Source organism: Butyrivibrio sp. WCD2001, from assembly GCF_000424485.1.
Lineage (GTDB): Bacteria > Bacillota > Clostridia > Lachnospirales > Lachnospiraceae > Butyrivibrio.
In genome coordinates this window covers 173,015-230,685 of the sequence record NZ_AUJZ01000001.1, presented here as the reverse complement: position 1 = coordinate 230,685, position 57,671 = coordinate 173,015, and the positions used below count along the sequence as shown (strand labels likewise).

46 protein-coding genes and 1 other RNA gene (2 of these 47 running past the window's edge) are annotated in these 57,671 nt (G+C 40.7%); 2 read left to right on the top strand and 45 right to left on the bottom strand.

Features of this window, described 5'->3' with window-relative positions; genetic code table 11:
* From G630_RS0101015 to G630_RS0100985, 7 genes are all read right to left on the bottom strand, one after another.
* Positions 1–28, bottom strand: the 5' end (the start) of a protein-coding gene (locus G630_RS0101015) for a hypothetical protein (RefSeq protein WP_026497460.1). 461 nt of this gene lie to the left of the window's left edge; the window shows 28 of its 489 coding nt (coding positions 1–28); it begins with the start codon at positions 26–28; the stop codon falls past the left edge of the window.
* Between the two features lie 57 nt (positions 29–85).
* Complete coding sequence (gene gltA, locus G630_RS0101010; RefSeq protein WP_022760051.1) at positions 86–1,474, bottom strand: NADPH-dependent glutamate synthase; 1,389 nt, start codon at positions 1,472–1,474, stop codon at positions 86–88.
* 27 nt (positions 1,475–1,501) lie between these two features.
* Positions 1,502–2,377, bottom strand: a complete 876-nt coding sequence (locus tag G630_RS0101005; protein ID WP_026497459.1) for a sulfide/dihydroorotate dehydrogenase-like FAD/NAD-binding protein — start codon at positions 2,375–2,377, stop codon at positions 1,502–1,504.
* Between the two features lie 132 nt (positions 2,378–2,509).
* Positions 2,510–3,973 (bottom strand): chitobiase/beta-hexosaminidase C-terminal domain-containing protein, encoded by a 1,464-nt coding sequence (locus G630_RS0101000; RefSeq protein WP_026497458.1) that lies wholly within the window; start codon positions 3,971–3,973, stop codon positions 2,510–2,512.
* 4 nt (positions 3,974–3,977) lie between these two features.
* On the bottom strand, positions 3,978–4,835 hold the full coding sequence (gene folD, locus G630_RS0100995) for a bifunctional methylenetetrahydrofolate dehydrogenase/methenyltetrahydrofolate cyclohydrolase FolD (RefSeq protein WP_026497457.1): 858 nt from the start codon (positions 4,833–4,835) through the stop codon (positions 3,978–3,980).
* A gap of 30 nt (positions 4,836–4,865) precedes the next feature.
* Positions 4,866–6,542, bottom strand: coding sequence for a formate--tetrahydrofolate ligase (locus G630_RS0100990; protein ID WP_026497456.1), 1,677 nt, complete (start codon positions 6,540–6,542; stop codon positions 4,866–4,868).
* A gap of 43 nt (positions 6,543–6,585) precedes the next feature.
* The gene (locus G630_RS0100985) at positions 6,586–9,402 is read right to left on the bottom strand and encodes an FtsK/SpoIIIE family DNA translocase (RefSeq protein ID WP_026497455.1); all 2,817 of its coding nucleotides are present in this window, start codon (positions 9,400–9,402) and stop codon (positions 6,586–6,588) included.
* 150 nt (positions 9,403–9,552) lie between these two features.
* On the opposite strand from G630_RS0100985, the gene G630_RS0100980 reads away from it, so the two are divergent.
* Positions 9,553–10,131, top strand: a complete 579-nt coding sequence (locus G630_RS0100980; RefSeq protein WP_022760057.1) for a hypothetical protein — start codon at positions 9,553–9,555, stop codon at positions 10,129–10,131.
* A gap of 133 nt (positions 10,132–10,264) precedes the next feature.
* Here G630_RS0100980 and G630_RS0100975 read toward each other — a convergent pair whose 3' ends face one another.
* From G630_RS0100975 to G630_RS23165, 19 genes are all read right to left on the bottom strand, one after another.
* Positions 10,265–10,822 (bottom strand): GNAT family N-acetyltransferase, encoded by a 558-nt coding sequence (locus G630_RS0100975; RefSeq protein WP_022760058.1) that lies wholly within the window; start codon positions 10,820–10,822, stop codon positions 10,265–10,267.
* A 2-nt stretch (positions 10,823–10,824) separates the two neighbouring features.
* Complete coding sequence (gene proB, locus G630_RS0100970; protein WP_026497454.1) at positions 10,825–11,637, bottom strand: glutamate 5-kinase; 813 nt, start codon at positions 11,635–11,637, stop codon at positions 10,825–10,827.
* A gap of 15 nt (positions 11,638–11,652) precedes the next feature.
* Positions 11,653–12,468: a hypothetical protein gene (locus tag G630_RS0100965; RefSeq protein WP_022760060.1), complete on the bottom strand. Its 816-nt coding sequence runs from the start codon at positions 12,466–12,468 to the stop codon at positions 11,653–11,655.
* A gap of 164 nt (positions 12,469–12,632) precedes the next feature.
* Positions 12,633–12,981: a transfer-messenger RNA gene (ssrA, locus tag G630_RS24080) on the bottom strand.
* Between the two features lie 56 nt (positions 12,982–13,037).
* Complete coding sequence (gene smpB, locus G630_RS0100960; RefSeq protein ID WP_022760061.1) at positions 13,038–13,502, bottom strand: SsrA-binding protein SmpB; 465 nt, start codon at positions 13,500–13,502, stop codon at positions 13,038–13,040.
* An 82-nt stretch (positions 13,503–13,584) separates the two neighbouring features.
* Complete coding sequence (gene rnr, locus G630_RS20175; RefSeq protein WP_044958378.1) at positions 13,585–16,032, bottom strand: ribonuclease R; 2,448 nt, start codon at positions 16,030–16,032, stop codon at positions 13,585–13,587.
* Between the two features lie 125 nt (positions 16,033–16,157).
* Positions 16,158–16,400, bottom strand: coding sequence for a preprotein translocase subunit SecG (gene secG / locus G630_RS0100950; protein ID WP_022760063.1), 243 nt, complete (start codon positions 16,398–16,400; stop codon positions 16,158–16,160).
* Positions 16,401–16,484: 84 nt separating this feature from the next.
* Positions 16,485–18,032: a 2,3-bisphosphoglycerate-independent phosphoglycerate mutase gene (gpmI, locus tag G630_RS0100945; protein WP_022760064.1), complete on the bottom strand. Its 1,548-nt coding sequence runs from the start codon at positions 18,030–18,032 to the stop codon at positions 16,485–16,487.
* A 130-nt stretch (positions 18,033–18,162) separates the two neighbouring features.
* Positions 18,163–19,140: a hypothetical protein gene (locus G630_RS0100940; protein ID WP_022760065.1), complete on the bottom strand. Its 978-nt coding sequence runs from the start codon at positions 19,138–19,140 to the stop codon at positions 18,163–18,165.
* A gap of 8 nt (positions 19,141–19,148) precedes the next feature.
* On the bottom strand, positions 19,149–22,331 hold the full coding sequence (locus G630_RS0100935) for an insulinase family protein (protein ID WP_026497453.1): 3,183 nt from the start codon (positions 22,329–22,331) through the stop codon (positions 19,149–19,151).
* Between the two features lie 185 nt (positions 22,332–22,516).
* Complete coding sequence (locus G630_RS20170) at positions 22,517–24,256, bottom strand: DEAD/DEAH box helicase (protein WP_081667746.1); 1,740 nt, start codon at positions 24,254–24,256, stop codon at positions 22,517–22,519.
* A gap of 134 nt (positions 24,257–24,390) precedes the next feature.
* Positions 24,391–24,927, bottom strand: coding sequence for a CDP-diacylglycerol--glycerol-3-phosphate 3-phosphatidyltransferase (pgsA, locus tag G630_RS0100925; RefSeq protein ID WP_026497452.1), 537 nt, complete (start codon positions 24,925–24,927; stop codon positions 24,391–24,393).
* Positions 24,911–26,296: a 30S ribosomal protein S12 methylthiotransferase RimO gene (gene rimO / locus G630_RS0100920; protein WP_026497451.1), complete on the bottom strand. Its 1,386-nt coding sequence runs from the start codon at positions 26,294–26,296 to the stop codon at positions 24,911–24,913. Before rimO ends, pgsA begins: the two co-directional genes overlap by 17 nt.
* 18 nt (positions 26,297–26,314) lie before the next feature.
* Positions 26,315–26,596 (bottom strand): DNA-directed RNA polymerase subunit omega, encoded by a 282-nt coding sequence (gene rpoZ, locus G630_RS0100915; protein ID WP_022760070.1) that lies wholly within the window; start codon positions 26,594–26,596, stop codon positions 26,315–26,317.
* A gap of 23 nt (positions 26,597–26,619) precedes the next feature.
* Positions 26,620–27,243 (bottom strand): guanylate kinase, encoded by a 624-nt coding sequence (gene gmk, locus G630_RS0100910; RefSeq protein WP_026497450.1) that lies wholly within the window; start codon positions 27,241–27,243, stop codon positions 26,620–26,622.
* Positions 27,244–27,261: 18 nt separating this feature from the next.
* Positions 27,262–28,149, bottom strand: coding sequence for a YicC/YloC family endoribonuclease (locus G630_RS0100905; RefSeq protein ID WP_022760072.1), 888 nt, complete (start codon positions 28,147–28,149; stop codon positions 27,262–27,264).
* A gap of 211 nt (positions 28,150–28,360) precedes the next feature.
* A complete protein-coding gene (locus G630_RS0100900; protein ID WP_026497449.1) occupies positions 28,361–28,651 on the bottom strand; it encodes a leucine-rich repeat protein in 291 nt (96 codons plus the stop codon).
* 162 nt (positions 28,652–28,813) lie between these two features.
* On the bottom strand, positions 28,814–30,607 hold the full coding sequence (locus tag G630_RS0100895; RefSeq protein ID WP_026497448.1) for an Rqc2 family fibronectin-binding protein: 1,794 nt from the start codon (positions 30,605–30,607) through the stop codon (positions 28,814–28,816).
* 2 nt (positions 30,608–30,609) lie between these two features.
* Positions 30,610–32,673, bottom strand: a complete 2,064-nt coding sequence (locus tag G630_RS23165; protein WP_242829881.1) for an LTA synthase family protein — start codon at positions 32,671–32,673, stop codon at positions 30,610–30,612.
* Between the two features lie 259 nt (positions 32,674–32,932).
* On the opposite strand from G630_RS23165, the gene G630_RS0100885 reads away from it, so the two are divergent.
* On the top strand, positions 32,933–33,775 hold the full coding sequence (locus G630_RS0100885; protein ID WP_026497447.1) for a glycerophosphodiester phosphodiesterase family protein: 843 nt from the start codon (positions 32,933–32,935) through the stop codon (positions 33,773–33,775).
* A 22-nt stretch (positions 33,776–33,797) separates the two neighbouring features.
* Here G630_RS0100885 and G630_RS0100880 read toward each other — a convergent pair whose 3' ends face one another.
* From G630_RS0100880 to polA, 19 genes are all read right to left on the bottom strand, one after another.
* On the bottom strand, positions 33,798–35,450 hold the full coding sequence (locus G630_RS0100880; RefSeq protein WP_026497446.1) for a putative polysaccharide biosynthesis protein: 1,653 nt from the start codon (positions 35,448–35,450) through the stop codon (positions 33,798–33,800).
* A gap of 4 nt (positions 35,451–35,454) precedes the next feature.
* Positions 35,455–36,900 (bottom strand): glycogen synthase GlgA, encoded by a 1,446-nt coding sequence (gene glgA / locus G630_RS0100875; RefSeq protein ID WP_022760078.1) that lies wholly within the window; start codon positions 36,898–36,900, stop codon positions 35,455–35,457.
* Between the two features lie 42 nt (positions 36,901–36,942).
* Positions 36,943–38,037 carry a tryptophan--tRNA ligase gene (trpS, locus tag G630_RS0100870; RefSeq protein WP_022760079.1) on the bottom strand — a complete coding sequence of 365 codons (1,095 nt, stop codon included), beginning with the start codon at positions 38,035–38,037 and terminating at the stop codon, positions 36,943–36,945.
* 51 nt (positions 38,038–38,088) lie between these two features.
* Complete coding sequence (locus tag G630_RS0100865) at positions 38,089–39,258, bottom strand: cobalt-precorrin-5B (C(1))-methyltransferase (protein WP_026497445.1); 1,170 nt, start codon at positions 39,256–39,258, stop codon at positions 38,089–38,091.
* 534 nt (positions 39,259–39,792) lie between these two features.
* Positions 39,793–41,364 carry a transcription termination factor Rho gene (gene rho / locus G630_RS0100855; protein ID WP_026497444.1) on the bottom strand — a complete coding sequence of 524 codons (1,572 nt, stop codon included), beginning with the start codon at positions 41,362–41,364 and terminating at the stop codon, positions 39,793–39,795.
* 193 nt (positions 41,365–41,557) lie between these two features.
* Entirely contained in the window at positions 41,558–41,857 is a 300-nt protein-coding gene (locus G630_RS0100850; RefSeq protein WP_022760083.1) for a hypothetical protein, read from the bottom strand.
* 91 nt (positions 41,858–41,948) lie between these two features.
* Positions 41,949–42,860, bottom strand: coding sequence for an SPFH domain-containing protein (locus G630_RS0100845; RefSeq protein WP_022760084.1), 912 nt, complete (start codon positions 42,858–42,860; stop codon positions 41,949–41,951).
* A 24-nt stretch (positions 42,861–42,884) separates the two neighbouring features.
* Complete coding sequence (locus G630_RS0100840) at positions 42,885–43,307, bottom strand: NfeD family protein (protein ID WP_044958375.1); 423 nt, start codon at positions 43,305–43,307, stop codon at positions 42,885–42,887.
* Between the two features lie 68 nt (positions 43,308–43,375).
* Positions 43,376–45,952 (bottom strand): ABC transporter substrate-binding protein, encoded by a 2,577-nt coding sequence (locus tag G630_RS0100835; protein ID WP_026497442.1) that lies wholly within the window; start codon positions 45,950–45,952, stop codon positions 43,376–43,378.
* Positions 45,953–45,995: 43 nt separating this feature from the next.
* Positions 45,996–47,213 carry an ABC transporter permease gene (locus G630_RS0100830; protein ID WP_026497441.1) on the bottom strand — a complete coding sequence of 406 codons (1,218 nt, stop codon included), beginning with the start codon at positions 47,211–47,213 and terminating at the stop codon, positions 45,996–45,998.
* Positions 47,210–48,886, bottom strand: coding sequence for an HlyD family efflux transporter periplasmic adaptor subunit (locus tag G630_RS0100825; RefSeq protein ID WP_026497440.1), 1,677 nt, complete (start codon positions 48,884–48,886; stop codon positions 47,210–47,212). Before G630_RS0100825 ends, G630_RS0100830 begins: the two co-directional genes overlap by 4 nt.
* Before the next feature lie 86 nt (positions 48,887–48,972).
* Entirely contained in the window at positions 48,973–49,926 is a 954-nt protein-coding gene (locus G630_RS0100820) for a carbohydrate ABC transporter permease (RefSeq protein WP_022760089.1), read from the bottom strand.
* Between the two features lies 1 nt (position 49,927).
* Complete coding sequence (locus G630_RS0100815; RefSeq protein WP_242829880.1) at positions 49,928–50,962, bottom strand: carbohydrate ABC transporter permease; 1,035 nt, start codon at positions 50,960–50,962, stop codon at positions 49,928–49,930.
* A 3-nt stretch (positions 50,963–50,965) separates the two neighbouring features.
* A complete protein-coding gene (locus tag G630_RS0100810; RefSeq protein ID WP_026497437.1) occupies positions 50,966–52,330 on the bottom strand; it encodes a PFL family protein in 1,365 nt (454 codons plus the stop codon).
* A 12-nt stretch (positions 52,331–52,342) separates the two neighbouring features.
* Positions 52,343–52,615, bottom strand: coding sequence for an ACT domain-containing protein (locus tag G630_RS0100805; protein ID WP_022760092.1), 273 nt, complete (start codon positions 52,613–52,615; stop codon positions 52,343–52,345).
* A 24-nt stretch (positions 52,616–52,639) separates the two neighbouring features.
* On the bottom strand, positions 52,640–53,437 hold the full coding sequence (locus G630_RS0100800; protein ID WP_022760093.1) for an MBL fold metallo-hydrolase: 798 nt from the start codon (positions 53,435–53,437) through the stop codon (positions 52,640–52,642).
* Between the two features lie 74 nt (positions 53,438–53,511).
* Positions 53,512–55,680 carry a cell division protein FtsA gene (locus G630_RS0100795; RefSeq protein ID WP_026497436.1) on the bottom strand — a complete coding sequence of 723 codons (2,169 nt, stop codon included), beginning with the start codon at positions 55,678–55,680 and terminating at the stop codon, positions 53,512–53,514.
* Positions 55,680–56,288, bottom strand: a complete 609-nt coding sequence (coaE, locus tag G630_RS0100790; protein ID WP_242829879.1) for a dephospho-CoA kinase — start codon at positions 56,286–56,288, stop codon at positions 55,680–55,682. Before coaE ends, G630_RS0100795 begins: the two co-directional genes overlap by 1 nt.
* Positions 56,275–57,671, bottom strand: partial view of a DNA polymerase I gene (polA, locus tag G630_RS0100785; protein ID WP_026497435.1) — the 3' portion only. 1,333 nt of this gene lie beyond the right edge of the window; 1,397 of the gene's 2,730 nt are visible here — the last part of the coding sequence; its start codon lies off the right edge, out of view; the stop codon is at positions 56,275–56,277. The genes coaE and polA overlap by 14 nt, the downstream gene beginning before the upstream one ends.

Genomic DNA, 57,671 nt, shown 5'->3' with positions numbered 1-57,671 from the left:
CTTTTTGAGCACTGCTCTGATATACCATATACATCCCTCATCCGGCGTAAACGCCGCCTTCCCCCAGAGGGGGGAAGGTTTTTTGTTATTTTGAAAGATACTCGTCAATTCCCTTGGCTGCAGCCTTACCTGCACCCATTGCAAGTATAACAGTTGCTGCACCGGTAACTGCGTCACCGCCTGCGAATACACCCTCTTTAGATGTCTTTCCGCTCTCTTCATCAGCAACAATGCATTTTCTTCTGTTTATTTCAAGTCCTTCTGTAGTGCTTGAAATAAGAGGATTGGGGCTTGTACCAAGTGACATGATTACAGCATCACACTCAATCTCAAATTCAGAGCCCTTAACTTCCACCGGACTTCTTCTGCCGCTCTCATCAGGCTCACCAAGCTCCATTCTAATACACTTGCAGCCCTTAACCCATCCATCCTCGTTCTCAAGGATCTCAACAGGGTTGCAGAGAAGATCAAAAATGATACCCTCCTGCTTAGCGTGCTCAACTTCTTCCTTTCTTGCAGGAAGTTCTTCCTCGCCTCTTCTGTAAACGATATGAACCTCTGCACCAAGACGAAGTGCTGTACGTGCAGCGTCCATAGCAACGTTACCACCGCCGACAACAACACACTTTTTAGGCTTCATGATAGGAGTGGTACTATCCTCTGAGAAAGCCTTCATAAGATTACTTCTTGTGAGGAATTCGTTTGCAGAGAATACACCGAGAGCCTGCTCACCGGGAATATTCATAAATCTTGGAAGACCTGCACCGGATCCAACAAATACAGCCTCGAAGCCTTCATCCTTCATTAATGAATCTATCGTTACAGATTTTCCGATAACAACGTCTTTCTCAATCTTAACGCCGAGAGACTCAACGTTCTCAATTTCTTTCTTAACGACCGCATCCTTGGGAAGACGGAATTCCGGAATACCGTAAACAAGTACTCCGCCAGCTTCGTGAAGCGCTTCAAAAATAGTTACATCGTAACCGATTCTCGCAAGATCACCTGCACAGGTAAGACCTGCAGGGCCGGAACCGATAACCGCAACTTTCTTTCCTTTCTTCTCCTTAGCGCCTTCGGGCTTGATACCCTTTTCTCTTGCAGTATCAGCAACAAATCTCTCAAGCTTACCGATGGAAACTGCATCGCCTTTAACACCGCGAACACACTTTCCTTCACACTGGCTCTCCTGAGGGCATACACGACCGCATACAGCGGGAAGTGCACTTGACTCACTGATAGTCTGATATGCTGTAGCAACATCTCCGGCCTTAAGCTCCTGGATGAACTTAGGTATATTAATAGAAACCGGGCATCCCTTTACACACTGAGGATTGGGGCAATTAAGGCATCTCTCAGCCTCAGCGATTGCTTCCTCTTCATTGTATCCCAAACAAACTTCTTCAAAATTGGTAGCGCGAACCTTAGGATCCTGCTCGCGTACCGGAACTCTTGTCCAAACGTCTTGTGCCATCTTTATCTCCATTCCTTAAACGAATCCTTATTCACAGTGTCCACAGCCGCCATGATGAGAATTACCTTCCTGCTCCTTAAGTGCAAGTCGGCCTTCCTCTGTCTGATACAGTCTCATGCGCTTCATAGCCTGGTCGAAATCAACTTCATGTCCGTCGAATTCAGGGCCATCAACACAGGCAAACTTTACCTGACCGCCAACAGTAAGACGGCAAGCACCACACATTCCTGTTCCGTCGACCATAATTGTATTCATGCTGACAATTGTAGGGATGCCAAGCTCTTTTGTAAGCTTGCATACGAACTTCATCATGATCATAGGTCCGATAGCAACGCAGTGATCATAGCGTTTTCCTTCATCGTAGAGATCCTGAAGGCACTTTGTAACCATACCTTCTCTTCCGTAGGAACCATCATCTGTTGTGACGTAGAGATTACATACAGTCTTAAATCTCTCTTCAAGAATTACAAGATCCTTGTTTTTAGCACCAATAATTACGTCGCAATCTATACCATGCTCTTTGAGCCATTTAGCCTGCGGATAAACAGGTGCTGTACCAACACCACCGGCAATAAATACAATTTTCTTTTTCTTCAGCTCTTCAATGCTTTCACTACAAAGATCGGATGCATTACCCAAAGGTCCTACTACATCTGCAAGCTGATCACCTGCCTTTTTACGGCAGATTTTTCTTGATTCGGCACCAAGTGCCTGTACTACAAGTTCAACAGTTCCTTTCTCTCTGTCATAATCACAGATAGTAAGCGGGATACGCTCACCGTCTTCTTCTGCACGAACAATAAGAAATTGTCCGGGCAAGCATGTGCCGGCCACACGGGGAGCTTCTACGATAAGCTGGTGAATATTCGTAGCTAGCTCATTAGCCTCTAAAACTTTAAACATCGCTCTCCTCCTGAATAATAAATAGTTGCAATATTGTAACAATGATAATGGATGCCCAGTCTAATTTCAAGACTTTAAACTGCTAAAGCATCAAATTATTTAACTTAATACAAAAATCCGTAAACAGCTGTCTTATCTATTGGAAATTGTGATTAGAGTGTATTTTCCACTTGAATCATACCCAAGTCTGTTTACTTTTCCGTCATGAGTATTTACAGCATAAAGAAGACCGGTTTCATTTGTATGTCCATCATTATAGACATGGGTCTCTACAAACTTGTAATACTCACCGGATCCTGTTATTTCAATTTCTCCGTCGTAGACATAATCGTAATAACCTTCTTCACCTCTTACTTTTCCGGCGGAATCAAGCAAAATATCAAGCTTTACAAGAATCGAAATTATACTCTGTTTCGCCTGATCAACAGAAACCATGGTTGTATAAGTTAAATGATAGTTTTTCTCAACAATTTCACTCATCTTACCTTCATCATCTATCGTGATAAATTTGAATGTAGATGATCCTATAGGCATGGAAATAGGTGTAAAATACTCTGTTGAATTTTCTGTAGGATCTGATCCGTCTGACGTATATAATATCCGACATCCCGGGTCGCAAACAGCAACAATCATCGTTGCCTGCGAATAATCACCGCTATCCTCCATAATCACGGGCTCAGCAGGTCCAATACTTTCAAGATGAAAAAAGCTCTTTACCACATCACTTTTTATTCCATATTTATTTATGAAAACAGCACGGATATGGTAATCGCCTTCCTCTTCAAGAATTAACTCATCGTCATAATGAATACTCTTCTCATCAGGATCATCGCCATTAACAGTATAATAGATATCGCCCTCTGCAGTATCTGTTATTCTGACATTCACGGCTTCATCAAAATCACCGCCATCGGGTGAAATGACCGGTGTTACCGGAATATATTCGGAATACTCATTTTTTATTCCGGCATTCTTTGTGTTGTTTACCACTTCAACAATGGAATCATAATCCTGCTGTTCTTCATAATATCCTATAAGCTGCTTAGTTGCTGTTTCCACAGTTTCGTCATCGAAAATACTACTGTCCGTCAGTGCTTTCAAAGTAACAATCGAATCTTCAATAAGACCTGCTTCTTTTTCATATCCATACTTTTGAAACATCAGCTCGGATTTTTTTATACTATATTCAGAATCATCTTCCGAAAGGCTTTCTATTGCCTTGTCAATTGTAATAATCGCATCTGACAATTTCCCTTCAACATAATAAGTCTCAGCCTGTTCTTCATAGCTAAGTGAAGTATTTTTGCCGCCGAACGAAAACAGGATAATAATGATAAAGCCTACTATTATACCTATTCCGGTAATTGCAGGTATCACATAAGGCTTTAGTTCAGTCTTATTTGCAATCATACCCGGAATCTTCTTTGTATAAAAAATGCTTTCATCCTTTAGATCATCAGCCACACCGGAAAGCGATTCATTTATTTTGTTTTCAATTTCCGGGTCAAACTCCGGTACGAAGTTAATCTCTTTGCCGCAAATTCCACAATAAAGATTCCCTTCCGGAATTTTATTCCCACAATTTGGACATTTCATAAATTCAGTCACCGGCCTTACGTAATGCTGATTCAAGACAATTGTTCATAAGCATGGCAATAGTCATAGGTCCGACTCCACCCGGAACCGGAGTTATTGCGCTGCATTTATCTGCAACATTTTCATAATCAACATCACCGCAAAGCTTTCCTGTCTCAGTATTTCTGTTTATTCCGACATCAATAACTACAGCACCTTCTTTTATATAGTCCTCAGTTATCATTTTCGCTTTGCCAACGGCTGCTATCAAAATATCCGCGCGTTTGCAGACTTCCTTAAGATCCTTTGTCCTTGAATGTGCAATTGTAACAGTTGCGTTTTCTCTGAGCATCAAAAGAGCCATTGGTTTACCTACAATGTTACTTCTTCCTACTATTACGCATTCCTTACCGCTTATTTCCACACCGGATCTTTTAAGCAGCTGGATAATTCCGGCTGGAGTACATGATACAAAACCGGGTTCTCCGATACATAGCGCGCCCACATTCATTGGATGAAAACCATCCACATCCTTAAGGGGAGATATTGCATCAATGACAGTTTTCTCATCAATATGCTTAGGTACCGGCATCTGAACCAAAATTCCATGTACGGAATCATCTTTATTCAGCTTATCAATAAGCTCTAATAATTCTTCCTGTGTTGTCTCATAAGGAAGTTCATAGGATAAAGATTTAAAACCCACATACTCACATGCTTTTTTCTTATTTCTAACATAAACCTGTGAAGCAGGATCTTCTCCCACCAGGATAACGGCAAGACACACTTCTGTATTTTTTTCTTCACGAAGCTTTTTTGTCTTCTCTTTTACCTCATCCTTAACCTGTGCAGAAATTACTTTTCCATCGATGATATTCATTATTCCGGTCTCTCCTTAAATTAATGTGTATTATCAAAACAGTCCTACAATATTTCCTTTTTCATCAACATCAATTCCAAAGGCTGCAGGCTTTTTGGGAAGTCCGGGCATAGTCATGATGTTTCCTGTAAGAGCAACAATAAATCCTGCACCTGCAGAAACATATACATCTCTTACATTAATTTCAAAGCCCTGCGGTCTTCCGAGCAGTGAAGGATCATCGGATAACGAATACTGCGTTTTCGCCATGCAGACAGGAAGCTTACCGTAACCCATGTCCACAATCTTTTGAAGCTGTTTCTTTGCAGCCGGTGCATAAATAACGCCATCTGCTCCGTAAATCTTTTTAGCTACAGTTTCAATCTTCTCTTCCAGCGAAAGATCATCAGTATAGATAGGAGCATAATTTGAAGGCTTATTCTCAAGTGTATTTATTACAGCCTTTGCAAGAGCTTCGCCGCCTTTACCGCCATGTTCCCAAACTTCTGAAATTGCGAAATCACAATTTTTACTCTCACAGAAATCCTTTACAATTGAAATCTCAGCATCAGTATCAGTAAGGAAACCGTTAAGGGTTACTACAACCGGAACCCCATACTGCTGAAGATTTTCTATGTGCTTTTCAAGGTTAACCATGCCCTTCTTAAGAGCATCTGTATTTTCTTCTGAAAGCTTGTCCTTGGGAATTCCTCCGTTATATTTAAGTGCTCTTATAGTCGCAACAAGAACTATGGCATCAGGTTTTAAGCCATGCATTCTGCACTTGATATCAAGAAACTTTTCAGCACCAAGATCTGCACCAAAACCGGCTTCCGTTATTGTGATATCTGACATATGAAGAGCTGCCTCCGTAGCCCTTATTGAATTGCAGCCATGTGCTATATTTGCAAAAGGACCGCCATGAACAATTGTCGGTGTGTGTTCAAGCGTCTGCACGAGATTAGGCTTCATTGCATCCTTTAAAAGCGCAGCCATGGCACCAACTGCATTGAGATCGCCGGCAGTAACCGGATCCCCGTTATAATTATATGCAACAACAATTCTTGAAAGACGATCCTTGAGATCCTGCATATCTCTGGCAAGGCAAAGGATTGCCATAACCTCTGTAGCTACTGTAATAACAAAATGGTCTTCTCTGACAACCCCGTCCATTTTGTTTCCAAGTCCTACCACTATATTTCTGAGGACTCTGTCATTCATATCCTCACATCTCTTAAATATTATCTGCCTGGTATCTATCTGTAGTTCGTTACCCTGTTGAATATGATTATCCAGTAGTGCTGCAAGAAGGTTATTGGCAGAAGTAATCGCATGAAAATCACCGGTGAAATGAAGGTTCATGTCATCCATAGGCACAACCTGCGCATATCCGCCGCCGGTAGCACCTCCCTTAATACCAAAACACGGGCCAAGTGAAGGCTCTCTAAGTGCTATAACTGTTTTCTTGCCGAGTCTGGAAAGCGCATCTCCGAGCCCAACGCTGGTTGTAGTTTTACCTTCACCGGCAGGAGTCGGATTAATTGCAGTAACAAGAACAAGTTTACCTGTCTTGTTCTTCTTTATTTTCTGAAGATATTCTTCCGAAAGTTTAGCCTTATACTTTCCGTAAAGCTCGAGATCGTCCTCAGAAATACCGATATTTTCGGCAACCTTTTTTATTGGCCACATCTCAGCTTCTCTTGCAATTTCGATATCTGATTTTACTGCCATTCTCTTTTTCCTCCTCAATAAAACCTCGTCAGATGATTACTTTTTATGATGCATTGTTTATCATCTCATCAAAAGCTTCTTTTGTCATAAGAATTTTCCTGGGTTTCGTTCCTTCTTCAGGTCCGACAACCCCGGCATCACTCAGTTGGTCCATAATTCTTGCAGCCCTGTTAAAGCCTATCTTATATAATCTCTGCAACATACCGATGGAAGCCTTTTCCTTCTCAATAATAGCCGCACCTGCCTGTGCAAATAAAGGATCCAGATCCGAAGCCGTATCAGCAGAATCCGAAGTCGTAGACTGCTGGCTTGATTTCGTGCTTACTTCCATACTTGAAATCTCTTCCGAAACATTTTGTCCATAACCCGTTTCGACACCCTGTGTTTTAACAAAATCCGTTACCGACTGCACTTCGTCATCGGATACAAAACATCCCTGAACTCTTGCAGGCTTATTGTAGCCTCTCGGGAAGAATAGCATGTCACCCTTTCCGATAAGCTTTTCAGCTCCATAGCTGTCAAGAATTGTCCTTGAATCCACGCCGCTTGAAACCGCAAAAGCAATCCTGCTTGGAATATTTGCTTTAATCAAGCCTGTAATAACGTCAACCGAAGGTCTTTGCGTAGCAATTATCAGATAAATTCCGGCTGCTCTTGCAAGCTGAGTCAGTCTGACAATCGAATCCTCAACTTCGTTTTTAAACTGCATCATAAGGTCCGCAAGCTCATCTACGATAACGACGATTTCAGGCATCTTCTGCATCTCGGGATCATGCGATTGCTCGCATAAAGCATTGTACCCCTTAAGATCTCTTACCTTTGCATTGGCAAATTTCTTGTATCTTGTTGTCATCTCGGCAACTGCCCAGTTTAATGCAGCAGCAGCCTTCTTGGGATCTGTAACTACCGGTATTAACAAATGCGGTATCCCATTATAAACTGATAATTCGACTATTTTAGGATCTATCATTATGAGTCTTACATCTTCAGGTGAAGCCTTGTAGATGATACTCATAATAATTGTATTTATACATACCGATTTACCCGAACCTGTTGCTCCGGCTATAAGCAGATGTGGCATCTTGGCAATATCCGTTATCACAAGTTTACCGGCGATGTCCTTACCTATAGCAACGGAAAGCTTGGACTTTGACTTCTGAAAATCTTCGCTCTCAATAAGATCTCGCAGTGCAACGGTAGAATTCTCTTTATTAGGAACCTCAATACCTACCGCTGATTTTCCCGGTATCGGCGCCTCAATTCTAATGTCCGTTGCCGCAAGATGCATTTTTATGTCATCCGCAAGGTCAACAATCTTTCTTACTTTAACTCCTGCCTCCGGCTGAAGTTCATATCTTGTAACCGAAGGTCCTTGGCTGATATCCGTTACAGTCGCATTAACATGGAACATTTCAAGAGTCTCCTGAAGTGTTCTGGCTGTATCCTTCAAGTGTTTTGCCGAGTCACCTCTTCCTTTAACACCTTTTTTCAGGAGATTAAACGGAGGGTATTCATATTCCATAACAGGCTTTTTTATAATAGTCTGTTCCTGTCTCTTCTCAGCAGCCTCTCTGTTTTTGGAGCTCGTAATATAGTCAGTACTGTGAACAGCATATTCACCGTTATAGTCAGGGGCAAGATTCTCTGCGTGAATTGGTATGTCAGTAAAGTCATCCTTTTCTTCCTCGGCTTTAAGACGAGCCACGGGCTTTTGATTTTTTACAGCCATAAGGGCACTTCTTGCCGCGCTGTCATCCTCTTCATCAGAATAAGCATCATCCGGAGCAGAAAAATCATCACCTATTCTGATAATCCTGTGTTCCTTTTCGGGCTCGCGCGTCTTTACAGCCTTCATGACATATTGTCCGTCCGGCTGAGGTTCGGTAGAAATTGAAGGATTAAACTTTATCTCATGTATATCATCATGAACCTCTTCGTCGGGAATAAATGTCTGATGTTCGGGCTCATCATCATTGTCAAAATCTATTCCATGTATCCTGAATTCCTGTTCCTTTGAAGGCTCTTCCTCGAAATAGTCCTCATCTCCATCCTCTGCAGAGATGGTTGTGTCCATGCTGACACCCGAAACCTTCCTGTCCATCCTGAGAATTTTGGCATCCTCTTTCTGTTCAAGCAGGAGCTGTCTTTCCTCTTCGATGCGGTTTTTCTCTTCCTCTCTATATTTTGCGCGCTCATCCAGGCGTTCTCTGTAAAACTCAGCTTCCTGTCTGGTTCTTTCGATCACATGCCTGCCGCCTTTTTTCACCTTGCCAAGCATAGATTTCTGTGTAAACAGTGAAATCCCGGTAAAGCCTGCCACCATCATTACAATAAGCGTACCCGCGAGAGACAGGTTGTGATAAACAGCATAAGTGATGCTTCCTGCTATCATTCCGCCGCCATTACGAGCGTTTTTGGCTCCGTCAAATATGTCTGCGGCATTGTATGATGTCATACTTTGAACTCTGCCTGTAATAAGTTCAAAAAGCATTGAAATTACAATAAGAACCAAAAGTCCCGATAATATTTTCCTTATCGCAGCAGGGCTTGCTCCGTTGGATAAAAGCAGCGCTCCGGAGGCAAAAAATACTAAGGGCATAATATATGCAGCGATACCGAAAATACCAAACATAATATCACTTAAAGTATTACCGATAGACCCGCATATCTTAAAATTGCATAAAAATAAAAAGACCGCCAGCGCTGCAAAAGCAATTAATAAAATCTCACTCTTTACAGCATAGTCCAGGGTATCCTCCTCATACCTTGCGGAAGGTCTCCTTTCATTGGTTGCCGATCTTTTTCTGGTGTTATTTGTTCTGCTCGCACCCGAGCGTTTTCTTGAATTACTTGTAGCCATACTCACCCATTACTTTTTTCAAAAAACTCATCCCAATATGCGTTTTCATAGAAGGCGCATACCACGAAATAGTATACCATTTTTGAAGCCTTTGTGCTATACTTAACACGCTTAGTTAACGCTTTTCTATTTTTGGAGGAAATTGATTATATGGAATTTAAACAGGAACTTGAAACCGGACTGCTTAAACAGATCGGCAACAACGAATCAGAGCTTAAAATCAGAGAAGTTGCTTCCAAATGTCGCCTTTTGAAGACAGAGAATGGCCTTAAGGTAGAGCTTTCATATACCGGTCCTAACGCCAGCAAATATCTTCAGTATGTGGAGAAACATCGCGAGGAGCTTACAAACTATCTTCTTCACCCCGATGATGCTGATCTTTTCGAATGGATGGAGGCAAGTCATCAGACAAGTCTTACTCTCAGAAAGCATGAGAAGGAGAAACTTATACTTTATGTAAATTTTGATCCCGAGACCATGGTCATCAAGACAGGTATTGCCGATGAGAACGTAACTATGAAGCTTGGAACTCCGCTTATGAAGGCCAATATCAGTAATATGACCAGAAACGAATTCAAGCTTGCCATTTATGATATGCTTCTTCTTGCTGATGAGATTTCAATAGCAATGGATAATTCGGAACTTAAGAAGATGGCTAACATCGAGATGGTTAAAGTTTATCTCTCCGAGATTTACGACAAATACCACGAAGGTACCCCGGAATTTTAATTTCTGATAATACGACCGGTGATAATTATATTGTCTTAAAACCTCGTTGCCTTACGGCATAATCGGTTTTAATACAATATAATTATCACCGGTCTTCTTTTATCAAAAACTCTACTTATTTTTCTTCATTCCACTATTTAGTACAATGAAAATATTCTTCTGCGGAAATTCTCATCATGGTTTCATTGTAATATTCACTTAGCATAGAATTATACAGGTGTTCATTTCTATGATGATATTTTAAACCGCAGCGTTCTATAACATTTCTGGATTTTTCATTTCCGTCAAAAAATCCGCACCAGATGGAATTCAGCCCTATCTCAGTAAAACTATATCTCACCAGCTCCGAAAGCGCCTCTGTGGCATATCCGTATCCCCAGTAATCCTTCCCGAGCCAATAACCGATTTCAGCTTCATCGTCTCTCATGATTCCACGATTTTCGCAGCTTCCAATCCGTACTCCTATACTTCCGATCGGAGTATTTTCATCATCCTTCAGAACAATCGCATACTCACCGTCATCTGACAATACAGCTCTGATAATTGCTTTGGAATACTCGGCATCTTTATGCGGAAGCCATCCGGCTCCTCTCCCAATCTCAGGATTTTTTGCAAGTCTGTATAAAATATCAGCGTCTTTCTCCTTCCACTTCCGAAGGATCAGACGCTCTGTTTTAATAACATCAACCAAAATCAGTTATTCTCCTTTGCAACAAACAAAGTACCTACATGCTTTTTGTTGATAATGTCATACAAATTATCCGTATTGCTTCCATTTGTAATAAGTACATCAACACCTCTGGCTGTAGCAAACTCAGCTGCCTGAAGTTTTGTAACCATACCTCCTGTGCCTCTGTTGGAGCCACTGCCATCAGCAAGATCATACATAGTTTCATCGATCGTCTCAACCCGACTGATAAGTTTTGCATCAGGATACTTTGAAGGATTTTTATCATAAAATCCATCGATATCAGATAAAATAATAAGCTTACATGCGCCGCAGAAAGCTGCCACAAGAGCTGACAGCATATCATTATCAGAAAAAAGTTTCTGATCAGATTCAATCTCTGCATGGCTGACAGAGTCATTTTCATTAACGATCGGTATAATATGGTTCTCAAGAAGTGCGTCAAATGTATTCTTGAGGTTCTCTCTTCTCACCGGATCTTCAATATCATCATTATCAAGAAGAATCTGTCCGCAAAGGCGTCCGTATTCTCCAAAAAGTTTGTCATAAAGATGCATCAGTTCACTCTGACCCACCGCAGCAGCAGCCTGTTTAAGACGCAGGTCCTTAGGCTTTTGTTTAAGACGCATCTTGCCTGCTCCGACGGCAATAGCGCCGGAGCTGACAAGAACAAGATCATATCCAAGATTTTCAATTCCTGAGAGCGCCCTGCATAAAAGATCAATCTGATGAATATTAATGCCGCCATTTTCATTGGTGATAGTCGAAGTTCCTACCTTGACTACTATGCGCTCTTTTCTGATTTTTTTCGGACTCATTACATATATCCTTTATTAATTATCTGAATCTACAATTTTGTTAAGATAGTAATCAACGCAGCCTGTTGTGTTGTTCTTCGTGTATCTGTAGTTTACACGAATAATAGTTGTAGCATACATACTACTCTCGAGAATATCTCTATCCTCTGAAACCTGTTTCTCGCCGCTGAGCTTAATTGTCTTATTGTTAGCACTGGTAGTCCAGTAAAGTGTAGGATGTACCTCTTTGCTTTCGTTTGTTACATTCTTATATCTTCCAACCTGAACAGATTCAAGCGTATAACCTTTTCCCATTTGTACAGCAAACTTACCTTTACTGAGCTCAGTTACATAATTAACTGTACCAAGGCCATATTTTGTTGAAAGATCCTGACCTGCAAAAGTAGCTCTTGCAACCGGTGTTGTAGCATTTATGAAAATTGAATATTCCTGATCATCAACCTTGAATTTAAATTTGTAACGCTTAGCTGTCTTTGTAAAGAATGAAAATCTGTAAGTTACTGAATCGGTCTTATCCTCGTACTCTCTGTAAGTAAGCTTATATCTAAGTTTGCTTGAGCACTTGATATTCTTTATCTTTGCATCCTCATCATTAATTGTTACGGAAAGAACATTCTTAGCATACACGCCAGGTGTAATTGTAACCATGCTGTTTCCTGTTGCCTTATAAACAAGAACACCTCTTTTACTGAGAACCTGTGTTGTCTCATTTACATCAACCTTTGTAGCCGCGTTTACGGTAACTGCAGTTGTCGGTACAGCGCTGATAATAAATGCTGCGGCAAGCGCAGATACGATAAACTTCTTTAAATATTTTACCCCTTTTATCATACTAACCTCCTTTTTATGCCTACATATTTTGTGCATAAAAACATTCTAAACACAAGAACATGTAAATTGCAAGGAAAATCAGACATTGGGCAAGAATTTATAATATCTTTCAATGAAAAAAATCGGCTCAATAGTTATTTACAAACTATTAAACCGATTTGTGTGAATGGATTAGGCGGGAGTCGAACCCGCGTCCAAAAATCCGTCCCCTGTCCTTCTACTGTCATAGCCGGCTATTGTGGCAAAGCCATTTCCCTCTCATAACCGGAAGTCAGCGCCCTAATATGAGAAGTAGCCCCTGATACGACCATAGCTACGGAGCACTCACCATGTCGTTTCCTGCAAAGTTGACGTCAGTTACTGAATGTGCAGGTGCACTCAGGCTGACGCGCCGCATTTAGGCAGCGATTGCTAAATTATCTTCAGCGTTTATATTTAAGTTTGAGGATTAACGCACCATCCTGCGGACAGCTTCTCCAGCTTCAGAATCCCTGTCGAAACCTTTACTAACCCTTGCTTGCCTGATAAGTATATACTGATTATCGTCCAAAATCAACTAAACTTATAGTTTATCTCAGACTCACCTTGTAATCTCTCATTGCCTCTCTCTGCTGATCTCTCTTAGCGGTTGATTCTCTCTTATCATAGAGCTTTTTACCTTTAGCGAGACCAATCTGAACCTTGACCTTACCATGCTTAAAATATACCTCAAGAGGAACAAGCGTATAGCCTTGTGCCTGTGAAGCCTGATCAAGTTTTCTTATTTCAGCCTTATGAAGGAGAAGCTTACGAACGCGAAGCGGATCCTTGTTAAAAATATTACCTTTTTCATAAGGGCTTATGTTCATACCGCAAATATATGCTTCGCCCTTATCTATACTAACCCAGGCCTCCTTTATACTGCATTTCCCCTGCCTTAAGGACTTAACCTCAGTACCTGCAAGAGAAATACCTGCTTCATATTTTTCCTCAATGAAGTAATCGTGAAATGCTTTTTTGTTATTTGCAATTAATTTTATGCTTTCGTCAGCCATGACGATCATACCTCAATTCTTTGTAGTCTTAATATATTAAGCCATATTATAGAAAAAAACAATAAACCACGAGTTCACATTATTATTTTTTCTTTCTACGCTTCCCCTGGCTACTCCTTGCCGCTTTCGAAGTTGCGGACTTTTTGTACTTATGTACTTTATATACTTTCCGTCCGCTCTCTGTTTCCGCCTTCTTAGCGCTCTTTTCGCTCTTCTTAGCCTTAAGCTTACTTAATTTCTTAAGTTTTGAAGCCTCTTTAAGGATTTCTTTTTTCTTTTTTTCGCTCAGCTTATCTCTTTTCTTTCCGGAAGCTTTCTTTTCCTTTGCTGTTATAACAGCTTCCTCGGAATCCAGAGATAATTTCGAAATCTTTGCGGCGCGAAGCTTAGCAGGAGTCTTTTTCTCAGGCTTCTTACCTAACTTCTTATCTACTTTCTTACTTGCAGATTTCTTTTTATTTTTCCCTTTAACTAATTTCAGATGACCGTTTTCATCCTCTTCATAGTAATCCTCTTCAAAGTCATTGTCATAGTCAAGGAAATTCAAATTATCGCCGTAATTATCCTCATTCTCATCGACAATCCTGAAATCAATTGTCTTTGCAAGTCTGTCTGTATCATGAACTCTTACAGTGACCGTCTGCCCAAGTGCGTATACTTTTCCCGTTCGCTCTCCGACAAGTCTATAGTTATCCTCATCGAAAACGTAAAAATCATCCTCCATAGTGACAGCCGGAACCATACCTTCACAGGTATTGGGAAGCTCAACAAACATTCCCCAGCCGGTAACACCGGAGACAACACCTTCGAACGTTTCTCCAATATGAGATTCCATAAATTGAGCCTTTTTCAGTTTTTCAGTCTCGCGTTCTGCTTCTTCAGCTCTTCTTTCAGTATCCGAAGAATGTTTGGCAACATTTTCAAGGATATCTTTGTAATGCTTAAGCTTATCATCATCCATTCTGCCTCTCAGATAATCCTTGATGATCCTATGAATCTGGAGGTCAGGATATCTTCTGATAGGTGAAGTGAAATGACAATAATATTTACAAGCAAGACCGTAATGACCAAGGCACTCTGTACTATACTTTGCCTGCATCATACTTCTTAGAGCTATTCTGCTTATAACCGCTTCTTCCTCGGTTCCTTCAATCTTTTCAAGGAGCTTTTGAATCTCGGAAGGTCGTATCTCTTCAGCTTTTACATTCAGATGCAAGCCAAGTCTTGATATAAAAGCATTGAGATTCGCAATTTTTTCAAGATCCGGCTGCTCATGAACACGATATACAAAAGGAGCCTGCATCCAGAAAAAGTGCTCCGCAACAGTCTCATTTGCCGCAAGCATAAAGCTTTCTATCATTGACGTCGCTGTATTTGCAACTCTTATATTAATCTCAAGAGGATTCCCTTCTTTATCAAGAGTAATCTTTGCCTCCGGAAAATCGAAATTGATCGCTCCCCTTTTTGCGCGCTTCTTCTTCAAAATCTCTGAAAGCTCAGCCATCTGTCGAAACATCGGCACAAGCTCTTCATATCTACTAATTTCATCAGGATCTTCATCCTCTAAAATAGCCGCAACGGAAGTATAGGTCATTCTCTCGTTAACATTTATCACCGTTTCAGCAATCTGATGAGATAAAACCGCACCATTTGAATCAATATCCATAAGACAGCTGAGAGCAAGCCTGTCTTCACCGTGATTAAGAGAGCATATACCGTTGCTTAACCTGTGGGGAAGCATAGGAATTACTCTGTCAACAAGATATACGCTCGTCCCGCGCTTAAGAGCCTCCCTGTCTAGAGCTGAGCCCTCCTGCACGTAATTTGTTACATCAGCAATATGTACTCCGAGATGATATATCCCGTTTTCTACCGTCAATGATACAGCATCATCCAGATCTTTCGCGTCTTCGCCGTCAATCGTGACCATTGTCACACTCCTAAGGTCAAGGCGTCCCTGATAGTCACCTTCAATAAGATGATCCTTGCACTTTTCAGCCTGGTTCATCACCTTTTCAGGGAAAACACTAGGAATATCATATCCCTCAACTATTGATAATATATCAACTCCGGGATCATTAATATTTCCTATTATATCTGTTATTTTACCCTCAGGCTTCCTTCCCTTCTTTGGATCACCATAATCAGTGATAGCGACCACAACCTTATCTCCGGTAACTGCACCTCTGGTGTGTTCCTTCAATACAAAAATATCCTGTGTGAACCTTAAGTTGTCAGGAATTACAAAACCATATGTATGTCCATCCTGAAAGGTACCAACAACCTTTTCGACAGCCCTTACAAGGACTCCCACAACTCTTCCCTCGTCGCGCATACCGCCGTTCTTATTTTTGTCAGAAGTTATAACAACCTCTACGGTATCACCCTGAAAAGCTCCGCCGGTATACTCGTCGGGAATAAAGATATCCTCATCCCTGCCCTCTACTTCAACAAATCCAAAGCCTCTCTGGTTTGAAATAAAAGTACCGACAATATTCTCTTTTTTATTCATAATCTTCTTTTTGCTCATAATGTCTTCCTTTATATCCTTCCAAAAGAGCCTTAAATCTAAATAGATAGAATGCCGCTTGCTTATTTCTCATAAGATAAAAAGGGCACTCATTTAAGAGTGCCCTTAAGTAAAACAACCTGAATTTAAAATACAGTCATGTTAAGAACTATACTGAGAACTATGAAAAGCACAGAAAGTACAACTGTTACCTTCTTAAGAATGCCCTCTCTGGAACGTCCTTTAATCTGACCCCAGTAAGTAGTTTCTGCAAATCCCTGTATAGAACCAAGTCCCTGAGTCTTACCCTCCTGAGCAAGAACCAGTGTTACAAGTGCGACACAATCAATAATAAAGATAATTGCCAAAACAATTTTCAAAGCTGCCACGAAAAAATCCCTCCTAATATTTCACAAATACTCGTCTAAGATAACATAAATAATCGTAAAAATCAACAAGTATTAAATTACAGCTTACTTCTTAATAAGAAGTGATTTTCCTGTCATCTCGGCAGGCTGCTCGTAACCCATGCACTCAATAAGTGTAGGAATGATATCTGCAAGGCATCCACCCTCTCTGAGTGTATATGCAGGATCATAGTTAACGAGGATGAAAGGAACAGGATTTGTTGTATGAGCAGTGAAAGGTTCACCTGTCTCATAATCGATCATCATATCAGCGTTACCGTGGTCTGCGCAGATGAACATTGTGCCATTCTTAGCCTTAACGGCCTCTACGATCTTACCAACACACTCATCTACTGTCTCAACAGCCTTAACCGCAGCATCAATAACACCTGTATGGCCTACCATGTCCGGGTTAGCGAAGTTTGTAACAACAACATCATACTTATCTGAATTAATTGCCTCAAGTACTCTGTCGCATACTTCAGGAGCGCTCATCTGAGGCTTAAGGTCATATGTAGGAACATCCTTAGGAGAATTAACAAGGATTCTGTCCTCACCTTCATTGGGCTCTTCAACTCCGCCGTTGAAGAAGAAGGTTACATGTGCATACTTCTCTGTCTCAGCGATACGAGCCTGCTTCATGCCCTTAGCTGCAAGCCACTCACCAAAGGTATTGTTAAGAAGAACCTTCTTGAAAGCAATCTCCTTGTTGGGAATGAGCGGATCATAATCTGTGAAGCATACATAAGTAGTCTTAATGCGTGCTCCTCTGTCAAACTTATCAAAATCATCATCGCAGAAGCAATGTGTAATCTCTCTGGCTCTGTCAGGACGGAAGTTGAAGAAAATGATAGAATCATTATCCTTGATAGTAGCTGTGGGAGCGCCATCCTTCATGATAACTGTAGGAATAACGAATTCATCTGTCTTTCCGTCTTTATAAGTCTGAACCATGCACTCGTGAGCGCTGTCTGCCTTGTTGCCCTCACCCTTTGTCATGGCATCATATGCAACCTTGACACGGTCATAGTTGTTATCTCTGTCCATTGCATAGTATCTGCCGGAGATAGTAGCAACTGCACCTACGCCGAGTTCCTTCATCTTGTCCTCAAGCTGCTGAACAAAATCTATTCCTGATTCCGGAGGTGTATCACGACCATCAAGGAAGCAGTGAACATAAACCTTTGAAAGTCCGTTTCTCTTAGCAAGTTCAAGAAGTCCGTAGATATGAGTAATGTGACTGTGAACACCACCGTCACTTACAAGACCGTACATGTGAAGAGAAGAATCATTTTTCTTACAGTTATCGATAGCAGCCATAAGGCCTTCGTTTGTAAAGAAATCGCCATCTTCGATAGACTTTGTGATTCTTGTTAACTCCTGGTAAACGATACGTCCTGCACCCATATTCATATGGCCTACTTCTGAATTACCCATCTGTCCGTCCGGAAGTCCAACTGCAAGTCCGCTTGCATTACCTCTAACATAAGGATAGTCCTTCATAAGGCCGTCAAGGACGGGTGTATTTGCCATAGCAATAGCATTTCCCTTCGGATTGTCGTTAATTCCGAATCCGTCCATAATTAATAAAACTGTTGGTTTAGAACCCTGCATATTTATGCCTCCATTTATAAAATTTAATATTTTTACTCAAATATCAAGCGATTTATCGGTTTCCACACAGTAGTATACCCATAAATCGCTTGTTTTTCAAATAAACTTTTTATGTAAATTGTTATTACAATTATTGAAGCTTTGCCTCTAATCTCTTAATGTGTTCTTTGACAGCTGTTTTTTCTTCCTCTGTCATCTTCTTTTTGCCTGCTCCTATGACATTGTATTCGACAACTTTTATCAGTTCAGACGCTCCTCCGTTTGCCTTTTCATCCATATCAAGCTCATTCTGAAGAGCTAAAACAGCTACCGCAGTGGTCATTTCATCATCTGATTCATCCGCCTTCTTATATAAGAACTCGTATAACTTTGTTCTGACTTCATCGGAAAATGTCTCTTCCGTATCGCTTAACACCACTAAAGATAATAATATCAAAATACTTGATTCGACGTTTCCTGATAGATCGAATGAAATTCTTTTTATCAGATCTGACACTCGCAGTTTATATCTCTTTTGTCTGGACATTTTCTGGGGCATACCGGCCATAAGCGAATGGTCGTAAGCATTTCTGATATCCTTATCGGTTTTCAATAGTTCCGCAAAAGCCCATAGCATAGCTGCTATTGTCCTTTCGGACAGTTCATCATCCCTGCTGCTCATTCGAATTACACTGCTTCTCTCACCCGAATCGCTATTCTCATCATCATCATCCTTAAACTGACGCACCATAAGAAAATGTGCGGCATCAAGTGCGGCATGCATTATATCTCTTGAAAACACAGGATCAAGATTTTCATATACTCTGGAGCCTGTACACATCACAGCTATTAAAACCGAAAGATCAAAAACTGTCTCGTCATAAGCTTTTCCGTTTGTATCTTTCAGTGTATTCAGTTCAGAGCTTTCATATCCCTGATATAGCTTTTCCAGAACAGGACTTGTTGTTTCAACCAGCTTTCTTATCTCTCCTATGTCATCGGAACGCCCTGTTTTATCGGCTAATAGTTCATATGCATACAGTCTGAAGATTGTGCAAAGCTCCTCCATATCACCATCAAGGAGCTTTGCATTTTTTATAAATACATCATCTATTTTCTCATAATTCATCATGAGCTCTATTTTAGTTTATAATTCAAAACTTCGTCAAATGCATCCTTGTCTGCAGTAATCTTTTGTTCATTACCAACCGTTGCAATAGCAGCATTTTTGAAGAGTTTTTCATAGCTCTCCGCTGCTTCCTGCTGCATGCTGATATCTGCGTTTCTTATATCATTTACTGTATCCACATAGGCATTTTCATCAACACCCAGAATATCCCTTCTGATTCTTCTGACAGCATCACTCCATATACCTGTCGTCCTTGTTTCATCGCCATAAGCATTGAGGACATAGCCTTTGTAATCCTCTTTATCAAGCTCAGCTGTTTTTATAAACTCCGGTATACCTTCCAGTGTCTTAATGGTATCCTTTACGTTTGGATCGGAATATGTGTATGCCCCAAGCTCATAACACCTCAAAACGGAATAGGCTCCTGCCGAATAAGCTCCCATCTGAAATCTCATCTTAGGTACTATATACTTATCACTTGCAGCAAATAAGAACGGTACATAGGCTCCCCTGAATTTTTCATCATTTCTGAAATCAATATCAAAGATAGTATAATTTTGAGAGTTCTCAACAATTACTCCGGTTTTCAAAGCCAAAACAGGAAGATCATAAGAAGTCCCGGTTTCTTCATTTTCCTCAAGTCCTGAAAATGTATTTGCTGCAGTCTTAATAACCTCTTCATTTTCTGTCTTTTCAGCAACGGACGAGAAAATAAGATTTGTTTTTGTAAATGCTTTTTTCCTTGTAGTCTCAATATCAGCTACAAATTTATCAAAAACATCATCCGAATCGATATTGTCGTCAAGATTCAAAATATAATCATATATATCCTTATTATAAATATCTATAGCGAACTTTTCCGAATCAGCCGTAATCGTTGTTCCGGCTGCCGTAGCATAGGATTGTGCCAGGGAATAGGCATCGCTCTTCGCCGGATTATAGTTCTCACAATATTGGGAGATAATATGTTTAATATTGGTTTTATCACTCAAATCCGTTTCACATATGACATTCAGAACAAGATCAAGCGACTTATCAAAATCTTCGTTTAATCCCCTCCATAGGACATGCAGCATTGGTCTGTGATTTTCCTTTGCCTCCTTATTAGGATAAAATAGTCCTGTTGAAAATCCATTCAGATATTCACTTTCAAGAAGTGTCAGTTCGTCTGTATCATATTTATTTGTATCTACCTCAAACAAAAAATCAGTATAAAGTATTAGTGTCTTTATCTCATCCCTGGATAAACTGCTTAAATCAAAGTAGATATCATAATAGCCGCCCCTGCCGGCTTCAATATCCGAGGTATAATATGTAATTCCATCTTCCTGCTTTTTCTCAAAAGAAGAAGTCAGATATTCCGGCAAATCCTTAATATCTATCAAGAAGTCATTATTTGAAAGCTCTTTTTCATTCCAATCATTGAATTCCTTTGTCTTTTGAACAAATTCTTCAATTTCTTCCTCTGACATCTGTGCCTTTTTATTTTTCAGATAATCCTCTAATTCATTATCATGTTCTTCAGCAAGCCCGGGTTTAGGAATAGCCGCTACAAGAACACTTCTTGCAGGTGTCATTGCATCAGCTGCAATCCTTTTAAAGGTAGCCTGCTCATTATCACCAGCAAGCTCATCGAATATTCTTTCATACTCCTCAAAATAGTCAAGTTTCCCGGTTCTTGCCCAATATGCATTGTAAACTTCACTTAAGCCTTTTCCTACATTTGAACTATCCCTAAGAAAAATTGTACCAAGCTCAGTCTCTTTAATATTTGCTTCAAAAATATCCTTTGGTATTCCGTTTTCTGCAACTTCCGCAAGTGTATATTCTGCAATTTCTTTCAAAGACTGCATCTGATCTTCATTTGCATAATCCATCGCGAACATAAGAACCGGCTTTGCAAGATCCGTTACAATTGAAGAAGAAACAGGATTTGAGATACCATCCTCGATAAGCTTTTTATTCATACAGGATGCATTATTATTAATTAATGTCGTCAGAAAGTCCCACTGTATAAGCTCATCGTCAGAAGCATCCTCCATATCAATTGCATAAAAGATTCTGCCACTATCTTCTACAGAATCACCTTCATATGCAGGTATATACTCAACCTTCTCAACATATCCGTCCTCTGTATGTGAATCCTCATATTCACTTAAGTCTGTTCCATATACTTCATACTTTGACAAATATTCTGTATCAAGAAACTCTAAAAATCTGTCTATATCAAGATCTCCATAAAGAGAAATCAAGCTGTTATCAAAATGATAACACCTTTCATACGTATCAATTGTATGTTCATAGGTTAGATCATCATAATGATACTCAGCTCTACCTATCATATTAGATGCAATCTGTCCGGGGAACATATTATCTATAAGGGCATTGAGCGAGCATTCCGAAAGGTCAGTTAAAAAGCCGTAGTCTTCCGCATATACCGTACCATTTATGCCAATATCACCTTCAGGATCATCAAGCTCAAATCTAATAGCTTCCCTTTCAAAAATTTTTTCATCCTTCAAAATAGCCGGGTCAACCATGCAACTCATATAAGCATCCATCATAGTCATGAGCTGATCCTCACTCATGGATGAAACCGGATAGTAGGTTGTCGTCAAATTTGTATGTGCATTAACATATGTATTATATGATTTATTGGCAATATCAAAGAAAAGATCCTTGGAAGGATATTTTTCGGAGGATGCCAAAATCGCATGCTCAAAAATATGATTAGTATCAGTCTCATCTATATAGGGAGTTTTGTAAGCGATGCAAAAAGACACTTCCGGATCAGAGTTCTTGGTATAAACAAGATCTGCTCCGCTCTTTTCATGCTTAAAGGTATATATATCAGAGCTAAGAAAACGGCTGCTGTACATATCATTTAATTTAAAACCATGATATGTCTCACCGACAGCCATCTCCCCTGCCATTTCGTCATTTGAATCCCCGGCTTCTTCAGACATATCCTCAGCGTTGCCTTTCGTAGTTTCCTCTGGCTGATCCTCATCTTTTTTCGCTTCGTCAGTATCACCTGACTTCTCAACAGCCTCTTCAGCGCTTGTAGGAGTTTCCGAAACTTCAGATGCGGCTGATTCTTTTTTATCAGAATTATCTTTTGCCGGAGCAGCTGTGCTACATCCTGCAACTAAACACAGTGACATCAGAACTGATATTATTTTTTTCTTCATTCCAAACCCTCCAACGTTTAGAGAATACACACAATCATTATTATTTTAGCTTTGATAAAAATAGCCCTCAATTAAATCTCTATTAACTTTTTATTACAAAAAAATAAGCCGGAATTGAAAAAAAGCTTCATGGAGTTTTTATTCCATGAAGCTTTTACACTTTATACTGCAGTTATTTTCTTGTTTTATTTATCTTTTCTTACACCAAGCTTCTCAGTTCTTGGTCTGGCATTTCTTCTGAACTTATCTGCGGATGCCTTCTTATGCATAGGAGAAGCATCTCTCATACCGCGGTCCTTGCTGTACTTACTATCACGGCTTCTTCCATAACCGGAACCCTTGCCGTCTCTTCGTCCTTTTCCATCGCCTCTGCCCTGACCGTCTCTTCTGCCGTGACCGTCTTTTTCAAATCTGCCGCCTCTGCCTTCTCTTCTGTCTCTGCTTCTCTGTCCTCTGTATATGTCACGTTTTCTGGGCTTCAAATCAAGCTCCTCAGGTGCTTTGCCCATCTTAAGTCTCATAAGGCCGGCAGCCAGCTGCTCAATTGAATACTCGTCCTCAGCTACCTTATCATTTAAGAACTCAAGGCAATCTGTAATTTCCCCTGCCTCTATGAGATCGATAACCTCTGCAAAAAGCTTTCTGGCCTTGGCTCTTGTGATTTCTTTTGCTGAAGGAACTTCACCTTCTTCAATCTTTGTATGACAGATTCTCTCAATATCCCTGAGCTTATACATTTCTCTGGGAGATACAAGTGAGAATGACTGTCCGCTCTTACCGGCACGACCCGTACGGCCTATTCTGTGTACATAATATTCGATATCTTCCGGTATATCATAGTTGAATACAGCAGTAACACCGCTTACATCAATTCCTCTTGCGGCTACATCTGTTGCAATAAGGAAATCCGCCTGTCCGAATCTGAAAAGATTCATAACGGTATCTCGCTGGAACTGGGATAAATCTCCGTGGAGTCCTTCTGCCCTGTAGCCCTTGTTCTTAAGAATGCCTGTAAGCTCATCGACTTTACGTTTTGTATTACAAAATACAAGACTTCTTACCGGCTGATGATATTCAATAAGCCTTGTAAGAACCTCTTCCTTATAATTTGACGGAACCACATAGTAGTACTGCTCAATTGATTTAACAGTGATTTCCTTGGGTGTCATCTTTATGTATTCCGCATCGTGCTGATATTTTCTTGTAATCTGTAAAATAGGTTCAGGCATTGTCGCTGAGAACAACGCAGTCTGCTTCTCTTCAGGCATGCCGTCGAGAATTGTTTCTATATCATCCCTGAACCCCATATCAAGCATTTCGTCAGCTTCATCAAGTACAAGAACGCGCACATCGTTCATTTTCATAGTATGGCGTCTCATATGATCCATAACGCGCCCGGGAGTGCCGACAACAATCTGAACTCCTGATGATAATGCACGAATCTGTCTTGAAATGTCCTGTCCTCCGTATACAGGAAGAACCTTGATTCCATGCATATATTTTCCAAAGCTTCTGATATCATCGGCAGCCTGCATTGCAAGCTCTCTTGTGGGGCACAAAACAACTGCCTGAAGATGTCTGTTGTCCGGATCTATCTTCTGAAGGAGCGGAATACCAAAGGCAGCAGTCTTTCCTGTTCCGGTCTGAGCCTGTCCGATAATATCTACTCCCTTCATCATTACGGGAATAGCAGCCCTTTGGATAGGAGACATGTATTCAAATCCCATCTCCGTGATAGCTCTGAGAACCCTCTCGTCAATGCCTTCGGCTTCATCGTAGCGAACCTTGACTTCTTCGTTTGCTTCAGCTTTCTTTTTATCTCTATCCTTATGATCTGCCCTTTTGGGATCTCGTTCTTTTGTTCCGGAAACTGCTTCGGAAATTCCTTCTATGTTCTTTTTGATCTCGTATAAAATATTGGACATATTACCTCTTTCTTATTTTCATAAATAAAAAGGGACGATCATTTAATATGTCGTCCCCAATAAACACATTCAAATTACACAATGCAAAACTATATCATCAATTTCGATTTTACACAAGTAATTTATTTTTTAAATTACATATCTCCACTCATCACATCTTTATTTTTTATGATGTAGTCACAAAGAGAAATAATTGTAAGTGCAAGTGCTATATACATAATGATCGTGGTAACAAGCTGAAGCTGCGGCAGATTGATGATCATAAGAATTACCATGAACATCTGGAAGGTTGTCTTAAATTTGCCCCAATAGCTTGCAGCAATAACTCTTCCGTTCTCAACAGCTATAAGTCTGAAACCGCTTATAATAAACTCTCTTGCTATAATAATAACAACAATCCATGAAGGAATTCTGTCAAGCTCTATCAGACAGATCATTGCACTGCACACAAGAAGCTTGTCAGCAAGAGGATCCATGAATTTTCCGAAATCCGTGACCAGATTATACTTTCTTGCAATTTTGCCGTCAGCAAGGTCAGTAAGCGATGCAATAATGAAAATCGCAAGCGCTATCCATTTATCAGCTTCACCAAAGATATTAGCAAGCAAAAACAGTACAAAAAAAGGAATCAAAATAACTCTAATTACAGTAAGCTTATTCGGTAAATTCATTTTCATCTTCTTTCCCCTCCGTTAACTCCCCAATCAGGTCATAATCATTTGAACCGGTTATAAGAACATCAACAAACTGTCCGCTCATTAGGTCATAGGGCACATTCATAATAAAAAGGTACCCATCGACATCAGGTGCATCCATGTATGTCCTAGCCACATAAGTACTACCGTCATAATCATCATCGTCATCATCGGTTATTCTCCCCTCAATAACAGCGCTGACAATCTGACCGATTCTGTTTCTTGCAGCTTCAAAAGCAATTTCCTGCTGCAATTCCATTATATCATTTCGGCGGCTTTCTTTCACCTCATCCGGAATTTGATCCTGCATATCTCCTGCCACAGTTTCTTCTTCCTGTGAATAAGCAAAACAGCCAAGCCTGTCGAACTTCATCTCTTTTACAAAAGACATGGTCTCTTTGTGGTCTTCCTCAGTCTCTCCGGGAAAACCGGCTATAAGAGTAGTCCTTATACATATATCGGGAATCTTATCCCTTATCTGCTTTATTCTTTCTGTAATCTCTTCCCTGTTTGTAGCTCTTCCCATCTGCTTTAAGATGTGATCAGAGCCGCTCTGAATCGGAATATCCAGATAATTGCATACCTTGGGAAGTTCCTTTATCGTATCAATGAGTTCATCTGTGATTTCCTCAGGATAACAGTACATTATTCTGATCCATTTAAGATCATCTATATCTGACAGTTTTCGAAGAAGCTCGGGCAATTTTTTAGCGCCGTAAATATCTGTGCCGTAAAGAGTAGTCTCCTGAGCAACAAGAATTATTTCTGTTGTTCCCTGTAAGACAAGCGCTTTTGCCGATTCGATAAGTTCTTCCATCGGAACGCTTCTGTATCTGCCCCTGACCTTGGGAATTACGCAGTAAGTACAGTTTTTATTACAGCCCTCTGCGATTTTAAGATAATTATACTGACCGCCTGTAGTCTGTATCCTTTTCAGATTACCATATGGCTTCTTCTCAAGTGAATCAAGATAAATTTTATTATTATCATTCTCTTCAAGTACAGAATCAAGCGCTTCCACAATATGTTCCACCGAAGCGGTACCGAGAATCCTGTCAACTTCCGGAATCTCTTTCAGCACTTCTTCACGATATCTCTCAGCAAGACATCCGGTTACAATCAGTGCCTTATACTTTCCGCTTTTCCTATACTCACCAAGCTCGATAATCGTGTTGATACTTTCTTCCTTCGCATCACCAATAAAGCAGCATGTGTTTACCACTGCTGCTTCGGCTATTTCTTCATCATCTGTAAATTCATGCCCCCGCTGTGACAGCATTCCGAGCATAACTTCAGAATCAACACGGTTTTTGTCACAGCCGAGAGATACAAATAATATTTTCATATTGGTTACCTGAGGAAATTATTCCTCGACAGAATCCTCTTCCTTAGTTTCAAGAAGTGCTTCCTTCTCCTCGTCAGAAAGAATTCTGAGTTTATCGGCATTAAGTTCGTCAACAGCGATTGAAAGGAACTTCTCATTATCCTTAACTCTTACCATAGGCTCATCACCTGCGATAAGCTGTCTTGCTCTCTTAGCTGTTGCCATAACGATGGAATATCTTGAGCTGATGATAGGCTCATTTCCTTCCTCTACGTCCTTATTAACTACCTTCATAAGATCCACATATGACGGATGTATCATGTTAGTCCTCCATTTAAAAATAATTACTTTAACTCTGACAGCTGCGCCCTAATCTCTTCAATAAATTCCTTATTGCGATCAGGCGTATAATGGGCTGCCTGTATTATCTCATGCATCTGCTTAACGCAGACGTCAAGATCGTCATTGATTACTATATTATCATACTCGTCAATACCCTGTCCCTCTTCTTTTGCTCTGAGCATTCTTCCGTGTATGACATCATCAGTTTCGGTGCCTCTTCCACGAAGCCTCTTCTCGAGTTCCTCAACCGAAGGAGGTGTTACGAAAAGAAGAAGCGCCTGGGGGAATTTCTTCTTAATCTGAAGTGCACCCTGTATTTCTATTTCAAGAATTACATCCTTGCCGGCATCAAGCTTTTCCTGGACAAATTTCTTGGGAGTTCCATAGTAGTTTCCCACATAGCAGGCATGCTCCACAAGTCCGTCCTCCGCTATAAGCTTCTCAAATTCTTCCTTAGAGATGAAAAAATACTCTCTTCCATCTTCTTCTCCGGGTCTGGGATTTCTGGTAGTAGCCGATATTGATAACGCATAATTATCATATCTTTTAATCAGCTCCTTCATCAGAGTACCCTTTCCGGCACCGGAAAAACCGGAAACAACAACAATAATACCTTTGTTATTCATAAAGTCTTACTTCCTACCTTACTCAATATTCTGAATCTGTTCACGTACCTTCTCTACATCTGTCTTAAGGCTTATGCCCCTGTCAGATATCTCAAGATCTGTTGATTTAGATAAGATAGTATTGGACTCTCTGTTCATCTCCTGAGCAAGGAAATCCAGTTTTCTTCCTATTCCTTCCTTGTCGTCGCCCTTGTTAAGAGCATCTCTCATAGCTTTGATATGACTTCTTAAGCGAACAAGCTCCTCATCCACTGAAACCTTATCAGCATAAAGAGTAACCTCCATGATAAGTCTGTTCTCATCAACTGCCTTATCCTCAAGGAGTTCTTTAACCTTATCTCTAAGGCGGTTTCTGTACTCATCAATAATAATGGGGGATCTCTCTGTAATAAACTCAACGCTCTCCAGCATTCCTTCAAGCTTCTCATCGAGATCCTTGTGTAGAAATTCTCCCTCTTTCTGTCTTGCAGCGGCAAACTCTTCTCCGGCGCCATCAATTGCCTTCTTGAGAGTTCCCCACATCTCTTCTTCATCAAGCTCCGCATCCTCCATGCTGAAAACATCCGGATACTTTGAAAGTGAAGATACTCTGATATCATTGTCGATACCAAAATCTTCAGACATCTGCTTCAAGTACTCGAGATACTCGGCAGCAATTTCCTTGTTGTATCTGACTCTTGTATCAGTCTCAGAAAAGTCCTCATATGTTATGAAAACATCGACCTTTCCTCTTTTAATAAACTGCTTAAGTTCGTTTCTGATCTTGGACTCTAATGCATTAAACTTTTTTGGCATCTTGATATTGATATCAAGATAACGGTTGTTTACGGACTTCATCTCAACCGTAAACTTATGCTTCTCGTCGGCTACTTCACTTCGTCCATAGCCTGTCATACTACAAACCATAATTCCTCCTAACCGAAAATATTTTCACTTCCGGTCTTTCTATCGTTATTTGGCATAATTCTGATAGAAACACCTCTTTTATAATATGATGAAACAGCAGTTTTAGTCAATGATTTCAAGCTTAAACGCATATTATTATTGTCATTAAGAAAGACAGTGAAAATTGATTCCACTGTCTTTCTTAATTTCTGTTTTTCAGATTTAAAAGAGATTATTTTGTGATTGTCTGCTTTTTACCTGAGATTCCTCTGGCTTTCAATACTTTTGTATAACTCTTTAATTTACTCTTAGGAACCTTTACTTTTGCTTTGGTATTAATACCCTTAAACGCATTCTTACCAACCGTATTCTTGGAAAGACTAGTTGTCTTAATTCTTATATTCTTAAGGTTTTTGCATCCATAAAATGCGTTTTTACCGATTGATAATATGTTTTTCTCAATAGTAACTGACCTTAACTTGGTATTGTTCTTAAACGCATTTGGAGCAATCGCATAAACCATATAGTTTACGTCATCAACTGTTATGTTTGCAGGAATTGTAACGTTCTTGTCACTGCTGTTCTTAGACTTTACATAAATAACAGCATTTGAATTTACACCTGAAAACGTAACAATTTTTCATGACGAATTGCAAAAAAAAATTGTTACGTTTTATTTTTAGTCTTAATCAATTTCCTTAAGCGCGGAAATATCAGTACCTATAACCATTGAATAATTGGTATAATATACGACAAATCCTGGCTTTGCGCCTCCCGGCTTTTTGACATCCTTGCGCTTTAAGTAGTCAATCTCGACCTTGTCCTGTTCCTTGCCCTTTGAATAATAAGCCGCAAGGGATGCAGCCTCCTCGAAAGTTCTGTCCGGCACTTCTTTTCCTTCGGTGATGAGAACAACGTGAGACCCGGGTATGCCCTTTGCGTGGAACCACCAGTCTCCACCGTTGGCCATCTTGAAGGTAAGCTCATCGTTCTGGTAGTTGTTTTTCCCTACATAGATATGGAAACCGTCGCTACTGATATAGTGGAAGGGCTTACTCTTGGAATTTCGGCCACGGTTGTTCTTACCGTTTTTTCCTTTTCCGTTTATCCTGTCAGCGGCACTACCCTTTATATATCCGCCCTCTACAAGCTCTCTTCTGATATCCGTAAGATCCTCTTCCTGCCTTGCGATATCAAGAGAAGCAGCAATGGATTCCAGATGAGAAACTGTCTCTGAAACTTCCTTCATCTGAATCTCAAGCGCCTCAGCGGTTCTCTTCATCTTTGTATACTTATCAAAATATTTCTTGGCGTTCTGAGCAATAGTAAGTGTGGGATCAAGAGTTATCTTGACATCTTTTCCGGTATTGTAATCATTAACCGTTATCGACGTGGCATCAGGCTCAGCACTGTAGCCATATACTGTAAGAAGTTCGCCGTAAATCCTGTATTTATCCTTCTTCTCGGTGTCGCGGAGCTGATTGGTCTGAAGATCGAGCGTTCTGATATTTCTCTCAAGAGCAGTTGCTACCAATTTTCTGAGGTCTGAAGATTTTTGTCTGATCCTTGTAACAGTATTTTTCTCAGAATAAAAGTCCAGTAAAAGTGTCGATATCTCCTCATATTCTTTGTAAGAAGAATCCGCACCTTTATGATACATGGTAAGCGGAATTGCTGCATATTCCTTAGGCTTGTCGTTAATATAAATCAGTTCGGGAGCAAATTCATCATTCCTGATCCCTGTCATAACCTTATCAAAAGCATCCCACAGTCTGACACATTCATCGTTCTCAAGCGCAATAGCAGATTTATCAGAATCAATATCAGCCCTGTAGCATATTTCTCTTGAAACAACAGGTGAAAGGCCTGTGAAGCTCTCATAAAGAGCCTTGAAAACAGGCTGCCCTTTTGAAGGAACAAGACTCATAAACTCATCCTTGGTTACTTTCAGAGGATTAAGTTTATCCTGGGTTACAGGCACAAAATAATCTCGTCCCGGAAGTACTTCACGAACAGAACTCACAGATGATGGAATATGCTTAATTGAATCAATGATTTTATTATCTTCATCTACAAAAATGATGTTGCTGTATTTTCCCATGAGCTCCATTAGCAGCGTCTTATGTCGAAGATCCCCCATCTCATCCAAATGCTCAATCTCAATCCTGATGATCCTCTCAAACTCAGGCTGAAATACATCTATTATCTTGCCGTTTTGAATATGTTTTCTTAGAAGCATGCAGAAATTTGGTGCTGTCATGGGACTCTGCTTGTTTTCATCTGTCATATAGACAAGCGGAAGTGAAGCATCAGAGGACATAAAAAGTCGTCTCTGACCGCCACCGTTCTCCACAGCCTTGCGCACTGTAATTAAAAGTTCATCTTTTTCTGTCTGGGCGATCTTGTAGATTCGACCGCCTGTAAGTTCTTTTTTTATGTCGCGCACTATGTTGGCGACTGTAATTCCATCGAATGCCATTTTTAATATCTCCTGCATTCCTTATCAAGTAGGTCGAAGTTTACATAATCGGCCACTCTTCCGGTTGAATTATTTACTACGGCGAAATGCAGTCCCTTTCGCTCAATCATTATATTTTCATCATTAATTTCGAGAAGGAAATCTTTATCCTTAAAACTATCCCAGCTTCCCTTTAAATGATAGGATACGTTATCAGATGCAGTACCCTTGATATTTTGGTTTTCTTTAGTGACATGGCTGTCGTTCAGCTCGTTGTTAATTGCTGCAACTATAGTGACATCCTGTCCTTTTGGAATATCATCGCTTATGCCGAGAGCTTTTAACGCTGCAATGTTGTCATCTGTAAGTCTCATAGCGCCGCTCTTCCTGGTCGTGATAAATACAGTATATTCACCACTCTCCGCATACGCTTTCAAAGCTTCGAGATACTCCTGAAGGTCAGTCTGCTTAAGGTGCATATCACCTCTTTGTGAAAAGAGACTAATATCAGAACCAAGAGCCCCCTTACAAATAATATTGAAGTCTGTATCACCGGGATTTATCTCACTTGCAGGTATATCTACAGAATATGATCCATCCGCGTTTAAAGCCATGTTATAGGTCATAAGGCTGTCGTAATTTCCATCCTTCCTTACATCGACCTGAATACCCTCGATTTTTTCAACAACTCCCGTAATGTCACTTACTGTTACTTTAACTATATCTCCCTGCTCTTCGATGCTGCAGTTTGCAGACGCTCCCTCATAGTTTTGTTCCATCGCCATTTCATCGGTTATTCCGGCAAGTTCATTCATAAAGTGAGATTTTCTATTAAGCTCACTTTCTTCAAGTTCCATTCCATATTTTTCAAGAAGAGTCTGCTCACTTGAAAACAGATTTGCTCCAAGTCCAAGCCTGTCACCCTCAATAGATGCACCTAAAGCAGCAACTGTTGTCGGGAACATATCGAAGGTTGTATATTCCCTAAGGTCAGCTCCATCCCTTGATGTACCGGGATTAATAATGCAGGTGTATACCTTCCTTGTATAATCCTCCGGTATTTCCGCACAAAAATCAGCATCCATTGTAGGATGGTCGCCCACAAGAACTATGGTTGTATTTTCATAGAAATCCTGCTCTTTTATCCAGTTTACAAACTCTGTAGCCTGTCTGCTTGCACATGCAAATACGTTGGAATACTGATCCTCAAACTCATCTTCACACAATCTGCAGACATAACCATCCTCAAAATGAGTATCAACGGTAAGAAGTGTCAGATTGAAGGGTTCATCCGATTTGGACAGCTCACTGAGACGGTTTTTAGCATATTCATAGAGTTTCTCATCCTCAAAGCCCCACCATACACCATAATCCTGGGGTATCCATCCCTGGTCCTTGGCATAAGGATAGTCAACTATGCCATAATCACCGTGCGTCTTAAAGAAGAGCTCTCTTCCGCCAAAACTGGCATTTGAACCGCAAAGGTATTCCTGATGATAGCCCTCATCCTTTAAAATATCACCTATTGCCCTTACAGTCGGGAAGAATGTCTCCTGCTCCGACATGCTGTTTGCATCAATGCTTATCTGTAGAGGAAGTCCTGTGGACTGAGCAAAAATAGCACCCATTGTCCAATCGGTTCCGGGCATGGAAAAACCGCCGTTAAGCTTATCTGAACCATCTCCGAAAAACTCATGCGAAAGTGCCAGGTCCGTAAGCTCAGGAATTCGACTCTTTTCAAAAGCTCCGCCATGCTCAGAATCGCTGTCTGTAACTTCAGTGGATTCGAGGTAGATGTAAACCAGATTTCTCTTCTTCTCAGGGAAATCGATGTTTACGGAATTGGGATCCACGTAATTGTCCTTAATAAAGGTGGATGCATGCAGCTGCTGATCAATATATGAAGTCATATCCAGCTGAATCCACGTATACGCAACAAAAGCCACAAGAGCAATAATAGATGCTCCGATCGCTATCAGGGTCTTTTTCCCTTTAAATGCATCGTTTGCAAGCAGCAGAAATAAAAAGATTATAAGTGCTGCCACACATGTTGGCAGAAATGCTCTCATAATAAAAAGTTTTATCATAGCATGTGACGCGCCCGACAAAGACATCTTTACATTGAAAACAAGCTCGTTCACTGTCATGGTATTCCAGGTATTGAAAAACCAAAGAGATGTAAACAAGAGTAAAAACGGTATTGATAATAATAATGTTAAAAACAGGTATTTTATTATATTTCTTTTCTTCACGACAGTTCCTTAAATGTTATAATTATTTTTGATTTCACCAAACTACAATATTTTAGCATAATAAGCCCTAACAAACTATAAGGATTCACTACTTATGTTCATTACATCATTCAAAAAATCTAAGCTGAATATCATACTTATCATGGCAGTTACTCTGTCACTTTTTTTATCTGCATGTTCTTCAGGCAAGGTTCCTGACAACATAGAAGCCATGCGCAGTTTTTTTTTAGAGAATAAATATATAATCCATGCATGTGGTTTTGTAAGTGATGATGAAGGCACTTTATACGATTATACGAATTCAAAGGAAGCTCTTGAAAACAGTCTCTTAGCAGGAAACAGAATTATCGAGGTTGATTTTCATTACACAAGTGACGGCACCCTTGTCTGCGGTAAGGCCTGGGGTGATCTCTATCTTGACGGCAAGCAGATGACTCCCGGAGAAGCTCCGACTCTTTCGGATTATCTTCAGTGTAAAATATTGGACAAATTCACTGTTCTCACTTTTGATGATATTGCAAATTATATGCGTGAATATACGGATATGATTGTTGTCACTGATACAAAAGAAACGAATATTGAAACATATAAAATGATAGCCTCTTCCTATCCTGATCTCACAGACAGATTTGTCGTTCAGATATATCATGCATCAGAATATGATGAGGTGAAAAAGGCCGGTTTCCCTTATATCATCTATACCTTATATGAAACTGATGATAGCGAACGGACAGAAGAAGCACTTATAAAAGCATCTAAAAAGCCTCTTGTCGGCTTTACTTTTCATACAGACCTAACTTTCGATGATGAATTTATGAGAATCATGAAAGAGACAAATACTCCGCTTTTTGTACATACGGTTAATGATGATGAACAAATAAAAAAATACCTGAGCGAAGGAATCTCAGGTATTTATACGGATCGTACAGATCTATAGCTTTCCCCTTTGGGAAAAGGGATTAACTTTTCATAATATGTACCTTCTTCAGAAGGCCTACCAATGTATGACCCTTAGGGAAGGATTTAAGCTCTTCTTCAGTAACCGCATTCGTTCTTACCATTCCTACTGCATATATAATTACTGCTACAAAAACAGCAATCATAACAGCAAATAGGTTTACAAAATAGTCACGTGAAATAAACTTTTCGAATAAGAGCTTAAACAGCTCATACACTCCCCACGCAACTGTTCCCATTACGGCAGATACCCCTGCAGGGAGCAGATACATCTTCATAATATCCTGTTTAACGTTAAGCACTTTTGAAATTGAATGTTCATTCAAAACACACATCAAAAATGAATAAGTTATAGTCACGATAGCAAGAGCCTTATTTCCAAGATTTGTGAAAAGAAGGAGTACCACAAGCAGTGCCGTCTGAACAATAAGAGCAAAGGTAGCATTTAAAACCGGTGCGTTCACCCTTCCTATACCTTGCAAAATTGCATTGCTAACTGTTGATAGCGAATAAAAAACAACAGTAACAGCAAGCATCTGCATTAAAAATCCAGCCTCATGTATAGTCGCCCTTTGCGGAAACAAAAGCATAATTATAGGATCAGCAAGGGCAAAAAGTCCAACTGCGGAAGGAATAGCTATCATATTGATCATACGATATACCTTCTCAACAAGCGCTTCTGTTCTTTCATAGTTCTTTTGCGCAAAGTAAGTTGATATGCTCGGCATAATTGTTGCCGCAGTAGCTGCCGCGATCGATATCGGGAAATTTGCTATCACCACCGCTTTTTGTGAAAAAACGCCATATCTAGTGACTACCTCATTGTGAGGAATATTCTTGCTATAGGTCATTATCTTTGAAAAAAGCGTGGAATTCATTGTAGTTGATAAATTATATATAGCAGTACTCAAAATAAAAGGCGTAACTATCATAATAATCAGTCTGAATATCTCTTTATACTGCATATCCTCATGATGATCATGAATTACTTTTCTGTTTATATAATCCTTATTGATACTGTATACAAAATACATAAATATCAGTGCTATAACCACACCGGACCCTGTTCCAAGTGAGCTTCCTATTGCACCATACATGGCTCTGGTAGAATCATCGCTTCCTTTCGAAATAGCAAATTTCACAAGAAAATAAGCTGCTCCCACAGAAACAAAAGCATTCAAAAATTGCTCAACAAGCTGCGATACACTTGTTGGCACCATCGTTCTGTGAGCCTGAAAGTATCCTCGCAAAACTCCAAGAGGTCCGAATATTAAAATTACAGGTGCAAAAAACCTGAGAACCGGAATTGAATATCCGTCTACAAGAAACGGCGCCCCAAAGAAGACAAAAAGACTTCCAATCCCACCGACTACGCACACATAAATAAGCGCACAGTGAAAAATCCGCTGTGCGTTGCGATACTCGTGTACAGCAAGCTTCTGCGATATGATTTTACTCATGGCAGAAGGTATGCTGTACGCCGAAATCAACAATACAATTGAATAAATATTGTAAGCCGTACTGTAATATCCATTGCCCTCATCACCAATAATTCCGGTAAGAGGAGCACGGTATAATAGACCGATAATTCTTGATATTATTCCGGCAGTTGCAAGGACACTTCCCTGCACAATCATGTTTTTCTTTTTGCTCATATTATTATGGTCTAAGCCAATCGTACATCTCCTGATATTTGGATGCCGAAACCTCCCATGAGAAGTTGGCAGCCATTGCACGATCAATCATCTTGTTCCATTCACGCTTGTTATCATAGTATACTCTCTCAGCTTCGCGAACAGTACGCATCATCTCATGCGCATTGTAGTTAAGGAAGCCGAAGCCTGTACCCTTGCTCTCATACTGATTGTAAGGCTCAACGGTATCGGTAAGTCCTCCGGTCTGTCTGACAATCGGAATAGAACCATATCTAAGCGCCATCAGCTGTGAAAGTCCGCAGGGCTCAAACAGCGAAGGCATAAGGAAAGCATCAGATGCTGCATAAATCTTATGTGACAAAGGATTGGAATAAAAAATATTCGCAGAAACCTTTTCCGGGAACTTCCATGCAAAGTGACGGAACATATTCTCATATTGTTCTTCACCTGTTCCGAGAACAACTATCTGAATTGCATCCTGACAGAGCTCATCCAGAACATAAGCTATAAGGTCAAAGCCCTTCTGATCGGTAAGTCTTGAAATAATACCGATCAACATTGTCTTATCATCCTCGGGAAGTCCAAGCTCTCTCTGAAGTGCTCTCTTATTCTTCACCTTCTCCTTGCGGAAATTGATTGCATTATAAGGATAATCCAGGAACTTATCTGTCTCGGGATTGAATTCCGTATAATCAATACCATTGACAATACCGCGAAGGTCATTGGTTCTGGCTCTCAATAGACCATCTAGACCTTCTCCGTAAAACTCGGTTTTAATTTCTTCAGCATAAGTACTGCTGACGGTTGTGATCGCATCAGCATATACGATACCGCCCTTAAGCAGGTTGGCATCCTTGTAATATCCAAGCTTATCGGGTGTGAAGTAATAATCCGGAAGTCCTGTGATATCCTGAACATCCTTTGCATCCCATTTACCCTGGAATTTCAGGTTATGAATTGTCATTATAGACTTTATGCCACGGAAAAATTCATTACCCTGGAATCTCTCCTTAAGGTAAACCGGGATAAGACCTGTCTGCCAGTCGTGGCAATGAATTATATCAGGTCTGAATCCTATAACCGGAAGAATTGAAAGCGCAGCCTTGCTGAAATATGCAAACTTCTCAATCTCCCAGATAACATCTCCGCTATAGGGAGCCATTCCGTTAAAGAAATACTCATTATCTATAAAGTAGTACTTTATGCCTTCAACCTCAGCATAAAAGATTCCCACATACTCGCTCTTCCAGTGAAAATCCATGTAAAAATTCGAAACATATTCGAGCTTATCCTTCATCTCCTGTGCCATACAGGTATATTTAGGAAGTATAACTCTGACATCGAAATACTTCTTATCAATGTCCTTAGGCAGAGAGCCAACAACATCTGCAAGTCCGCCGGTTTTAATAAATGGTACGCCTTCTGATGCAACAAATAGAATGTTCTTCATGTAGTGCCTCCATCATTTGGAAGATTTTTTATTAACAGGCGATCAGTCTTCTGTCACCTGATATTTCGCAGACTGCATAGCTATAAGCTCTTCATCTGAGAAATAATCGATTTTCATAGCCTTCTTAACGTCACTGAGAGTCTGTGCTGCAACCTCTTCTGCAACTTCCGAGCCCTTCTTGATAACGTCATATACATACGGAATATCCTTCTGGAATTCCTCTCTGCGCTTTCTGATAGGCTCAAGCTCGGACTGGAGGACATTGTTAAGGAACTTCTTAACCTTAACATCTCCAAGGCCGCCTCTCTTGTAGTGAGCCTTCATCTCATCGAGATTTGCATAATCGGGAGCAAACTCAGCAAAATGCTCATCCTTTGCAAATGCATCAAGATAAATAAATACCGGATTGTTCTCAACTTCGCCCGGATCCTCAACGCGAAGGTGATTAGGATCTGTGAACATTCCCATTACCTTCTTTTTTATCATCTCCGGTGACTCTGAAAGGTAAATACAGTTTCCAAGTGATTTGCTCATCTTAGCTGTTCCGTCGGTACCCGGAAGACGAAGACAAGCTGCATTATCCGGAAGCAGGATGTTCGGCTCAACAAGCGCTTCACCGTATACTGAATTGAATTTTCTTACAATTTCTCTGCACTGCTCAATCATTGGCTCCTGATCCTCTCCAACGGGAACAGTTGTAGCCTTAAATGCGGTAATATCAGCAGCCTGGCTTATTGGATATGTAAAAAATCCAACCGGAATGCTTGTTTCAAAATTTCTCATCTGTATTTCAGACTTTACTGTGGGATTTCTCTGAAGTCTGGATACTGTAACAAGATTCATGTAATAGAATGTAAGCTCTGTAAGTTCAGGTATCTGTGACTGTACAAAAAGCGTGCTCTTTGCGGGATCAAGACCTACCGCGAGATAATCGAGCGCAACCTCAATGACATTCTGTCTCACCTTCTCGGGATTCTCGGCATTGTCTGTAAGAGCCTGAGCATCCGCGATCATAATGAAAATATCATCAAACTCCCCTGAATTCTGGAGTTCCACTCTCCTTCTGAGTGAACCGACATAATGACCGACATGAAGCTTCCCCGTCGGGCGATCGCCGGTAAGTATAACTTTGCGCATAACTTTTTCCATCTCCTTAAAATATATAATTAAATATTATATCAAAAAACCTTATTTTTTTATAGATAGTGCAAACTGTTCTCTGCTAACACATGCAATAACATCTCCGATATCGGGAGTCTGTCCCAGAATGCCGTAATCCTGATGAATCGGAATAACTCCAAACTTCATAGCTTTACCGCCGATTCTGTTCTGAACATAATCGCCTATCTTCACACAGATACTTTGCATTACCGCATCACGGATTCCCCATTCCGTGAGCTTTGCGAGCATCTGATCCGTGGTTGCCAGATCCTGAAGGATTCTGGCCTGGGATATAGTTCCACCCGCTAATACCGTATGAAGTGAAAATACTTCTCGCCTTCCGTCAGCATTCCAGGTATGAGTATCCATAATACCCGCAGCCAGTCTGATAAGCTTTGAAGCATTTCCGACAAGCAGGAAATTTTCCATTCCAACCATTGCTGCCATATCAAGTGTGTCACCTATGTAGTTTCTGCATCTTATGCAGTGCGCCATTGATATATGGGTATTATCCTGTATATATTTATGTCCTGCATTACCCGGAACCGCAATAACATTCCTTATCCCGGATTCATATTGCTCCTGAATGGCACCTGCGATTTCCGATAAAACATCGTCCTGTGAAGTTCTGGCAACGGAACCGTTACCCCCGGTAATACTAAACTGCAATGAGCTGTTATTATACGATATGGCTGAAACAGTTATTTTTATAAGCGGCATTATATCCGCAAAATGGATCGCATCCGCAACAGCCTCGAAAATTACATCTCTCGCTTCCTTATCAATATTCGCAAATCCGGCAGGTACTCCATGCTCAGCAGCAGTAAGCCTGCTTATACCTTCTCCGCCATCAAGATACAGATTAATATATTCCGGTTTTATATATATATCATCCGGAATATCCGTCATCTTCCTTACACGCTCAACCGTCACATGAACTTCCGAAGCACCGGAAAGCCCCTGAATATTTACATTGCCGAGAACAACACAGAATTCACGAAGCGCATGGTTTTCAGGATGCGGAATAAAGCGAACGGGAACATTGACCGGTCTGCCATCATCAGTATGAAATTCTATAGACTCGTAACTAATGCGCAAAAGTAGCGACGAAGCAGCAGCTTTTGCTGCCACCGCAGCAATCGCTCCCCCGGATAATGAAGAAATATTTGAAAAAACGTTCATGCCTTTTTGAATCATTGATTTCCCCCCAGGCGGTGTTCGTTTATTAGTCATTTTTATAAAAATAGTATAACATGTTTTACTCTAAGGCGCTTTATTATTGGAAAATTCTTTTATATTTACTCGTCATTATAGACACATAATATTCTAAAATTCGTTCGTGATTAGATATAATTTCGAATTATTTTATATTTAGTTTATGAATTGTCCATATTCTGTACAAATTTACTCTTTACTATAAATTTAACAGGAGTTAGAACTTCTGACTCCCCCAACAAAACTTTTTTCATACCGGGTTGTCGGGTTCCCCACCTGACAACCCCTCCTCCCAAAAAACGCCCCGGCGTTTATTTTTTTGGAATGATACGGGAGGGGATGCGGATGTGTTAGGCCAAAACGGCCTCCTTGATAATCGTACGATTGTAGAAAAACAAATTTCTATATTGCATACAAAAACAGAAAGAGAGCTTAATATATTGGATTTAAACTGATTATGCGTATTTTGCAACGAGGTTTAAAGACAATATATTAAGCTCTCTTTCGTCATGTATATCAATATCTTGAAATCTGTTTTTCTACAAGTCGTACGAATTCCTGGTTGGTGCGGGTTTTGGAGAACATGTTTATGCACTGGTCTACAGCTTCGTCTGCCTTCATGCCGTTGAATCCCTTGCGAAGTGCATTAACTGCTGCGAGTTCTTCGGGCTTGAGAAGAAGATCTTCGCGTCTGGTACTGGACTTGGGAATATTGATAGCAGGGAATATTCTCTTCTCCTGCATCTTTCTGTCGAGAACCATTTCCATGTTACCTGTTCCCTTGAATTCCTCATATATAACATCGTCCATCTTGGAACCTGTCTCTACAAGTGCTGTAGCAAGGATTGTAAGACTTCCGCCCTGTCTCATGTTTCTTGCTGCGCCGAAGAATCTCTTGGGCATATGAAGAGCCGCCGGATCAAGACCTCCGGAAAGTGTTCTTCCTGACGGAGGAACTACAATATTGTATGCTCTTGTAAGTCTTGTAATTGAATCAAGAAGAATCATAACGTCCTTGTTGTGCTCAACAAGTCGCTTAGCACGCTCGATAACCATCTCGGATACTCTCTTATGATGCTCCGGAAGCTCGTCGAAGGTTGAATAGATAACCTCTGCATTAGGTCCCTCAATACTCTCCTTGATATCCGTAACTTCCTCAGGACGCTCGTCTATGAGAAGAACTATAAGGTGAATATCGGGATTACTTCTCTTTACTGAAAGAGCAACATCTTTAAGAAGTGTTGTCTTTCCTGCCTTAGGAGGTGAAACAATCATTCCACGCTGTCCTTTACCGATAGGCGAGATCATATCCATGATTCTCATTGCTATCGTGCAGCCGGGATGTTCAAGAACAATCTGCTGATTCGGGAAAATGGGGGTCATCTTTTCAAAATCCCATCTGCCCATAGCAACTTCGGGCTTATAGCCGTTTATTGAATTAAGCTGGAGCAGTGCTCCGAACTTATCGTTTTCCTTTTTCTGTCTGGCAATACCTTTAAGAATATCACCGGTTTTGAGATTATACTTTCTTATCATACCCGGAGCAACATAAACATCGTTCTCACCGGGAAGATAATTCTCGCATCTGATAAATCCAAAACCATCCTGCATTACTTCAAGAATACCGTCTGCTTCTATTCCATTGGCAATTTCAGCCTCATCGGCAGGAGTTTCCTTTTTTGCGTAGGATTCCTGGGATTCTGAAGAAGACTTTTGTTCCTTATTCTCAGCGGGCTTTGCCTCGTTAGAATTCTTATCTTGAGCCTTTTTCTCTGCAGGCTTCTTATCTGCTCCGTCATTTCTGCTGTTATCGGCAATAATAACCTTCTTCTTGCCGGGCTTTTTTTGTGCAGGTTTATCGTTTGATTCATTTGCACTTTTTGCAGGCTTCTTTTCTGATCCCTTTGTCTCAGCTTCTTTTGCCTCAGCTGCCTTTGCCTTAGCTTCCTCAGCCTGCTGTTTCTCATAGAGCTCCAAAAGAGCATCAATGAGTTCAGATTTCTTCATTGTTGTAACACTCTTAATTCCATTCTGCTTTGCAAGATCGCGAAGGGACGCAAGTGTTAGTGTCTCTAATTTTTCTCTCAAATCTAATTCCTTTCTTATAAATTCAAATTATAAAAAACAATTGGAAAAAGTAATCGAAAACTTAAAAATTAAGTCTGATTGTCGATAAGCTAATGCTTCAAGATAAAAACTACCTTCGACTAAACATCACAATACATCATAAAATAAGAAATATCAATAGAAATTTTTTTAAGATTTTATTAAATAAGGGGAATTATTCATTCCCCTTACCACTGTCTATCATAATACCGATAGCTTCTTTTGCAACCTCATACAGAGTAGCCATCTGTTTTGCGCCTTCATCATCCATTTCGGCAAGCTTATTGTACTGTGAAGTAAAATAGTTTTTTGCCTGAATGACTGTCGCACTCGATATAACTCTGCCGTTACTCATAATTGTACCGGTCTCGGAATTATATCTTCCGGTTGTTGTTTTAAATTTTTGTGCATCGCCCATTCCCATGGATTGTGCGAGCGAGTGAATAAGTGCTTCTCTTCCCTTATTATCTGCCATAGTAATCCCCTCATCCGTCAGCTGCGCTGACGCCTTCCCCTACAAGGGGAAGGCTATGATAATAAAATAGTTATTCTCACAAAATATCAGATTACTTCGCTACAACTTCCTTGATAGATTCAGCGAGACCTGCTACGCCTGCGATACTGCTGGGTACAATAATCTTTGTAGCCTGTCCGTTTGCGGCCTTCTCAAAAGCTTCGAGACTCTTAATTGTAAGAACAGACTCGTCAGCACCGGCATCCTTAAGCATCTGGATACCATCAGCATTAGCCTTCTGGACGCTTCTAATAGCCTCTGCTTTACCTTCAGCTTCTCTGATCTGCTTCTCCTTCTCGGCCTCAGCCTTGAGGATTGTTGCCTGCTTATCAGCCTCTGCCTGAAGAATCTTACTCTGCTTTTCACCCTCTGCAACTGTGATAGCTGACTGCTTCTCACCTTCTGCGAAGAGGATCTTTTCTCTCTTTTCACGCTCAGCCTTCATCTGCTTCTCCATGGCATCACGAATCTGCTCCGGAGGATTGATGTTCTTAAGCTCTACTCGTGTAATCTTAATACCCCATGGATCTGTTGCTATGTCAAGAGCATCCTGCATCTGAGCATTGATCTGGTCACGGCTGGTAAGTGTTTCATCAAGTGTAAGTGATCCGATTACATTACGAAGAGTTGTTGCTGTAAGATTTTCAATAGCTCCTATCGGATTTCTTACTCCGTATGCATAAGCCTTGGGATCAGAAATTCTAAAGAACACGATTGAGTCTATCTGCATTGTTACATTATCCTGAGTGATAACAGGCTGAGGCGGGAAATCACAGTACTGTTCCTTAAGATCAACCTTTCTTGCAATTCTGTCGATAAAAGGAACCATAAAGTGAAGACCGACATCCCAAGTTTCCTTGTATGCACCGAGACGCTCAACAATAAATGAGTGAGCCTGCGGTACAATCTTGATATTTAGTGCAATCAGAACAAGAATTAAAACTATGATAATAAATATTGGCATAACTTCTCCTCCTTCTTCATACCTTTAAGCTTTCTTTACGATAAGCTTATTGCCCTCAACTTTTTCAATAATAACTGTTTCCCCTGATGAAATATTAACCTCATCATCCATACTTCTTGCGTTCCAGGTAGTCCCATCAAGAATCACGGCGCCTGTCTCCTTGATATTGTCTATATCCTTGGAGACAGTAACCTTTCTTCCGGGAACCGCATCGATGTTGGTCTTAACAATTCTTCCGCCAAGCAGTCTTACCGATACCGGTCTTACCAAAAGCAACATGACAATTGAAACCAGAATAAAAACCACTATCTGCAGCGGAACCGAAAAACCGAGCACAGCCATAATAAATGCTGCCAAAGCTCCGATTGCAAACCATATGGTGGAAAGCCCCTGTGTCAATATTTCAAAAACAGCTAATATTATGGTAAGTATCAGCCAAAATATCATAGGCGACACTCCAAATAACGTATTGTACATGTCAGTCACCCCACTTTATCATACAAAGAAGCTTATTATCAGCTTATCTCGTTTACATAAATCTGTACACGGCTCTGAATGATATCAGCAACCTCCGCAGCAGTCTTCTGTCCGCTGAAGTATGCCGCTGCCTCTTCAAAGATAATGCTTGTTACAGCTTCATTTGCATTTCCTACCTGATCGATGCTGTTAAGGAAGTTCATCACCTCATTTACCTCATCATCAGTCATAGGATCAACAATTACCTCTGTATCTCCAACATACCAGGTATCATCATATTCAACTTCCTTGCCATTCTCATCGATATATGTAGGCTTCTTCTTAGCTTTCTCTGAAAGCTCATCCATCTTTGTCATACTTACAGGCCAAGCACCGTCAATAGTTTTCTGATACTCGTCTGATAGGAAGTATCTCATGAATTCCCAACAACCGTCCTTAACCTTAGAACTTGAGCTCATGGTGAGCTGAAGGTTGGGATAAAGCGCGGAGCCACTTCCGTTATCTGAAGGGAAGCCTACTGTCTTAATGGGCTTACCGAAAGTACCCTTTGCCTCATAGTTATAATCAGAGAAAGCGTACAGATATAATCTCTCTGCAAGTGCCTTATCAGTTCTGTAAAGAGCTGCTGTCTCATAATTGTAATCATCTTCTGAAAGCTCCTCAGGGAACTCATTTACAAACTCAAGAAGATGTGTAAATGCCTCTGAATCATAGCTGCAGGTAAGAGTCGACCAGTCGATGTACTGAGAACCGGAAAGACTGAGCGCCATCTCAAGCACTTCATCTCTTGTAAGAGGTCCGAAAATATTCTTGTGCTCGATATTCTTTGCCTTTACAAGCTTTTCAAGTTCATCGATAGTCCATGTATAATCATCATTTCCTACGTCGTCTGTAGCTGCAACAACTGTTTCAACATAGAAGCTGGGAATGAGCTTATACATCTTACCGTCATTCTTGAATGCTTCCATTACATGATCCATATACTTGACCTTGCTTAATTCTTCATCATTCTTGAAGTAATCTGTCATATCTTCAAAAAGTCCCTTTGAGATATAACTATCTACAGGCATATCGGAATCAAGAACAAGGATATCAGGTGCATTACCGGAAACAATGTCTGTATTCAACTTGTTTGCACCACCTGACATCTCACTGTCAGAGTCATATTTTGAGTAATCACTTATTACAATACGATATTTATCATTTGTCTTATTGAACTTAATTATCTGCGCTCTTACATCATAATCGATATAGTTACAGCCAAGAACAATCTGCTGTCTTTCGCTTACAGTCTTGGGATCAACCTTTGTAAGATATGTAAGGTTATACTTCATATCTTCTGTAGGAATAAGTGCAATTATCTCGGTATCGGAAATTGCTACCATCTGAGATACACCGTAAGTATCAATATCCGAATCAACGAAATTGAGGATCATTGAAACCTTTTCATCACCGAGCTTATAGGTATAAATACCCTCGGAACCTGATGCAAAAAGATCATGGCTTCCTGCACCTGAATAAAATGAGTAGTCATAGAAAGTTGAATCTACAGTTCCAACCTCAGTGGCCTTCTCGCCCTTTAAATCAACTTTATAAAAAGTCTGTTCGGAACCATTTACAAGCGCACCGAAGCTTCCGTCACCCAGTTTATACACATATGCTGAAAAACCATACTCTGTGTCAGCATTATCAAAAGCGATATCAGCGGTCTTGCTTCCATCTGCAGTACTGTATTTATGAACTCCGTTTGTATCGGATACAAGTAGAGTATCATTATCAGCAGCAATAAAAGAATTCACATAATAATATGAATCGGTTGTAGAATCAATCTCCTGTCTCCATACTTCTGTACCGTTGTTGTCATACTTGACCATGTAATAAGTATCTGAATCAACATTACTTGAAGATGACATGTCAACTCCGGTATCTGTATCGGAGGGCATAATTACATCACCCTCACCGCCTTCAGATGAAGTAGTATTAGTATCTTCTGTAGCATCCTGGCTTGTAGAAGCTGCGTCATCGGATGTACCCTCTTCATCTGCTTCGGAATCATCGGAAAGAGCTTCTTCCTCATCCTCACCGGAATATTGTGTAACATCGTCTTCAACCGATTCGGAATCTTCAATCTCTATTGAGTTACCATCCTCAAGAATAATCGGAGAAGAACCATCCAACCCCTGATCAAATTCAAAATCACCGCCACCCATATAGCCTGCATATTGGACTTCAAGGGTATAAATTGAACCATCATCGGTAAGTGCTGCGTTATACAGCAGTAAATTTCCTGAATTTGCGAGATCAATAGTATTTAAGTTACTTCCGTCTTTATCAAAAGTGAAAACAGTAGTTTTATTGTTTCCCTCATCGGAAACAGCAGTTCCTACTGCATAAATCTTATCTCCGAATTTGCCGAGAGCCGAAATTGATGATGTATCAATGCTCTCTCCAAGGTCAATCGGATTATCCTTAAACACATAGGCAGAAGCATCATGACTTGCCTGTTCCTCGGTCGATCCTGTCTTTTTCTTACCGCAGCCGCATCCTGCCATAGTTACAGCCATAACTACAGCCATTGAAGCGCTGAGTATCCTTTTTAGATAAATTCTTCTCATTAAATATCCTCCTTGTTTATCCATAAAACAAACTGAAAAACCGTCAAAAATATTTCCACTTTTCGTTATGATATTTCATGTTTGATTCAAGATTGTACTTCCAGTCGGCAGCTTTTTCAACAAGCTGACCTACAGTCCATTTCCTGTGTCTGTAAGCCTGTACAACAACTGTAGCTGCCATCAAAAACAAAACTACTGCGCAAACTATTTGAATAAGAAGAAGCACGGCCAGTATGTTTTCATAAGCCCTTGCATTATTCTCCCAATAGGGATAAATAACAGGCTTCGTCTGCATTCCTCTCATATTAAACTGTCCAATAAGCTTAAACAGATTAGGATCTTCGAATCTCGCGCTGTTATCGACAACCTCAACCTGGGTTGTATTAAGCGAGAGCTTCTCTATAACAAAATTAGCGGCATAGTTGTCTACGGTATTGGGCATAACAACTTCCATACAGACAATACCCTTGGCCTGTGTCTCAACATCAGAAGTGCCGCCTCCTTCCTCATCATCATTCTTGGATGCCACGTTGACCTTACCAAGAGAGCCGTCTGTCGAGAGAACGGAAGCATCGATTCTGCCATAGGTTGCAAGAGATTCAAATGACATGAAAATAGTAGGATATACCATACCGGCAGCCTTTACATATTTTCCGCTGTCCCTCTTTACAACACCAGCAATATAGTGAGGCACTCCTCCAAGTAAAATGGTCTCACCCACGATATCATTGGAGCCAAACAGCTGCCATGCAAGTTCCTCATCGAGAATTACATAATCCTTCATGACTATGTCACCGGTAAAATAGTTACCACTCATAACTCTCATCGGATGGAACTGAAAAAAGTCTCCTCCAACGCCGATACCAACTGCTGTTACAGATTTAAGGTCTCTCGTAATCTCTATGCTTCCCACAGCGCTGTAGCAGTAATTCCATACTGCACCGCCACCCTCTGTACTGGCATCTGCTTCCTGAAGTCCGTCAGCAATAAGACCTTTATTGATCTTATAAGCATATTCGTTAACCGTATCGATACTTACACCCTGATTCTCGGAAAAGAACATGCTGACCTGACCGCATCTGGTATCCCCTGACCATCTGTTACCCATCATCTGATCATACTGATGTCTTGCCATGAAATCTTTTTGGACTCCTAAAGCAAAGATGATAAGCGCAAGCAGGACCATAACAACAAAATATATGATCTGTTTTAATTTCAGATTTTTGAAAAATCCTATAATACTTTCTTTTAATTTGTTCATGAATTATTAGCCAGTCTTACCTGATCACCGGATTTAATAGGAGCTGTCGCTGTAGTGATCACATACTCATCACCCTCAAGGCTGCCGCTTATAGCTGCAGTAGTATCATCAGATCCAAGCACCTCTACATCAACTCTTGCAGCAATATATCTGTTTCCGAGAGGACTGGACTTCGACTTTACTATAAGGATAAATTTACCATTTGAGTCTTCTCTTACAGCTCCTGCAGGAATTGTAAGGTCATAGTTATCAGACTTCTGTCCAATCTGAAGACTTACTGACTGGCCGTTTTGTACTTCCGGACTTTCAATATTGAAAGTAAGAAGTTTCTTTGTATTAGGATTCTGCTGATCCGCAGTAATAGACTTAAGGGTTGCCTTAAAGTCTGTGTAGTACCATGCATTCTGAGGCTCAGCAATATCGCCAACCTTAAGGCGCTTTGCCTGATCCATGGTAACAGAGAAGCTTGTAACCATACCCTTGCCGTCAACCTGAATTGTTGCAACGGGATTCTCGGCATTGGTTGTCTCACCTGCTTTGAGGGCGAGCTCTGTTATTGTTCCGTCTACAGGCGCAGTTACGGTAGCACCGGTTGATTCCTTCTCAAGCTTCTCAACTGTTTCTCTCTGCTCTGCAATTGTATCTCTCTGAGCATCAAGCTCAATTTCCTTTGCAATCTCAGTAAGAAGCTCTGTTCTGTCTGTTGTTGCTCTCTCGAGCTCCTGAGCTGTCTTATTTTTTGTATCCTGAAGTGAAGCTGCCTTTCTCTGGTAGTCACTGTCAACCTGCCCTGCCTGGGTTGTGACCTGTGAAACATCTTTAGTACTGTATGCCTGTTCGATCTGAAGCTGATTCTTTTCAGCATTATACGCGTTTATTAATTCATCTTGCGTCCAATAAGCACTTTGCGCATTATTGTAAGCCTTTCTCATTTTCTTTTTCTTATCAGAATCAGATTCATTTTTGTAATCCTTATTATCATCCATAATTTCTTTCTGAGCTGTTTTTTCAGATTCTGCATCAGAAATAAGAATATCCAATTCCGTTAACCTAGCAGTTATATCTGCTTCTCTATACTGAGGCGTTGCCTCATCATAATTATACTGAGCCGCAGTATATGACTGTGCCTGAGACTGCGCATCAATTGTTGCCTGGGCTTCCTCATCAGCAAGCTTAGCAGCATCGTATCTGTCAGTTGCAGCCTTAAGCTTGGCCTGGAACTGATCCATTGTGAGAGTCTGACCGCCTCTGATACGATTTATAGCCTCATCTGAGAGATCACCTGAGAAAAGTGAAGTCTCATAAGTCTGTAAGAGCTCCTCCAGCTTTGTCTTAGCTTCCTGAAGCTCAGTTGATTCCTTATCTTCAAGGTTATAAATTACATCACCCTTTTTTACCTGGGCTCCAACCTCAACAGCAACGCTCTTTATTACGCGCTCCTGTGAAACCTTTACCGAATATGGATCCTTGGCTTCTACAGTACCGGTTCCTCTGATAACCGGTGAAATTGTTCCTTCCTGAATCTGCTGAATAGCAACCTCCGGAAGTGAAAAATTCATAATTGTGTTTGAGAAAAAAGTAAGCAATAACAGTATTGCCAGAAAGGCTATTGTTATATCCTTGATAATATCCTTTCTGCTTTTCTTTGGTCTCTCATTTCTAACTTCAGACATACCTTTAATTCCTCTTCCCTTAAAACTAAATCACGCCTGCTCTCCTCCTCTAGTTATGCAGGCAACGCCGTTACTGGCTGTAAAATCTATCCTTTTAAACCGCCCTGGTATGAAATACCTTCGATTAGGTACTCTTCGCCGTACAGGAAAATCAATAGCGGCGGCACAAGATAAATAACCGCTACCGCAAATGCCAGGCTTATTTCGCCTGAATTGATTTTCGACAAAAATACCGAAAGCGGATGAAGCTCGTCGTTGCTGAGCAGAATAAGCGGCTGCTCAACCATGTTCCAATAATCTATAAAAACCAGAATTGCGATAGATATAAGTCCGCTCTTACAAAGCGGTGCGCATATCTGGGTAAATATCTGCCACTCACTGGCTCCGTCAATGGATGCTGCCTCCATTACCTCTGCCGGAATTCTCCTGATAAATTTCGTAAGAAGATAAACCGCAAACGGTGAAAAAAATCCGGGCAGCCATATGGCCCATCTCGTATCAAGTATTCCGAGAGCCGATGATACCAGATAATTAGGTACCAATGTAACCTGATATGGCATAAGCATCATTATGATGTAAAGGAAAAATATTATCTCCCTTACCCTTCCCTTGTATCTTGCAAACCCGTAGGATGCAAGCATCGCCACTAGAAGCTGAATCACAAGGATCGGAACAACATAGATCATACTGTTCCAAAACTTAACAAGATATTCCGGTGATTTGAACAGCACAGTGAAATACTGACTGAATGTAACAATATCCGGAATAAACTTGAGGTTAACCGTTTTTGATATAAATACCTTTCCTCCGGTATCCGTCGTCTGAAAAACCGCACCGTAATTGGCACTGATTTCAGAAGAACTCATGAAGGAATTTGTAATTGTAAGTATTGTCGGCAACAGGAACAATGCCGCAAAAATCGCACATATAATGGTTCCTGCTATAGTACCGTATTTATATATTTTTTTCTTTCTTCTTGCCTTCCGAATGGCTCTTTCGTAAAACGCCGCTTCACCGGTAGGCAATTTAAGTCCTGCCATACTAGCCTTCTATATCCTTTCCATACCGGTTTTCAGTGTTAAACATGATAAGCATCAGAACAACAATTACCAATGCCATGATAATGGCCGAAGCCGAAAGCTTCTGGTAATCGACTGAGGCAAATGTATTATTCATAAAATGCTGCATCATATACAGCGTTTTATAAGGATAATCTCCGGTCATTAGATATATCTCTCTGAATACCTTAAAGGAATTAATAAGAGACATAATGGTAACAAACAGTATAGTGGATGAGAGATATCTCATCTTTATTGTCCAGAAAATCTGTCTGTCAGTTGCGCTCTCAAGCTTTGCCACCTCAATCAGATCCTTGGGCACACTCGAAAGAGCAGCCATGAACAGAATCATGTTATATCCGAGGTTTTTCCATAAAAACAGTGCAACAATAACTATCTGCGCCTTGTCTGATTTAAGCCAGTCAATCTTTGGTCCGCCGAAATTCATACTTATGACATTTATAATTCCGTTAAAATGGAACAACACCTGCCAAATAAGTACTATTGAAGCAATTGGAACCATCATGGGGCTAAGGAAAAAGCTCCTGAACTGGCTCTTAAACGGTATACCCGATTCCATAACGACAGCCAGGAACAGAGAAAGCGCCACCGCAAGAGGCACAGCTATTATCGAAAACATAAAAGTATTATATGCAGCCTGCCTGAAAGCATTATTAACAAACACTCTTTCAAAATTGAAAAAGCCGACAAACTCTTTCTGAATAGGATTGTTTACAACCGAATAAAAAACAACCACACAGAAAGGAATAACAAAGAATGTCAAAACTCCCATGAGACTCGGTAAAAGAAATGCCCATGAAACAGCAGTCTCGCGAATAGTCTTTCTAGTACTCTTTTTATAAGCAAGATGCTTTATTCTCTTAGCGCGGTTCACAATATTATTCTTTAATCCGCGATTTTGCTCATCGGTCTGGCCTGCAGCATTTCTTCTGAGAAACCTATTAAATTTTTCAGCTGATCCCGATATCTTTTCGGGAATCTTTTTCATTTTATCCATAAATCAGTTTTTAAAGCTATGTATCGGAGCCGGAATCCTTCCTCCTCTGTTAACAAATTCATCACAAGAAAATGTGTTGACGCTCATGATAGGACCAAATCCCAATAGTCCGCCAAAGTCCACAGTATCTCCTGCTTTCTTACCGATAACCGGTATGAGTCTTACGGCTGTAGTCTTCTGGTTTATCATGCCGATAGCCATCTCATCGGCAATAATTCCGGAAATGGTTGTACTTTTTGTATCTCCGGGAATTGCTATCATATCAAGACCTACAGAGCATACACAAGTCATAGCCTCAAGCTTTTCAAGTGATAAAGCTCCTGCATTAACTGCATTTATCATACCCTGGTCTTCACTAACCGGAATAAATGCACCTGACAAACCGCCTACATAAGAGGATGCCATTGCTCCACCCTTCTTAACCTGGTCATTTAACAACGCAAGTGCTGCAGTAGTCCCGGGTGCGCCCGCATGCTCAACACCAATCTCATGAAGAATATCAGCAACACTGTCTCCGATAGCCGGCGTGGGCGCAAGTGAAAGATCAACAATTCCAAAGGGAACTCCTAATCTTTCGGAAGCTTCCTTTGCTACAAGCTGACCTACTCTCGTAACCTTAAATGCTGTCTTTTTAATTGTTTCACAGAGAATTTCAAAATTCTCCCCGCGAACCTTTTCCAGTGCCGTCTTAACAACTCCGGGCCCGCTTACGCCGACATTTATAATTCTGTCGGCTTCTGTAACTCCATGAAAAGCACCTGCCATGAAAGGATTGTCATCAGGAGCATTGCAGAATACAACAAGCTTCGTGCACCCCGCACTGTCATTATCCTTAGTAGCCTCAGCTGTCTTAACGATTACGTCGCCAAGAAGTCTTACGGCATCCATGTTTATTCCTGTTTTGGTTGAACCTACATTTACAGATGAACATACAACATCTGTCTGGGAAAGTGCCTGCGGTATAGACTCTATAAGAAGTCTGTCGGCATCTGTCATGCCCTTACTTACAAGCGCGCTGTAACCACCGAGGAAGTTTATTCCAACATCCTTTGCAACCTTATCAAGAGTCTTTGCAATAGACACAAAATCCTCTGTACTCTTGCATGCAGCCGCACCGATAAGCGCGATCGGAGTAACGGAAATTCTCTTATTTACGATTGGAATACCAAACTCCTTGGCAATATCTTCTCCGGTCTGAACAAGATCCTTGGCGGATCCATAGATTTTCTCATATATATTTCTGTTTAATGTATCAAGGTCTGAGCTGATGCAATCCAAAAGGCTGATACCCATTGTAATAGTACGGACATCCAGATTTTCCTTTTCGATCATCTCGTTAGTCTCAGAGACTTCATTAATGTTAATCATTTAAGCTCCTTTTTAAATTCTGTGCATTGAATCGAAAATTTCTTCTCTCTGGCATTTAATTACAACGCCGATGTCCTCACCGATCTTATCCAGGGTGTCGCTTACTTCCTGGAAGCTTGCTTCACTCTTACTAACATCAACGATCATCATCATATTAAAATATCCGGAAACTATTGTCTGTGAAATATCAAGAATGTTGATACTGTTTTCAGCCAGAAAAGTACATACCTTAGCAATAATACCTACAGTATCCTTACCGACCACAGTAATAATGATTTTGTTCATAATATTTTACTCCCTTGTCTTTTCTCACACTTCAATAACAGGAGAAAGCTCATTTCTCGCTGCTACCATTATTGGAAAATCATTTCCGTGATATGGATTCTCACCCATTTCTATCTCAACCCTCACCGTCTCGTAAGCAAGCTCGGGCAGATTGTTCTCTTTACTCAGATGTCCGAGAAGAATTCCTTTAAGGCCGTCGTGCAAAATCCTGCACAGAAGTTCACCGCTCTTTTCATTGGACAAATGTCCTTTTTCCCCAAGGATTCTCCTTTTTAACTGATACGGATACGGCCCCGTCTGAAGCATCCTCACATCATGATTGGCTTCTATCAGTATTGCATCCATGCCTCTCAGGTTATCAACCGTATAATCATTGTAACATCCAAGATCCGTCGCGACTCCGATTTTCTTTTTGCCGCAGGAAACCCTGTACGCCACAGGTTCAAGCGCATCATGCATTATCGTGATCGGATTTACAACAATATCCTTTACCGGAACCTTTTCATCTGCTCGGATTTCATGAAACTCAGCAGAGAGCATTTCTCCCTTCTTATCACTTGTCCTGATTCCCTGTAAAGTTCCTCTGGTTGCATATACCGGAATATCATATTTTTTTAAAATAGTATGAAGTCCTGCAATATGATCTGAATGCTCATGTGTGACAAAGATCGCATCTATATCGGCCAGGGATAAATCCATTCCGGCCAATCCTTCTTCTATTCTTTTCTTACTGCATCCTGTATCTATCAGGATGTTTGTAGTATCGGAACCTATATAAATACTGTTACCGCTACTACCGCTTGAGAGGCTTGCAAGTCTCATCTAATGCAATCTCCGTTTCCATATTAAGTATAAACTGTGACGAAAATGTGTCTATCATATTAAGATTGTGTTATCTATTTCCAATAGACTTCAATTCTGTCGCCTTCATGTATCGCCTGCATATAATCGGGAGTACCGCCATTTAGTGTGGTTACTATCGATCTGCCGTTAGGTTTACTGAGGTCAAAATCAATAACATCAAATATATCTACAAAAATATAATCCGATTTTCCGTGAAGCACAATAGGCTCATTGTTAACTATTACATGAAGATCATGTGTAACCACGCGTCTGGTGGGTGCTGCACTCCTTACAGAAGAAGTAGTTGTACTTCCGCCGGAGATACTTACGCTGCCATCTTCATTCTCCTCCAGGTCAAGATCCGCATCGGCTTCGTAGGATGACTCCTCATTTTCCTGTTCGATGGCAACTTCATCGGCATCAGGGAAATTAGCATAATATTCCATGATAGCATCAGCGCCGCTCTTAAACTCAACCTTAAAGTTCTCGTAAACGGGAGTATCACCGTTTGCAACCTCATTATTGACAGTTATAACCATATCCTCAGTGAGGTCAATATCCAGAAGCTCCGCTATCTGAGCTGCAGTCTCATAATCAAGAATCTTTATCTCGTCTCCGGACTTAATATCATAAAGGCCGGTCTGAACTTCTCCGTTAACCTCAGCGGTTCTCGGTACGTCAATACTCTTTCCGTCTACAGTAATATTGAAGGTTCCCTTGAACTCAGGAATATCATTGATTTCACTGCTTCCTGCCTTACCGACTGTCGAGCTTGTAACTTCGATAATATCATTTGCATGAATCTTGGTATGAATATCTGCAGGTGATCCGTTAAGCGTGATAACAGCTGCCTCTCCGGGCTCACCTCTCACCATTCTCTCCTGGCCGTTAACGGTAAATCTCAATTCTTCGCCGCGCTTAGGGAACAGATCCTCGTTAGGAAAATCTGCCTGCATCGCAGCATCAACAATTGCAAGCTTACCGTTATCGTAAATTTTAGTCTGCTGTCCGTTAAAGGATACAAACACAAAGTTGTTGGACTGCTCATAGAAGCTTATACAGATACCGAGAGGTGTAACCATAAGTGAATCTCTCTCAATGGTGCTGTCTTCATTAAGGAATCGAATGCTCTTCATGACTTCTTCGCCTCGAAGCGCAACACGCTCCTCCGGAATCTTCATCTCTTTTGCCAAAGCCTTGGTGTACCCCGGTACACAACCGCCACCTCCGACAACGAATACCGCACTTACTGATTTATTGCCGTTAAGCTGCTTAATCTGCTGTGTTACCATCTTGGACATCTTCTCAACAAGAGGCTTAATCATTTTTGATATTTCTTTTGCCGAGATTGTCTTCTCAAGTCCCATGATATCAACATATTTAACCTGATCCATGTGACTTGCGTCAATTTTAATCTGATCCGCGGTATTGAAATCAACCAGGCAGTGCTGAGCAATAATCTCTGTGATGGAATCACCTGCAATTGGAAGCATTCCATAGGATGTAATTGTTCCATCATCCGTTATACAGATATCGGAGGTTCCTGCACCAACATCAACAAGTGCCAGATTAAGCATTCTGAACTGAGGCGGAATTGCAACCATCATAGCAGCTATAGGCTCGAGAGTCATATTTGCAACCTTAAGGTCTGCTCTCTCACAAGCCTTATAAAGACCGTCAACACAATCATCCGGAAGGAAGGTTGCAATAAGGTCAATTGCTACTCTTCCGGCATTATGTCCTTCTAGATTGGCAATCTGATAATCATCAAGATAATAATGCATTACAGAGTAACCAACCAGATAAAATTTCATATCCGACTGATTCTGCGCAAGGAATTCCTGATAGGCCTTCTCAACAGCTTTTGACTCAAGGTTATAGATTTCCTCCTGAGTAAGCTCTCTGTTATCAGTGAATTCTTCTTCAAAATTTGTTTTAATTGTACGAAGTACACGACCTGCGGCAGCAATACATACATCTGTCAGATGTATCTGTGTCTGCTGTTCAAGATTCTCCTTGACGTGCCTGATCGTAGCGCCGACCTTGCCGATATCATGTATCTGTCCATCGAGCATGGCTCTGGTCTCATGTTTCTCAACACACTGCGCCATTACATTGAAGATTTCATCCTCCATGTACCCGACTGTACCGACAACACTTCTGGTACCGATATCAAGACCGAATACTACGTTTTTCTCAGATTGTTCAACCATTTCAGCCATCAGTTTTCCCCCAGCTTCAAATCAATTTGTCTTTTAGTGTCGTTCTCATCATTGCTGTTATCTATTACAAAACTTGCATATTTACGGAATTCTTCATCGGAAAGCTGTCCCTTTATAATATCATCTATCTTCTCATCACTGTATCCGCGCGATTCTTTAAGGCGCTTTCTCCTGACACTCTCATCTGCGTAAATGTACCACAATTCATCCACGATTTTGTGATAGCCGTTTTCAATAAGAAGTGCAGCTTCTATGAAAAGATAGTCAAGCTTTCCTTCCGCTTTTTCTTTTTCTATTTCACCGAAAATATAATTATTTACCGCAGGATGAAGAATATCATTAACCTGCTTTAAGAGACTATCATCGGCAAATATCTTCGCCGCCATCTTTTTCTTGTCTATCTCTCCATCCGGTCCGAGTATATCCTCGGAAAGAAGATCAACTATTGGTTCATAGCAGCTCTGTCCCTTAAGCTTAATATCATTAGCCACTTTATCGGAAAAGATGATACGGCAGTTACAACTCTTCTCTATGTAGTTAAGCACTGTGCTTTTTCCGGCGCCTACTCCTCCGGTTACTCCGATTACTTTCACTCTACTTCGCCTCAAACCAGTCTGAACCCGTGTGACACTCTGCCTCGAGCGGAACAAGAAGATCAGCTGCTTTTGTCATCTCCTCTTCAAGAATAAGCTTTATCTTTTTCTCTTCTTCCTTCTTGGTCTCAATCAAAAGTTCATCATGTATCTGAAGAATCATTCTTGATAATAACTGTTCTTTTCGAATTCTTCTCCATACACGAATCATAGCAATCTTAATAATGTCGGCAGCAGTTCCCTGAATGGGAGCATTCATTGCAACTCTCTCTCCGAACTGTCTCTGCATGAAATTGCCTGACTTAAGCTCCGGCATCGGGCGTCGTCTTTTATAAAGAGTCACCGCATAGCCCTTTTCCTTGGCACTCTCTACCGCGCTGTCCTGATAATTCTTAACCCCAGGATAAGTTGCAAGATAGTCCTCCATGTACTTCTTTGCATCGGATCTGGAAATATTAAGATCTTCGCTAAGTCCGAAAGCACTTATTCCGTATACTATTCCAAAATTAACAGCCTTTGCGTTTCTTCTCTGGATATCAGTAACCTCATCGAAAGGAATTCCAAATACCTTTGATGCCGTAATCCTGTGAATATCTCTACCCTCGTGATATGCATCTATAAGGCCCTGATCCCCGGACATATGAGCCAGAATTCTAAGCTCTATCTGTGAATAATCGGCATCGGCAAAAACATATCCTTCCTTCGGAACAAAAACCTTCCTGATAGCTCTGCCGAGCTCAGTCCTCATGGGGATATTCTGAAGATTCGGTTCTGTCGAACTGATTCTTCCCGTAGCAGTTATTGTCTGGTTAAAACTGGTATGAATTCTATTGTCTGTATCAATATATGTCGCAAGACCATCCGCATAAGTGCTCTTTAACTTCGTAAGACCCCTGTACTCAAGAATATTCCTGATGATAGGATTCTCGGGAGCAAGCTTTTCCAGGACGTCAGCAGCAGTGGAATAGCCTGTTTTTGTCTTCTTTCCGCCTTTCAATCCCAGCTTCTCAAAGAGTATCTCCCCAAGCTGCTTTGGAGAATTGATATTAAACTCCTGGCCTGCCTCCTTATGTATAGCCTTTTCCAGTTCCTCGATTCTGCCTGTAAGGCGCTCACCGTAAACCTTAAGCTCTTCTCGTTTAACAAGGATTCCTTCTTTTTCCATGTCATGGAGAATATAGCTGAGAGGCATTTCAACATTATTCATCAGATCCTGCATGTCAGAGTCTTCCAGCTTCTTCTGAATAAGAGGAGCCGCTTTATAAGAAACATACGCAAGATATCCTGTGTACTCTTTTCTGAGATTTCTGTCTGCCGCAAGCGGAGATTCTTTTCCGAAAATCTGTGTCTTGGATCTTATTGTCATCTGCAGATATTCCGAAGCGATATCTTCCGGAA

Excerpts from the sequence above, each read along its gene's own strand:
- gltA (WP_022760051.1), bottom strand. The coding sequence starts at position 1,474 with ATGGCACAAGACGTTTGGACAAGAGTTCCGGTACGCGAGCAGGATCCT.
- G630_RS0101005 (WP_026497459.1), bottom strand. The coding sequence starts at position 2,377 with ATGTTTAAAGTTTTAGAGGCTAATGAGCTAGCTACGAATATTCACCAG.
- G630_RS0101000 (WP_026497458.1), bottom strand. The coding sequence starts at position 3,973 with ATGAAATGTCCAAATTGTGGGAATAAAATTCCGGAAGGGAATCTTTAT.
- G630_RS0100990 (WP_026497456.1), bottom strand. The coding sequence starts at position 6,542 with ATGGCAGTAAAATCAGATATCGAAATTGCAAGAGAAGCTGAGATGTGG.
- G630_RS0100985 (WP_026497455.1), bottom strand. The coding sequence starts at position 9,402 with ATGGCTACAAGTAATTCAAGAAAACGCTCGGGTGCGAGCAGAACAAAT.
- G630_RS0100980 (WP_022760057.1), top strand. The coding sequence starts at position 9,553 with ATGGAATTTAAACAGGAACTTGAAACCGGACTGCTTAAACAGATCGGC.
- proB (WP_026497454.1), bottom strand. The coding sequence starts at position 11,637 with ATGAGTCCGAAAAAAATCAGAAAAGAGCGCATAGTAGTCAAGGTAGGA.
- G630_RS0100965 (WP_022760060.1), bottom strand. The coding sequence starts at position 12,468 with ATGATAAAAGGGGTAAAATATTTAAAGAAGTTTATCGTATCTGCGCTT.
- smpB (WP_022760061.1), bottom strand. The coding sequence starts at position 13,502 with ATGGCTGACGAAAGCATAAAATTAATTGCAAATAACAAAAAAGCATTT.
- rnr (WP_044958378.1), bottom strand. The coding sequence starts at position 16,032 with ATGAGCAAAAAGAAGATTATGAATAAAAAAGAGAATATTGTCGGTACT.
- gpmI (WP_022760064.1), bottom strand. The coding sequence starts at position 18,032 with ATGCAGGGTTCTAAACCAACAGTTTTATTAATTATGGACGGATTCGGA.
- G630_RS0100940 (WP_022760065.1), bottom strand. The coding sequence starts at position 19,140 with ATGAATTATGAGAAAATAGATGATGTATTTATAAAAAATGCAAAGCTC.
- G630_RS0100935 (WP_026497453.1), bottom strand. The coding sequence starts at position 22,331 with ATGAAGAAAAAAATAATATCAGTTCTGATGTCACTGTGTTTAGTTGCA.
- G630_RS20170 (WP_081667746.1), bottom strand. The coding sequence starts at position 24,256 with ATGTCCAATATTTTATACGAGATCAAAAAGAACATAGAAGGAATTTCC.
- pgsA (WP_026497452.1), bottom strand. The coding sequence starts at position 24,927 with ATGAATTTACCGAATAAGCTTACTGTAATTAGAGTTATTTTGATTCCT.
- rimO (WP_026497451.1), bottom strand. The coding sequence starts at position 26,296 with ATGAAAATATTATTTGTATCTCTCGGCTGTGACAAAAACCGTGTTGAT.
- rpoZ (WP_022760070.1), bottom strand. The coding sequence starts at position 26,596 with ATGATACATCCGTCATATGTGGATCTTATGAAGGTAGTTAATAAGGAC.
- gmk (WP_026497450.1), bottom strand. The coding sequence starts at position 27,243 with ATGAATAACAAAGGTATTATTGTTGTTGTTTCCGGTTTTTCCGGTGCC.
- G630_RS0100905 (WP_022760072.1), bottom strand. The coding sequence starts at position 28,149 with ATGGTTTGTAGTATGACAGGCTATGGACGAAGTGAAGTAGCCGACGAG.
- G630_RS0100900 (WP_026497449.1), bottom strand. The coding sequence starts at position 28,651 with ATGGTTTATGCGATTGCTCCAAATGCGTTTAAGAACAATACCAAGTTA.
- G630_RS0100895 (WP_026497448.1), bottom strand. The coding sequence starts at position 30,607 with ATGGCATTCGATGGAATTACAGTCGCCAACATAGTGCGCGACATAAAA.
- G630_RS23165 (WP_242829881.1), bottom strand. The coding sequence starts at position 32,673 with ATGATAAAACTTTTTATTATGAGAGCATTTCTGCCAACATGTGTGGCA.
- G630_RS0100885 (WP_026497447.1), top strand. The coding sequence starts at position 32,933 with ATGTTCATTACATCATTCAAAAAATCTAAGCTGAATATCATACTTATC.
- G630_RS0100880 (WP_026497446.1), bottom strand. The coding sequence starts at position 35,450 with ATGAGCAAAAAGAAAAACATGATTGTGCAGGGAAGTGTCCTTGCAACT.
- glgA (WP_022760078.1), bottom strand. The coding sequence starts at position 36,900 with ATGAAGAACATTCTATTTGTTGCATCAGAAGGCGTACCATTTATTAAA.
- trpS (WP_022760079.1), bottom strand. The coding sequence starts at position 38,037 with ATGCGCAAAGTTATACTTACCGGCGATCGCCCGACGGGGAAGCTTCAT.
- G630_RS0100865 (WP_026497445.1), bottom strand. The coding sequence starts at position 39,258 with ATGATTCAAAAAGGCATGAACGTTTTTTCAAATATTTCTTCATTATCC.
- G630_RS0100850 (WP_022760083.1), bottom strand. The coding sequence starts at position 41,857 with ATGGCAGATAATAAGGGAAGAGAAGCACTTATTCACTCGCTCGCACAA.
- G630_RS0100845 (WP_022760084.1), bottom strand. The coding sequence starts at position 42,860 with ATGCCAATATTTATTATCATAGTTTTAATTCTTGTTCTGATTGCACTA.
- G630_RS0100840 (WP_044958375.1), bottom strand. The coding sequence starts at position 43,307 with ATGATATTTTGGCTGATACTTACCATAATATTAGCTGTTTTTGAAATA.
- G630_RS0100835 (WP_026497442.1), bottom strand. The coding sequence starts at position 45,952 with ATGAGAAGAATTTATCTAAAAAGGATACTCAGCGCTTCAATGGCTGTA.
- G630_RS0100830 (WP_026497441.1), bottom strand. The coding sequence starts at position 47,213 with ATGAACAAATTAAAAGAAAGTATTATAGGATTTTTCAAAAATCTGAAA.
- G630_RS0100825 (WP_026497440.1), bottom strand. The coding sequence starts at position 48,886 with ATGTCTGAAGTTAGAAATGAGAGACCAAAGAAAAGCAGAAAGGATATT.
- G630_RS0100820 (WP_022760089.1), bottom strand. The coding sequence starts at position 49,926 with ATGGCAGGACTTAAATTGCCTACCGGTGAAGCGGCGTTTTACGAAAGA.
- G630_RS0100815 (WP_242829880.1), bottom strand. The coding sequence starts at position 50,962 with ATGGATAAAATGAAAAAGATTCCCGAAAAGATATCGGGATCAGCTGAA.
- G630_RS0100810 (WP_026497437.1), bottom strand. The coding sequence starts at position 52,330 with ATGATTAACATTAATGAAGTCTCTGAGACTAACGAGATGATCGAAAAG.
- G630_RS0100805 (WP_022760092.1), bottom strand. The coding sequence starts at position 52,615 with ATGAACAAAATCATTATTACTGTGGTCGGTAAGGATACTGTAGGTATT.
- G630_RS0100800 (WP_022760093.1), bottom strand. The coding sequence starts at position 53,437 with ATGAGACTTGCAAGCCTCTCAAGCGGTAGTAGCGGTAACAGTATTTAT.
- G630_RS0100795 (WP_026497436.1), bottom strand. The coding sequence starts at position 55,680 with ATGGCTGAAATGGTTGAACAATCTGAGAAAAACGTAGTATTCGGTCTT.